A 57,671-nucleotide genomic window follows, 5' to 3' on the forward strand; every position below is an offset into this window, starting at 1 on the left:
TTAGTCCCATCTATATGTTCTTAAAGCATTTTATATTAATAATAATGACTAAATATATCAAAAAGGATAGATTATGGCAGGTGGCTGGTCGAGAGATGGCGCAGAACATGAGCAAATGGATGCGACCGTCAATGATGCGTTAGATCGTGTACGAAGTGCTATACCTAAAGGTGATAGCGCTGAGTTTTGTGATGAGTGTGGCAATCCAATTCCAGAAGCACGGCGTAGTGCTTTACCTGGGGTACAGCACTGTGTAGGCTGCCAAACTGAGCTTGAGCAAGAAGCAAAAGCCGCTGAGCTGTTTAACCGCCGTGGTAGTAAAGACAGTCAATTGCGCTGATAGATTACAAAGATAAAAAAGCCAATGCTAAATCATAGCGTTGGCTTTTTTTATTTGGCGAGTAGTGCCATAAGCTCATGGTCGTAGACATCCCAATCTATAAGCGGTTGGCGCTCATTTTTGGACACTTTACTATTAATGTGACTATTATCCGTATCAGCAAGTAAGATAACTTCTATTCGGCTATCGATTTGCGCGCTCGTAGTCGTGATGGTTAAGCTATCAGGCGTAAAATTCAGTTGTTGCCAGCCATCAGAGGTATGTACCACACCTTTAATGCGTTGCCAGTTAGGGAGTTGCAACAGCCATTGCTGCAGTTCGTCAGCTGCAAACATCCAATGTGAAGGTAGTCGCCAGCCAGCTAATAACATACCTTGCTGCTCGTCATGATAGCGATAGGGCAGCTCATCATCCATCGGCACTGCTGCTGAATTACCTATATTCGGCACGTTAGTCAGTAAGTGATTAGGTAGGGTCAAGCTAATGCGTGACTGACTGGACTGTGTTGCGCGTTGCTTAGAAATACTCGCACTGGGCTGATTAAGTTGCATGCTAAGCTGAGCGACTGTCAATTCTGAGGACGCATCATTAGGGGCCGCCCAAATGATGCTTGCTTGCGCATTGAGCGTTCCAATCCACGTGAGCAGATCCTGCTGGCAAGTAGCGTCTAATTGCTCATAGCGATTGATGACCACTACGTCAGCCGCCTGAACATGCGCTTGAAAGCCTTTATGTGAGCGATACTTTTCTTGTTGCCATTGCAAGCCACTTAGTACCGTAATGACGGATTGCATACTTAGAGATGTCTGCCAATGCGGTGCGCTTAACTGTTTGACTAGCTCGTGCGGATGAGCCAGACCTGTCGGCTCAATAATAAGACGCTGTGGACGATGCTCACTTAAAAGCCGAGTAAGTGCAATTTGTAGTGGCAATTGGCTGGTGCAACAAATACAGCCACCGCTGACCTCTCGAATAGCAATAGTGTTTGGCTTTTCGACGTCGTTTTTTCTACCTTTTAAGAGGGCGCCATCAATACCAATACGTCCAAACTCATTAATCAATAATGCCCAGCGTACATCAGCTGGTTTAGTAGCGAGCAGTTGATTAATAATGGTAGTTTTACCAGCACCCAAAAACCCTGTCACCAGTGTGCAGGGTATATTTTGAATAATTGCCGAAGAAGTCATATATAAGAATTTACTAAGTAGTTGTGCTTTAAAGTGAATACTCTAAAGCACAAAACGATGGGTTAAAACTAATCTGTCGTGGCAGTCGTTTGTTCGGGTTCTGCTTCGTCAGGAACGAAAACATAACCTACGCCCCAGACTGTTTGAATATAGCGAGCTTGTGAAGGATTATCTTCAATCAGACGACGTAGGCGTGACACCTGTACATCGATTGAGCGCTCCATAGCACCCCACTCACGGCCACGCGCAAGATTCATAAGCTTATCACGAGTCAAAGGTTCGCGTGGATGCTGTACGAGTGCTTTTAGGACAGAAAATTCACCGGTAGTCAAAGTGACCACATTGCCATCACGTTTAAGGGTACGCGTAGACAAGTCAAGCGTCCATGGACCAAACTCAACCACTTCTAGCTGATAGCTTGGCGCACCAGGTAACTCACGGTTTTGACGACGTAGTACCGCTTTGATACGTGCTAGTAGCTCTTTTGGATTAAAGGGCTTGGGCAAATAATCATCTGCACCAGCTTCAAGTCCAGCAATGCGATCGGCATCACCACCTTTGGCCGTAAGCATGATGATCGGAATATCTCCATTGTCTTCACGCAGACGTCTACAAATACTGATACCGTCTTCTCCTGGTAGCATTAAGTCTAGCACTACTAAAGAAAACAGTTCACGCTGCATCAATTTGTCCATCTGACTGGCATCATGAGCAGTACGTACTACGAAGCCGTCATCTTCCAGAAAACGCTGCAACAAAGAACGTAAGCGAGCATCGTCATCAACGACCAAAATTCGCTGAGTCATAGTATCAGTGCTTTTATTATCAGTCATGCAGAGATCCTTTAATAAACATTATTATTGTCAAAGATTATGTAGTTATTAATAACCTACTAGTCAGGTACCTACACTGTCAGAAGGCTATGAGTTGTAATCAGAGGTTATAAATCCACTTAACAGGTAATTTATTTTATATGCTATCCATTGCACAAAAATATATAAAGTATTTATAACATAAAACGTTAAATTTACGGTCAGAAGTTCTAGGCCTAGCTATAATTATTTAAATCAACCCTCGGTGCAAATTAGCCAATCTATCTTAATGAAAAAAGAAATCCTAAGCCAAATATAACCATTCATACCTCTATTGAAGGGTTTGAGGCAGATTAGCGTTTTTAAACCTATGCCTTTAGTGTATAAGATTGAACAGGTAATTGCATCACCCGTGGACATAAATGCTGTATGCGTTTGTTTAACGTAGTGATTAGCGCTAGATTATATGAAAATTCAAACCATAAAGACTATTATTTGAGCGATAAAGACTATGATAAGTAACGAAGATATAAAAAGGATTTTTATTCATGCAGCTTTTGCTATAATGCCAAACTACATTTCTCAACGATTGATACGGATATGAGTAGCACTGATACCTTAACGGCGTCTCAACCCTCGACAAATACACAGGGCCTGGATGCAACCACACACGCGAATATTCACGACAAACTTGCTCGCGCGCTTGGCATTAAGACTGCTCAAGTCAATGCGTTTGTCAAACTCTACGATGAAGGGGCGACTGTCCCTTTTATTGCGCGTTATCGCAAAGAGAAGACTCAAAATCTTGACGATGCGCAGCTGCGTGCTTTAGAGAAGTCGCTCAATTATGAGCGCGATATGGCAACACGTCGCCTCAAAATTATTGAGCTGCTTAGCACACAAGGCAATTTGACCAACGAGTTACAGACCCGTATTGATAATGCGACGTCTAAGCTTGAGCTTGAAGACATCTACTTGCCGTACCGTCCGCGTCGCCGTTCACCGGCTGCCAAAGCACGCGCCGCTGGTCTCGATGTTGCAGCGCAAGCGGTCTTGACGCAAGAAATTACCCCAACAGATGCACTGGCTGACTATCAAGCACCGTCTAGTATCTCTGATGATAGCGGTAATGAAATTGAAGTTGATTTCAGTGATATTGAAAAACAACTGGCTGGCGTACAAGCCATCATCGTCGATGAATGGACACAAGCATTAGATTTGCTTGATGGTCTGCGGAATGGCTTTGCTAAAACGGCTAGTATCGTATCGAGCGTTGCCAGTGACGAGAAGCGAGAAGTGGGCGAGAAATTCAAAGACTACTTTGAGCATAGCGAAAGCCTTGCGCGTCTGCCCAATCATCGCCTATTAGCGATGCTACGTGGTCGCCAAGAAAACGTCTTAGGTCTCAAAATTGAAGGCGAAGATGCACCATTTATCGAAAAAATCATTAGCCATTTCGATATCGATTCTAAAGCTCCAGCTGAGCGCCGTGAGTTTTTAGCAGAAGCTGCTAGCAGCTTATGGAAAGACAAATGGCGCCCGCATATTGAACATCGCTTATTGACTGAAAAGCGCCTGACTGCTGAGGCCGATGCGATTGATGTATTTGCTAATAATTTACAGCATCTACTGATGTCAGCACCTGCTGGTCGTAAAGTGATTTTAGGTGTCGATCCTGGTATTCGTCATGGCGTCAAAATGGCGATTGTTGATGCCCAAGGCCATGTCATGCTAGATAGCGAAGATAAGCCTGTAGTAGCGACCGTCTATCCATTTGCGCCTGATAACAAGATGATTGAGGCCAAAAAAGTCATTGATGAGCTGTTAAGTACTTATAACGTTGATCTAGTGGCTATCGGTAATGGTACTGCTAGCCGCGAAACAGATGCGATGGTTAAAGAGATTTTGGCTGCTAATGATGCTTTAAAAGCGAAAGCCGTTATCGTTAACGAGTCTGGCGCATCAGTCTATTCTGCGAGTGAGCTTGCTAGTGATGAGCTTGCCAACCTAGATGTGTCTGTACGCGGCGCGGTATCTATCGCTCGTCGCTTACAAGATCCACTCTCAGAATTGGTGAAGGTTGATCCAAAGGCGATTGGTGTTGGTCAATATCAGCATGATGTGAACCAAAGCCAGTTAGCAGATAGCCTTGATAAAGTCACGCAAGACAGTGTGAACGCCGTTGGTGTTGATGTAAATACAGCGAGCCCTGCCATCTTGGCTCATATCGCTGGTTTGAATAAGAACGTCGCCCAGCAAATCGTCACTTATCGTAAAGAGCATGGCGCATTTGATAGCCGTGAGGCGCTCAAAAACGTACCGCGCTTAGGTGCTAAGACCTTTGAGCAAGCAGCAGGCTTCTTACGTATCCATGACGGCAGCAATCCACTTGACGCCACTGGCGTGCATCCAGAAAGCTATGCGCTAGTCGATAGCTTACTTGCGCAGACGGGTAAAGCATTGCCAGAAGTGCTCGGTAACGATGGTGTATTAAATACTATCGATACTACTGCGCTTGCAGCAAATGATGACAATATCAGTGTCAAAGCTATCATCGAAGAGCTGGCCAAGCCGGCACGTGACCCACGTCCTGAGTTCAAAACCGCTAATTTCCGTGAAGATGTAAATAGTATCAAGGACTTAGAAGAAGGTATGCAGCTTGAAGGCGTCGTTACCAATGTCACAGCCTTTGGTTGTTTCGTTGACGTTGGTGTACATCAAGACGGTTTGGTACATATCTCTCAGATGGCAAATGACTTCGTCGCTGATCCGATGAATCGCGTCAAGCCAGGTGATATTATTTCGGTACGTGTCATCTCTATCGATGAAAAACGTGGCCGCATTGGTTTTAGTATGAAGCCTGAGTCTGAAAAACCAGCACGTCCAGCCGCGAAGCCTACTGCAGCAAGTACTGGTAATGATGATAAAGTCAGTCGTCCACGCAGCCATGCAAATAGTAACCGTGCAAGCAGCAACCGCCCAGCCGCTGATAAGCGTCCAGCAAAACCGCGTAGCAACCGTCAGGACAAGGACAGCGCTAATAACCGTAGCAAAGCCCCTAGAGCTGAGACACCTAGCAAGATGGGTACCCTCGGTGCGCTGCTGCAAGAAGCTGGCGTGACCAAAACTAAGAAGTAATTTATTTTGAGATAGATAGTAAAGAGAGAAAAGGCAGCCTAATGGCTGCCTTTTTTATTACACATAATATAGTTTGCTGAAAACAGCTAATTACTATCTATTAATAGTAATTAGTAGATATAAGCGCTTAGCGAGACACAGCAACACGGCGATTTTCGCTAAATTCAACTTCAGCTGGCTGAGTAGCTAGGAATTCACCACGGCTATCTTTTTTCTTTTCTTGCAACGTAACTGGAGCGTTTGTGCTGCTCGGGTCACCGTTAAGCACTTCGCCTGCAATCAATGGCTGATATTCAGTATTGCTATGCTGCTGATTTAAAGTTTGTGGTGCAGCTTGTTCAGATCCACGGCTGTTCATTGCTTCAGGGCTGTTCATTGCTTCAGGGTTGTTCATTGCTTCAGGATTGTTCATTGCTTCAGGGTTGTTCATTGCTTCAGGATCATTCATTGCTTCAGGATCATTCATTTCTTCGGAATTGCTCATCATTTCAGGATCATTCATTTCTTCGGAATTGCTCATCATTTCAGGATGATTCATTTCTTCAGGATGATTCATTTCTTCAGGATTGCCCATCATTTCAGAATGATTCATTTCTTCAGAGTTTGTTTCGACGACAGTTGCATCGCTCTCAACTTCACCTGGTTGAGTGGCTAGTAGCTCGCCATTTGGACCATCGATTTCAGCTTGTAAAGTACTAGCAGCAGGAGCGTTACGCATATCCGCTGGTGTCATACTGCTGTTATCAATAGGAGCGGCCATTGCTAGGCTTGGCATAACTAAAGCTGTGCCTATAATTAGTGATAAAGTACGATTTTGCATCAGTTGATTCCTTGAGTCACAAGTTTTATTGATCAGTCTAAAGCGTTCTTAAACTTGATCGTTACTTAGCGTTGTTCCGTAGGGTATCTATTTAACGTTTTAAATATATATGTTTACTATATTTAAAATGTCAATTGTAGACAAAATAAAATCATGACAACTATTTTAAAGGCTGTCATGATTGCTATAGGTAAAGAGCATTATAAAGTCGCTATATAAAGCTTATATCTTATCTATAATCTCTACACGCAAAGTACCAGCTCTATGGCTGGTATTTCAGTAGTAAACTCATTAAAGGTCTAACAGCTTGATGTATTCGTGTGACGTTATGCAAGTGCTGTGTCTGTGAAATTGTACAAAATTCAACCAACTTTTTGATGTTTTAAAACATCAATAAACTAAGACACAGTACAGCACAATGACCACATTTTTGCAGTTATCCACTTATTCTACAATGACATATTTACCAATGTTTGGGTTCACAAGGCGTTACTGCGTATCGTTATTAGGGACACGAGTAACTGGAAATGTTTGATTGATTTCTATGTTATCAATAATTTCAGCATCTGCTTCTTGGCCAACAATGACGGCACGCTCCCTACCATCTTCGATGGCTATAGCAGTCCCTGTTGCCGTATTGACACGTTTAATCTGATCTTCTGGCGCATAAATGACTTGTTTTACGCTATAAATAGTTGGGCGAATAACACGCTTGGTCTCAATAACAACCGGCTCTACGGTACGTTCTTCTGCAACAGCAACTTGCGCTTCCGGAGCTGTAACTTCACTTACCACAGGCGTTGGGAACTTATCACTGAAATGATTGTCACACTGCTGCATACTTAGGCGTACAGGGTTGCCTGCTTTGTCCATATAGACATTGACTGGCATGTCAGGAGCGATAGGCACATATTTACCGACCAATGCGCCTGATACCCCATAACGACCATCTGATTGACCGACACCTAAATCACAAGCCCCCGCTGCATAGTTTGCTGTATTTAGGTTATTGCTGCTAACCACAGCCTGAGGAATCATGACTTCAGAAAGCCGCATTTTTTTGACTGATGCTTCACCAGCGTGGCGTTTTGGTTTTTGATAAGTGTAAGGAGTGTAGAACTTAGCAGAGCCGTCTTTTACCGCTGTGACGCATTCATCATAGCTGTCATAGCCAACGTTACCATGCTTATCCGTTACTACAGCTGCGTTAGCAGAACTGGCAAACATAGCAAAACCTGAGGTTAGTATAGCCGTAGTCAATACATTCAATTTCATAATAGCTTCCTTTTAATTAGGGATGTTTTATCGTTATTCTCTAAGAGTAGTTCTTTAGAAATTCAGATGTCTGCCTGAATCTAAGTGTCTGTTATTTAAGTGATAATTAATTAAAGCATAATGCTTTTTGTAAAAATAAACGAATACAGATTTCTAAAATTAAAGACAAAGATTCATCATGCTTATTTTTACTATATAAATCAGTTTTATGACTTGCATATAAGTCATTTTTATAGACACAATCTTCACAGGCCAATAACTTTATTAAGGGTAAGGGATATAATTGACTGTCACTGTGTCATTAAATTAACGAAGTGTATCTTTGTGTGCTAAATAACTAAAAATTGGCAATAATATTTACCCAATCGTGACGTTATTATTATTTATTAACATTGGTCGTTTTATGGCATATGCTAAATAGTATTAATAAAGTCAGGCTTATTACTTGGGAAGCTATGCAGGTTTAGAAACTATTTAAAAAAGGTTATTTGAAAAATTTAGATAATAAAAAGCCGCATCTTGTAATTAAGATGCGGCTATCGTTTTTTAATTATAGTTAGTACGAAATAAAATCGATACGTTAATAGCCACGTGCTACTGGTATAAATTTTCCTTGCTTGCTGCTAACACAGAGGCTGCGAAAAATTCATCCCAGTAGCACTGTCTCGGTTTTAAAGTGATTTGAATATAGTATATTTTTATAATTATTTAACTGTTTGCTTTAACTGTTGCTATCCACAACATCAAAGCTGAGACCGGCGTGAGTTTCTAAACGAGTTAATAGTTTATCACCCATCGCAGAGGCTGGCGTCCAAAACCCGCCTTCGACATCATTTTTATCAATATCTTGAGCAAGGCATAAAGCGGACTGTGCTAGCATCCGTGAAGTACTGCCATAGCCAGGGTCTTTATCACCAGTAACTTTGGTGTTGATAGTATCGTTTTTTGCATTCTTGCCAAAGAAACGAATATCAAAATAGCCGTTTTCTTGCTCTTCTTTAGATGGGCCAGAGCCTGATTTGGGTAGCACATGCTTTGAGAGTAGCTCACGGCTTGGTTTAATCATCATCGCTGTAGCAAAACCTAACAGGCCGATACTCATGCCATAGCTCATTAGCTTTCCTTTGACGCCATCTTTCATCCACATTGCTTCATCATACTTAAAATCGCGACCATATTCGTAACCAAGTAGTTGGTTACTACGATGAACAATACGAGTATTGATACTTGCCATCACAAATGGTGCTAACCAACAAGCGTGTTCGTCATCGTATTCAGGCTTGCTCACATTATCTTGGCGCACGTTAGGCGCATCTTCATCATCATTTAACAGATAAGGGTTTGCCACTTGTCTACGGCGTGATTTATTCTGTCCAACTTCCTCAAATATAGTCGCCATTGAAGCGATAGTACCGCCTGACAAACCACCTTTTGCAGCTTTCACCCTCATATTGATGACAGTACAAGACTCATCAAACTTCTCTTCGGCTTGTTGCTGAGTAAAATACACACCTAAATCTGAAGGGATAGAATCAAAGCCACAGGAGTTGACAATACGTGCACCGCTTTTTTTAGCATCGTCTTGATATTTGTCCATCATGTCTTTGATAAAGATGGCTTCACCAGTAAGGTCTACATAATCGGTACCATTTTTGGTGCAAGATTTAATCAATGGCTCACCATACTTCAGGTAAGGGCCAACGGTCGAGATAATAACTTGCGTCTGTTTGGTCATCTCATCAAGACTGGCGTCGTCATTACTATTAGCGACAATGATATCGACCTTTGCTTCCGCTTTGCCACCTTTCTGCGCAGCACATAACTCAGTCTGCAATTTTTCTAACTTATCTTGATCACGTCCAGCAATTGCCCATGTCACAGGTTCTGAGTCTGGACCATTTTGATTGTCTTTATCTGCTAAAAACTGCGCTAGATAATGAGCAGTAATCTGACCGACAAAGCTGGTTGCGCCGTATAAAACGACAGCATATGAACGTTTTTGAATATCCGTATTATTCATATTTTTTCCTTTATATGTGTTTACATAAATGAGGGTAGGGTAATGCCTAAGATTTCTATGTTAGCAATGACCCTTAGAGTAATAGCATTTGGATTATGCGCTTCTAAGACAGCTGTAGATAACACTATCTCAGCACCATATCATCTGAATACTAGCTTAATAAACATCTGATAACCTGAACTTGCTAAAAACGGGGCAATACTACTACACAGGTTACACAACCTACCGTGATTATTACCAAACTGAACGTTTATCTGCTTAAAATGTTGCTAATCTACTATCACAACTTGGAAGTAACTTGTTGGAAGTGAATCATTAGAAATGAAGTAGAATTAATAATATTAACAACAATAAGCATTTATAGTAATTGGATTTAGCGAACCTTGCAGTACCAATTATTAAAAGATTGACTATCAACAGTGTTACGCTTTATCCGTATATTGAATGCTTTTTATTTTAGGAGAATAATTATGTTTCGTTGGGCTATTATATTTGCAGTTATCGCACTGTTAGCAAGTTTGTTAGGATTTGGCGGTGTTGCTGGATTATCTGCTAACCTAGCATATATCTTCTTAGCAGTAGCTGTTATCTTATTCATCGTGGCGTTTGTTAGCCGTAAGATGTAATTGTTAGAATGCATTTTGAATTTACGCTAAATGTATCCTAAGCAGCACAAAAAATGTCCTCATTTGAGGACGTTTTTTTGCTTTAAAAATTAGCGAGTTTATGCTAAGGAGAGCTGTTAAGGCTTATCGATTTACAAGCGTTTGGGCTGAATAATATATTCCATGCGTTTCGCTAAACGAATATCATGGCTGGTAATACCACCAGTATCAATAGTCGTCAAACGTACTTCGACGACGTTATAGATGTTTTTCCATTCAGGATGATGTTCAAGTGCCTCAGCATAAAAAGCCGCTTGGTTCATAAAGCTCATCGCTTCAATAAAATCACTAAAGTGGTAAGTTTTAACGATGCTATTGCCATCACGTTGCCAGCCTACAAGGTCTTCTAGCTGCATATCAACTTGTTTGTCAGATAAACTACTCATATCGATATCCTTTATTATTATGTGGTGGTTAAGAGGTTAGAGTGTTTTTGTTATTAGCTGGATCATTATCTATAACAAGACTTTCAATCTTAAATGCACTTGATAATCTATCTTGATAGTTACTGTTACGCGATTGCTCTCAGCTATCTTACATTTCGCTATCCTATATTTACTATAGGATAAAAAACCCACCTATCTCTTACATCCTGCCATATATCAATTGATAAATATATAGTTAGGTATGTCAAGTTGATAGGTAGGTGAGTCGTCTGCTTAACTGTTCTCTATGTTCCTAGACTAAGTCTTTATATTCGGGGTGCTTACTGATATATGACGATACAAACGAACATTGGGGTACGACTTTTTTATAATTCTCACGTGCATAATCTAAGGCATGTTTGACTAGCTTTGAGCCAATCCCGCGACCACCAAGTTCTTGTGGCACAATCGTATGGTCATAAACCAAAGTATCGCCACGCTCTTGGTAGCTAATATAGCCAGTTTGGCCTTCGATAGTAGTCTCAAAACGATTTGCTTGTTCATTATGGGTAATATTTAGATCTTGATTAGATGCTGTACTCATCGAATTCTCCCTTTTTATTATTAAAATAAATCGATATAGATATCATTTATAACTGATACAACTAAATCTATAGCTGATTATTATCATCGATTAAAAAGCTGTTGACCAGTAGCTTACGGTAAAAGTGGATAGAGCAAATGTTACTATCTTTCTTTTAAACTGTCTCTTGAACTGTTTTTTGAAGCATTAACCATAAGTAAAGAATAAAGCGTAAGCTTAAAACTATTTGGCATAAAATAAAGCTTGGCGTACTACTTGTGGAATGTATTTTTTGATTCCACGCACGGGTATGCTATGTCTCTGTTCTTTTTTAACATTAACATTATCAGCTGTTGATTTTTCTTGTATATAGGCGCGCAATTCATCAGTATTAGGCTTACTAAAATGATAGATACGCCCAAGCACTTGTCGAAACTGGCTACCAAAACGACCAGTATTATAAGCTAGGCCATACTTGCTACATATGGCTTGTACTTGGGGCGAGATGCTGGCGTAGCGATGTGCTGGCATGTCAGGAAAGATATGATGCTCAATCTGATGTGATAAGTTGCCAGTTAAAATATGAAATAACTTGCTACCTTGGATATTGCTAGAGCCAAGGATTTGACGTACATACCAGTCGCCTTTGCTCTCATTATCATCGAGATGGGTATAAATATGTACTTGCTCGGTAAAATGTCCACAAAATATCACTGCCCACGTCCATAGATTACGCGCGATATTGGCAGTGATATTACCACTCAACGTCGATAAAGCACTATCACGACCTAAGGCGAGTCCTGCAACTGCAGGGAGGGCGACATAGTCTTTACCGACTTGGCGTACGATTTTGGCAAATACAGCACGTGACTTTTGTTGCAGTATCGCGTGTTTCTCTGTTGAATCAGCATATTCATCTACGCTTATCTGGATATCATGAAACGCGATTGCCCACTCAAATCCTATTGCCAATATCATGGTCTTAAGGGGATTGTAGCGATCACTTGGTGTCCATGACTGCTCGTCAGTGACGCGGATTAAATGATAGCCGACGTCGTGATCACGATCGACGATATTGGTAAAGGTATGGTGTAGATAATTATGTGAGTGTTGCCATAACGGCGCAGGGCACATAATATCCCAATCAAACGTTTGGCTGTTCAAGTGCGGATGCTGCATCCAGTCGTATTGACCATGCATGATATTATGCCCAAGCTCCATATTATTCAGTATTTTACTAAAGCTCAATAGGCCAGTACCAAATAGCCAGACACCGACTTTGCTACGTTTTGATGACATTCGCCCAGCAGCAGCCAGTAGACCGCGGGCTACAATCTCGCTATACACTACCGTGGCATAAACACGCTGGATATAACGTGCATCCTTACCGCCTAATGAGTCCATCACGCTTTGATAGACCGCATTTAACTCATCAGCGAGGGCTTCGGTTTGCACTTTTGGTAGTGGTGCAGCGCTTAACGTTGGGTAGCGTATAGGTAGAGCTGATATATCCTTATTATCATCTGTACTCTCACTATTAATGTTGCAGTCAGCTGAATAGGCGTTTTTTTCTGACAGTAATCTACGACCATGGACGTCCAGTTGATCGTCGGTTAAAGCATTTAAGATAGGTACAGCAGATCGTGAAGGGAATAGAGGTGGTAATAAGCGCATGCGTTATCCTTTACCGAAGCTGCTATTGGTTTGAAGCAAAATGCTTTTAACGAAATAAGGTGCTCTTAAGATAATGTACTAGAATTCACAGGGTCGGTTTGATGAGTTATATAGCTTTTAGCATACAAGACAAGCTATCTGCCGTCTATTTACTTATAGTAGCAGTTGCTGTTTTTTAGTTAGTTATTCTAATTTTACAGTAACACTGTTAAATAACGGCTAATGAGTGATTTGTATTCATATTATATGCGTACATTACTATAACCGCTATTTTGTTTTATATATATAAGTGTTTTATTCAGTTTGCACTTTATTAAATATCGAGTACTACGTCTGTCATCGCTACATTGATACAGGTTTGGATAGACTCAAAACCGTCGCCACTTATCTTTCCTGTCTGAATGTTTTTGACTACACCACTGACTTTATTACAGCGGCACATCTGACAGATACCTTGACGGCAGCCGTAATTCATCCGAAGACCAGCTTGTTCAGCATCAACTAATAATGTGCCACTACTATCAAACTGTCGTTGGCGTGCTCGCAGATAAACAGTATGTTTTTCTAAGTTATCTATTTTTTCAGTTGCATCACTTAAGTTCAGATCAGGTACAGCATAGCCAAAATTTTCTATAATAATGTTGTCACGTAATGAGTGATTATTTGGTAGGTTTATTTCACTAGCTGCGTGATATAGTCCTTTTAACAAGGCTTGCGAACCACAGGCAAATATCTGTGTATCTGCTAACGGTAGATTCAATGCTAATAAACTTGCTGCGCTTAAATGCCGCGTGCTGGTCAAATAAGTGCTGGCGTCTTCAGTATTGATAAGATAGTAGGTAAAGCTTGGATACGTAGTGGCGAGTTGCTGCCAATATTCTTGTAGAGGACTGCTTGACAGCGATGTACGATTATAATGTACTAACGTCACCTTATGACCGTGTTGCAGCGCCTGCTTCACTAGCCCGAGCATTGGGGTGATACCACTGCCGCCAGCGATACAAAGTATGGGCGCTAGCTCTTTAATGACAGAGTTTTTAATCTCTGTATTTTTAATAACTGAATTTATCTGTTGGTTTACTGATATCTGCTCTAGAGTAAAATCTCCACTCGGTATACTGCTATCAAAGATAGTACTAAGAGCTGCCTGATTAATTAAATAATTAGACACTAAACCTTGTGGCTTAATAGCGATAGTAAGTGTTTGGCGTTGTAGTTTTTTGTCGCGGCTATTTCCATTAGTCCACCATAGCGTCTGATGCGGTAGACCTACCAGCGAATAACTACGCTGATGAAGAATACCATCAATAGCAATACTTAGATTAATATGCGCGCCGCCTTGCCATCCATCTGATTGCTGTTTAAAGGCGTTATTAATTTCGAATTGCAAGGCAACCAAGTCATCACTAAGCGTATGCTTGGCAACTAGGCGTAGCTTAGGTGTTGTCAACGACCAAAACGGATGCAGTCGCGTACTGATAAAATCAATAAACGCACTTTGAATAAACTCAGGGCGGTAGCCAGTCGGCATAGATACAGTACCTTTTCTCATGTTTGTCGTATTTTTTATGTTTTTATATCTTCATAGAAGGATTTAAAATCCTTCTATGGACAACTTTATAGTGTTATTTATAAATGTTAATTGAACATTAAAGCATGGTTAAGAAAACCAATTTCAGTAAATTATTCTAATATATTAACCCTTACTGATTGATTTTGTGAAGTTTCTAGCTATTATCATTTTATATTTTTTATGAGATACATCAGCACAAAGCTGATTAAATAGGTCAAATGCTGACTTTAACAGAAGCTTTTAGGTAAAAGGTGTCAAGCTTTGTTGCAGAAGACACAAAACCAGCCGGAAAACCCTCTGTTAGCTTGCAGGGTATGCGCCACAATGCGATAATAGCAGACAATTTGTAACCCTGATTTTGAGGCGCCGTCCACTGAGCACGATTGCTGAGTGCGATTTGCAGACCTCGTCTATGCAGTCTATCGGAGTGTTAATGGCTCAATATATTTACACGATGAACAACGTGTCAAAACTTGTTCCACCTAAGCGTGAAATCCTAAAGAACATCAACCTATCGTTTTTCCCTGGCGCTAAAATCGGTGTACTCGGTATCAACGGTTCGGGTAAATCAACCTTGCTACGCATTATGGCGGGCGTGGATACTGAATTCAGTGGTGAAGCACGCGCGCAAACGGGCACCAAAATTGGCTATTTGCCGCAGGAACCACAGCTTGATGACAGTAAAGACGTCCGTGGTAACGTTGAAGACGGTATGCGCGAAGCGTTAGATGCGCTCGCTCGTCTAGATGCGATCTATGCTGAATACGCTGAACCTGATGCAGATTTTGATAAGCTTGCCGAAGAACAGGGCAAGATGGAAGACATCATTCAAGCATGGGATGCGCATAACTTAAATACTCAGCTAGAAAAAGCCGCCGATGCGCTACGTCTGCCGCCATGGGATGCTGACGTCAGTAAACTATCTGGTGGTGAAAAACGCCGTGTCGCCCTATGCCGTCTGCTATTGTCACGTCCTGATATGCTATTACTTGACGAACCAACCAACCATTTGGACGCCGAATCTGTCGCATGGCTAGAGCAGTTCTTGCAGAACTATAGCGGTACTATCGTGGCTATTACCCATGATCGTTATTTCTTGGATAACGTCGCTCAGTGGATTTTGGAGCTGGATCGTGGCCATGGCTATCCGTACGAAGGCAACTATACTGAGTGGCTAGAGCAAAAGAACACACGTCTAGAGCAACAGAATAAGCAAGAAGAATCCTTTGCTAAAGCGCTGAAAAAAGAGCTTGAGTGGATTCGTAAAAATCAAAAAGGTCAACAGGCTAAGTCTAAATCTCGTGTACAGCGTTTTGAAGAATTGAACTCGCAAGAGTTCCAAAAGCGTAACGAGACCTCTGAGATTTATATTCCACCTGGTCCACGTCTAGGTAATAAAGTCATCGAAGTAAATGACATCTCCAAGTCATTCGGTGATCGTTTGCTTTATGAAAACCTAAGCTTCAACGTGCCAGCGGGCGCTATCGTTGGTATTATCGGTCCAAATGGTGCGGGTAAAACCACGCTATTTAACATGATTACTGAACGTGATACGCCAGATACTGGTTCCGTCGATTTGGGTGAGAGTGTCAGCGTTGCCTATGTTGGTCAGGTACGTGACAACTTAGACGATAGCAAAACGGTTTGGGAAGAGATATCTGACGGCCTCGATATAATCACCGTTGGTGACTATACTACGCCAAGTCGCGCTTATATCGGTCGCTTTAACTTTAAAGGTTCAGACCAACAAAAGCACGTTGGTCAATTGTCTGGTGGTGAGCGTAACCGCTTGCAACTTGCTAAGACCCTAAAGCAGGGTGCGAACGTATTGCTTCTTGATGAACCATCAAACGATTTGGATATCGAAACCTTACGTGCGCTAGAAGATGCGATTCAAGTATTCCCAGGTACGGTAATGGTCGTCTCGCATGATCGCTGGTTCCTTGACCGTATTGCGACTCATATCTTGGCATTCGAAGATGAAGGTCCTGTTTGGTTCGATGGTAACTACTCTGAGTTTGAAACGTATCGCAAAAAGACCATGGGCGATGATGCCAGTCCTAAGCGTATGAAGTACAAGAAAATTTCTACCTAGAATAGCTGCTTGTTAGATTGAGCTAATATGTAATAAAAAAGACCTCTAATAATTAGAGGTCTTTTTTTGCGCTAAACTATAAAGAAGTTAGTATTACTTAACGCTTACGGCCAAATTTACGCTGCTTTTTATTACTAATCTCAGTAATAGCATGAGCAATTTCATCATCATCAAGACTGGCCACTTGTTGCAAAATTTGCATCATATCAGGACTCAGCACATATTTGGCATGGTGAGCGATATCATCAATACGCTGATCAAAGTTTAATGTACCCGTTTCGTCATCTATCTGTAGATAATCAAGTCGAGTAAGTGCGGTGACAAAACTTAAAAATAGCGAGCGATCGAAGAAGTCCGGAATATCATCAGCATATAACACTGATAAGCGCTGACCTAACAGATGGCACAAGTCGACCACCTCTTCTGTTGTCAAGTTACCTGAGCCTTGTTGAGATAATAAAGCTAAGGTCATAAAGTAACGCTCAAGGCTTTGTTCAACAGGAGCTGCGAGCACTTCAAGCTGTTGATAGCAGCTGCTATTAGCATCTGGCACACTAAGCATACCATCACCTAAATCGATAATTAGACCATGGGCGATGAGGTTGTCGATTTTTTGATTAAGTGTATCCATTAGACCGTGCGCTGGATAGTATAAAAACAGCTCACTTTGTAAGAAGGGATACATCTGGATAACGATGTCATCAAGGCGATTGCGATTAACGCGGCCATTACGTGCAACTAGTGCTGCTAAGAATGACAGTAAAATAAACACGTGCAAAATGTTATTACGGAAGTAGCTTAATAGCGCTGCTTGCTTACCAGCGACTTGAATAATATCACCTAAGATATGTGGTATACGTTCGATAAGCTTAAGCTTGATACCATAATCGATAATTTTCTGCGGGCTCATATCTGTAACGACCGTATCATCAGAATAAGGCATTTTACGTGCAATACCTTGATACAAAGCGATCTGCTCGCGGCAGATATCTTCATCAAGCGCAGCCTTTGGTGCTGATAAGAGTACCAATGATAATAGCGATACCGGATTGACGACAGCAGCCTTGTTGATATGCTGCATGATTTTCACGCCGATATTGTCAACCATGGCGCTGGCTTTTTCATCGAGTGGCGTATCGGTACGATCAACAGGTAGGCTATCAGCAGCGACATCGAATTTTTGTAGGAAGTCGCTTAAGTGCAATGGCGTGCCAAAGCTTAAATGGACATTACCAAAGATACGCTCAATTTTGCGCCCAACTTTTAACAATCCAATTAAAGATTCTGACTCTTTTGGCTTACCCTTCAGCTCGCCAATATAAGTACCACCTTCCATAATGCGCTCATAACCAATATAGGTTGGGATAAAGACTACAGGCTTATTGGTTTTGCGGAGCTGACTATGTATGGTCATCGCCAGCATACCCATCTTCGGCGGTAGCAAGCGACCTGAGCGTGAGCGCCCACCTTCAATAAAGTATTCAATCGGCGTATTTCGAGTAATAAGCGTATGCATATACTCACGTAATACCGCCGTATAAAGCGCATTACCGCGAAAGCTACGACGAATAAAGAACGCTACCGCACCGCGTAATAATGGCCCTAGTACTGGGACATCTAAATTGTCACCAGCAGCCACATAAGGAATACTCAGACCGCGCTTATAAATGACGTAGGATAATAATAAATAATCAACATGGCTACGATGGCAGGGCACGTAGATAATTTCATGGTCGGTCGCAAGCTTACGTACGCGCTCAAAATGATGGACTTCGACGCCATCATATAATTGCGTCCATAACCATGTCAAAAATCTGTCAAAGACTCGAATAATAGGGTGAGAGTAGTCATTGACCATCTCATTTGCGTAGCTTCTAGCAAGCCCGCGAGCTTCGCGCACACTAATGCCTTTTTCGTCAGCTTCAATCTGTGCGGCATGCTGGATAGCAGGTGAATAGATGAGCTTATCTACCAAATTGCGCCGATCTGATAGATCCGGACCAAGCATAGTGGCGCGCTGCTTATCCAGATAAGTATTAAGCTGTTGTTGTAAGGTGCGTACCAATTCACGGTTAGCGTCTGCTGCTGGAACTAATGCATGGCGCGCGTCTTGGCTATCTGCAATATCAGCTACTTCCAACTCATCTGCTTGTCCATCGTGCAAGCTATCATGAATAATAGTACGTAAGTCTTGCGGTGCATGGAACTGCACAAAGGTATCACGTCCCATGACGCCGATATTGAATAATTGCTTGGTGATACTCGGATCTTGCCAGTTATCTGTCATTAACAATTTAAATAACGAATCTTCTTTTTCAGGCGCGCGACCCCAAAGAATAGATACTGGTACCAGTCGTATTTGCAAATCTGGATGTTGCAAGCTAGCAGCAACCAAACGCGATAAGCGCGGCGATAGCTGATGGTCTTTAGATTTGGGGTGATGCAAAAATATAATAGCTGCATTTTCATTAACGTCATGTGTGCTATCTTTGACACCCATCAATGCAGGCGGTAGCTTGTATTCCTGAGTTTGCAGGTCAATCAAAATACTGTTTGAGCGCGAATAATCTTGCAGTACATAGAAAGTCAGCGTTTGATCATTGGTATCAAATTCCGGCAACTCGCCCAATAGTTTTGCCTTAACGGCGACATCAAGCGCTTGTCCTGACACTTTTCGGTAAAGCTGATTGATAGGCGCATTGGTATAAGACGTCGCAACTGATGACTTCGTAGCATCAGGTGCTGCTGGCGCTTTAGACGTTCGGTTTTTTAGGAGCTTGTTTTTTAGGAAACTGGGTATCATAATCAAAAGTCAGACTTTGTAAAATGTAATGCGCTTATGATGCCATAAAAGCAGTCAAAGCGATATATGGTGTCAGTATCTCTGCCTAATATATTATAAAATTTAACTTGTCCAATGTTTTAATCATCCAATGAGTAATGGGGCAAGGAGCAGGGTTTTGGCGCAGAGTAAGTGAATCGGGTTTAACGAGAATACCTATTTTTTAATGTGAGTTTAACGTGAGTACCTTATGACTCCTGCTATTAAAATTGCCAAACAGCGTCGCCTTGATTATCAGCTGCACGAATATACTCATGACAGTAGTGCAGCGTCTTTTGGCTTAGAAGCTGCTGAAAAGCTCGGTGTGAAAGCTGAGCAAGTGTTCAAAACGTTGGTGGTAGAAACGGATGCTGGCACGTTAGCTGTTGCTCTTGTACCAGTTGATAATACATTGAACTTTAAAAAAATGGTCAAAGCGCTATCTGTTGATAAAGTGCTGCCCTGTAAAAAAGTACAAATGGCAGACCCCAAAAAAGTCGCACGTAGTACGGGCTATGTGTTGGGCGGTGTCAGTCCGCTGGGGCAAAAAAAGCGTTTAATAACAATAATAGATATATCGGCTAAAGACCAATCAACCATTTATGTCAGTGCTGGGCGTCGTGGGCTTGAGATTGAGTTGCCACCATCGCAACTAGCCGAAACGCTTAGCGCTCGTTTTGAAGATATAACCGATGGCTGATAATTAGTTAAGTATTAAGTCATTGCCGCGACAAATAATTAAACATGCTAAGACTTTATTCATAGACAAAGCTTTTTAGTCATTAAATTTCACTCATTATAAGGATAGGTTCATGCCACATTTAACCATTCAAGCAACGCCTAATGTCAGTATCCCTCACGAAGAGTCGTTACTCAAATCTCTAAATAAAGTGCTATGGGATAGTGGTCACTTCGGTAAACCGACTGATATTAAAGCGCGGATAATCCCTATCGAAACGTTTTTGGTAGGAGTTGAAGATGATGAGCAGGCACATGGTTTTATTTACGCGCACTTAAAATTGATGCCAGGACGTGACAGTAGTGTCCGTGAGCAGTTGGCACAACTACTAACGACCACGATAGAGGAGGTATTAAGCAAGGAGCAATCGGGACGCGCGGCGCTACAAATATGCGTCGAGGTAGAAGAGATTAGTCCTATTTATCAAAAGAAAATTCTCGGTAGCTAATATTTTCTACAACTTCTTATTATGACTATAATCAGCGAACCTTTGAGATTTTATTATCAATAGTTAAGTACAAAAGTTAAGCACAAAAAAGCGCCCAGCTATTGATAAGCTGGGCGCTTTTTACTTTTCTTAAGTTTGGTTAAGCTTAGGTTCAATAAAGCCGAGGCTTTACTCAATCTTAGTCTAAGAAAGCAAAGTTCTCAATATCCATCGCTGTCATACTTTCACTTGGCGCAACCATACTTTCGGCATGACCTGAAGTACGTGGCAAGATTTTGTCAAAGTAAAACTCTGCGGTTTGGATTTTGGCTTTATAGAATTCTGGCGATTCAGCGCCGCCGTTTTCTAGCTTGTCATAGGCCACTGCCGCCATACGTGCCCAATGATAACCCATCATGGCGTAGCCTGAATACATCAAGAAGTCTTCTGACGCTGCTGAGATGATTTCACGGTCTTTACGTGCCATCAGCATCAAGCGTACCGTAAGCGTATTCCACTCTGCACATAACTTAGTCAACGCCCAAACGAATTTACGCATATCTTTATCAAGTGCATACTCACCGCACCATTTCATGATGCTTGAAGTATAGTCACGAATGATTTTACCTTTTGACTGCAAGATAACCTTACGGCCTAATAAATCAAGCGCCTGTACGCCAGTCGTGCCTTCATACAAGGTTGCGATACGTGCATCACGAGCGATTAGCTCCATACCCCATTCTTTAATGTAGCCGTGACCACCGTAGATTTGCTGACCGTGTTTGGCTGCTTCGATACCTAGTTCGGTCAAGAAGCCTTTTAGGATTGGCGTATAAAAGCCTAGTTTGTCATCCCATTTTTCGAACTCTTCATCATCACCATTAGCCACGCCTTGTGCCATCTTATCCGCATAACGTGCTGAGTGATAAATCATTGAACGACCGCCTTCAGCAAAGGCTTTTTGGGTCAACAGCATACGACGTACGTCAGCATGATGAATGATAGCATCTGCAACTTTTTCAGGATCTTTAGTACCTGATAGGGCGCGCATAGAGCGACGCTCTTTGGCATAAGGTAGGGCATTTTGGAATGACAGCTCAGTATGTGCCAGACCTTGAATACCAGTACCAATACGAGCGGTGTTCATAAAGGTGAACATCGCTTTAAGGCCTTTATTCGGCTCACCAATTAGATAACCAACAGCACTATCAAAGTTCAATACACAAGTTGATGAAGAGCTGATACCCATTTTGTGCTCGATAGAACCACAAGTCACGCCATTACGCTCGCCAACTTCGCCTTCAGCATTAGGCAAGAATTTTGGTACGATAAATAGCGAGATACCGCGTGTGCCTTCAGGAGCATTAGGTAGGCGTGCTAATACAATGTGAACGATGTTTTCGGTTAAATCATGCTCACCGCTTGAGATAAAGATTTTGGTACCGCTAAGCTTATAGCTACCATCTTCTTGCGGGATTGCTTTCGACTTAACTTGTCCCAAATCTGTACCACACTGTGGCTCAGTTAGGCACATAGTACCTGCCCATGAGCCGTCAACCAGCTTGTGCAAGTACGTCTGTTTTTGCTCGTCAGTACCGTATTGCATCAATGTATTGATACAACCTGTCGATAGACCAGGGTACATTGCCCAAGGCCAGTTGGCCGTACCAATCATCTCAGACTTGATTAGGTTGATGGACATTGGCAAGTTCATGCCGCCGTACTCTTCAGGATAAGAAATCCCTTGCCAGCCACCTTCTATAAACTGGTTATAAGCTTCTTTAAAGCCTTTTGGCGTCGTTACTTCGCCGTTTTCAAAATGACAACCTTCTTCATCAGCAGGCTGATACAGAGGGGCTAAAACGTTTTCTGAAAAGTCAGCCATACCTTGTAAGATCATATCGATCGTTTCAGGGTCAGCATTTGCGCCGTTGTCTAAATCTTTATAGTGAGTTTGAAAGTCAAAAACATCATTAATCAAAAACTTAATGTCACGTAAAGGAGCTTTGTAAGTTAACATAGTCGGTCTCTTTAGTTAGTTTGTTTTAGCATTACTAGTAGCTAATTTTCATAAGTTTTTAGTAGGTCTAAAGGTAAAAGGGGTTAAGCATTGCTTGCTTATTATATTTATGGTCAAAGGTTACTTAGCAAAACGACATGCTATGGGAATATTATTAGTATAAATGTTCTGTTAGGACAAATATACAATACATAATTAATATTCATGACTGAAAGGTATAAGTATTAATTTAATTTATGATTGATGAGTTAATACCTAGTAAGCGTAGAATTGTAAGCGTGGAATTGCTGTCATCAAAATCATCTTGGTAAATTAACAACTAGCAGATTGAAGTAAAGTAATTGATTTAGAATAATAATTTATGACCGTATCAGGTCTTTATATAGCTAAGACAGAGGATTGAGCAAATGCTCGCTTATATCAAACACTTAATCCGTGGGGAGCTTGACCATCTGTTGTCTGTCAATCAGAGTCGTCGCCCGTGGCACATGCCGATTATCGCCGCTATTTCCATTAGCTTTCCAGTCTTTGTGGGCGCTTACTTTGGCGTACTACCTGCAGGAATTAAGGCCTCGTTAGGGGCAATGGTTATATTAAACCTGCCCTTCGCAGGCTCGTTGCCTTATCGTTTGGTGACGGTGATGGCATGGAGCTTTGCAATGACGTTGTGCTTTGCGCTTGGGCTGATTGCGCAGCAAATTCCAGTGATCAAGCTGCCAGTATTTGCGCTCATAGCTTTTGGGGTTGTCGTCTTTGGGCGTTATTATCGTCAGCCACCGCCCGCAGGCTTGTTCGTCATGATGGCAGGTGCTATTGCCTTATTTATCCCTGTATCAGCTGAGCAAATACTGTCAGCGACAGGGCTTGTGATGTTGGGTAGTGGTTTTTCGATGTTTATGGCGCTTTTGTATACGCTATTTTTATTAGCAACGCGTGCCTCTACTTCTGTGCCCGTCTATAGTTATGAGCCAGACACGATTAGCGACAGCATGATCGTTGCAAGCTTTGTCAGCTTGGCATTACTGATAGCAGTAGTGCTGGATATGCCTTATCCCTATTGGGCAGCGGTCAGCTGTTTTATTATTATCCAAGGCATACAGATGCGTACGATATGGATTAAACAGCTCCATCGTTTATTAGGTACGCTAGTAGGAATGGCGGTCGCTGGTTGGATGCTGTCTTGGAACTTATCAAGGTGGGAGGTGGCGCTGGCAATATTTCTTATGATGCTTTGTATTGAGTCGCTGGTCGATCGTCATTATGGGCTAGCAGTGATACTTATCACGCCCTTGACGATATTTATCGCCGAGTATGGCAGTGTTACCTCGCTTGCGCAGGCGAGTGTTGAAGAAGTCATTCGTGCACGGATGTTCGATACTGCGTTGGGCTGCGTGGTGGGTTTGAGTGGAGGTTTGGCAATACATTCAGCAAAGCTACGAGCACCGCTAAGACGTATAGAGAAATGGCTATTAGTACGCTTTGCTTAGGCACAATAATAGCATTCTGCTGGTATAAATTTTTCGCTCTTGCTGTAACTCGGATAGGCAGACAGACTCTAAACTAGTTTTGAAGCTTCGAAAAATTTAACCCAGCAGTATCAGATTTTTTTAAATTGAATCACTGATATTTATCATCTATATTTACTATCATTACCGTCATCATTTCTACTTTGATGCTTGCTTCAATATCTCAGTCGCTTTCACTACATCAATAGTATGAGCGGTCCAACGCTCAAAACTTAACGCAGCTTGTCCGATTAGCATTCCGTAGCCATCTGAAGTTTGCGCACCGCGCGCTGCGAAATGCTGTAAAAAGGGCAGGGCGCGTCCATACATCATGTCATAGGCATAATGGCAGTTTAAATCATCAGCGATAGGTAAAGTGTCATCTGACAATCCGATAGAAGTCGCATTAATAATTAGGTCAAATTGTCCAGTCAGCTCAGTCGTCGCGCAAGTTTCAATCGCATGCTTGTTAATCGCATCGCTTGCTGCACTAAGCTCTTCCACTAAAACTTCAGCTTTATTCAAGGTACGATTAGCGATAGTCAGCTGTCCAATACCAGCTTGGATAAGTGGCAATATCACGCCGCGTGCAGCACCGCCTGCGCCAATGATAGCGACACGTGCTTGCGCAAGCGGCCAGCCTAAGCTGATGATATGATTGACCAAGCCTTGACCATCAGTATTATCACCATATAGCGCATTAATTTTTTGCAAATGATCTTTTTGTGATTCGTCACTTTTTAACAGCAGCGTATTGACTGCGCCTGCGACACGCGCATGTTCAGATAACCCGCCCTTTGATTCGCATAATGCATAAGCGAGCTGTTTAAAGGGTACTGTCACGTTGGCGCCCACACCGCCACCATTAAAAAACGCTTCAACCACCGCGCCAAAGCTAGCAGTATCATCAGGACAATATTGGCGCTGGTAGCTGATATCAATACCAGCTTGTGCCGCAAATACTTGATGAATCTCTGGGGATTTACTGTGGGCAATAGGGTTGCCAATAACGATAAAGTGCTGGGTCATAGGTTGTCCACTAGCTATATAGTCAATTCAAAATAATAGAAGTACGTTTACTGCTGGTATAAATTTTCCTCGCTTGCTGTGCGCTTTGCCAGACAGAGGCTTCGTAAAATTCATCCTAGCAGCCCAGTGCTCTTCTTAAATTGAATCCATGATAACAAAGAAATAATAAGGGGCAAAAGATAGAAAAAACAATCAAAACTTACTCATCATAGGGGATAACAATATTTTTAACAAATTTGTACCCTCTAGGATTGTTATCCGTAACGTAAAGGCTAGTCAAGCGCAAGGCAGTTGGGTACACTGTTTACATGACAGCACTAAAATTACGACATTGGATGTCAGGACGATGACCGAAGAGCAAGCCTACAAATGGCGCATTTATTGCATGATTAATGTACGAATTATGGCAGATATATGGTGCTTTGTTATGCAGGTTATTTATCGCCGTCATTCATTATATCGATAGCCTATTATATTAATAATGAGTTTTTTATTAATAACGCACCGTGTTAACAACCATTCTTTATTAGCAGCAGCATTTCTAGCAGCTTGTTAATATAATTTAGACCCAAAAAGTGTGAGTAAATTGCCCATGTGGAATAACAGCCTACAGACCTTTGCGGTCGGTATAATGATGGCAGCTGGCGTATCATTGAGCGCATGTAATGGCTCAACGAAAGACACCAACTCTGAGGTTGCCTCTGACAATACAACCGAGCAAGCCAAACCTGCACAGGCAAGCCCTACGCCAGAAGCGGACTTAGATGGTGCGACAGCCCAGCAAGGCAGTCCAGTCAAGTATAATGTCTCGTCATGGGGTAGCAAACAAGTCCAGCCTGTAAGCATACAAGAAGTCGATCAAATCAAAACAACGTTTGGTAAAGTCGTTTCTACCGATGAAAACAGCTTGGACTATGCCAGTAATCCTGCCACCAAATACCGCTTTATGGATACGGATGCGCCTTATCTAGATTTGATTGACTCGGAAAAATACCTCGAGATTGGTTGGTATTATGCCAATCCTACTGACTCAGATAAAGAAAAAGAGCTCAGCAAAGCGCATGCCAAAAAGTCTTATCAACTCGCGCGCCAGCTTATGGGTGATGAGGGCGGCAAGGTTCTATCAGATATGCTCAGTGGTCAAATCATAAAAAATAAAACCACGGGCGGTCAAAAAATAGAGCTGGGTAAGTGCGAGTTTTATAGCTGTATGTTGGTACTAAATAAGTCGGGTGAGCAACAAGCGGACGCCAGCTAGATATGACAGCTGAATCCAATAGCAATCAGTTCAATAGCAATGTATCTAAATGGCAGCGTCTACATCCGCAGTCTCATGCACTGGACGCGACTATAGATAGCACTATGCTAACGCCAGACAATCGCGGATTGGCTTATGGAGATGGGTTTTTTACTACCATAGGTGTCATTGACGGCTTGATATTGTGGCAAGACTATCATTACCAAAGACTTGTCTCTCATGCTCATGCATTACAACTAGCTGTCGATAGCGACTCGCTACTGGCCACTTTGCAAGCTCATGCTCAGCAGCTACAGCAAGGTGTAATAAAAGTTATCATCACGCGTGCTGTACAAACTGTGCGCGGTTATGGTTTTGTCGCAAATGTGGCTGCTAGCCCTTGTGAAGTCTGGTGTAAAGCAACGGCTATGATTATTAATACGGCTCAGCATACCTATCTACCAGACGGGCGCAGTATATTAATACAACCCCCGACATCAGCTGTATGTTTAACCGCACAACTTGCTTGCTTGCCGCCATCTCTAGCTGGTCTCAAAAGCCTTAACCGACTTGATAGTGTGCTTGCTAGCGGTGAGTTACAACTTATAAAAGCTACATTGTTAGAATCTGAGGCAGAATTAAGCTTTGATAAAGGGTTAGACGTTGGTGAAGGATTGGTGCGTGATATGAGCGGTAGTTGGGTGGAAGGCACGATGAGTAATGTCTTTTATCAACTGTCAGCTTCGCAATTGGCAAACAATGCGCAATCGCTAGAAAATTTTGCCACTAGTGAAAATTCTTATTCAAATAACGATGTAAATAATGATGCAAGCTACTCGCTAGCCGGACAGTGGTTTACACCGCCATTGAATCAATCAGGTGTCGCTGGGGTGATGCGCCAAGTCATTATTGACGCTTTAGCTAAGACTGAGACGCCAGTTATCATGCGTGCGTTAAATGATGATGATTTGCCAAATTTACGTGGTTTACTCTTTTGCAATGCCCTGCGTGGTGTCATGCCAGTGACAAGTCTGACTTTGCTGTCGGGTAAGGTAGTTCGTTTTTAGTAAGCTATTTATTCATCAGTTGTCTTATTCAATAGCCGATAAAAATGCTGCTTAAAAAAGTCTTTTTTACCCTCTACTTGCAGCTCTTCATAGCGTGCTTGACTAAGCTGTAGATATTCTAGTTCTTTATCAATTCCGATAAATTGTCGTCCTAAAACATTGCTAGCGATACCTGTAGTTGCAGATCCACAAAAAGGATCGAGAATAACGGCATCCTTTTTGGTAGACGCTAGGATAATTTGTGCTAGTAGTGCTAATGGCTTTTGAGTAGGGTGCTTGCCGCAGGACTTTTCCCATTTGGCAACGGCAGGTAGTCGCCATACGTCTTTCATTTGTTTATCGGCATTTAATCTTTTCATCAAATCATAATCAAAGTGATGTGGCACTTTTGGATGTTTGCGTGCCCAAATTACAAATTCAGTCGAATGGGTAAAAAACCGACAAGAAAAATTGGGCGGTGGATTAGTCTTTTCCCATGTTACGACATTTAATATCTTAAAACCGAGCTGCGGTAAAATACGACCTAAAGTAAAAATATTATGATGCGTACCGCTGACCCAAATAGTTGCATTGTCAGCCATTTTTTCACGCACTGCTGCTAACCATTCATAAGTAAAAGCATTAGCGTCATCATCACTGATTAGCTTGTCCCATTGACCTTTATTTACCGATTGAATCCTACCATTCTTTACAGTCAAGCCATCATTGGATAGAAAGTAAGGTGGATCAGCGAAGACCATATTTATTTCTTTATCTATCCGAGGAATAACTGTCAAACAATCACCCTTTAATAAGTTAAAATCTAAATTATCACTTTCAAAAAACGAATGACTTTCCATGTCTATTCCAGCATATCGGCTAAAAAGTAAAGGAGGTTGGATAGATTGAATTCTCCTTCTGAAAAACCATACTGCCCACATTCGTCTGGAATAACAACAGTTTGACCAACAAATCTTTGATCTTCACTAATAATACGTAGCAGATTTACTAATTCATCTCTAACTATCACATGATTCGCTTTATCTAGGGAGTCATCAGGTGCTGATGAGTTAGTATTAATATTGATTGTAATATTTTCTATACTTATCATAGCCGACACTCTTTAATGATACTTATTGTATGTAGACTTATTGTATACAAAATATAGCATGAGTCAAACAAAAAATCATAATATATGTGTCTTCTATGAAAGAAAAAATTCTATGTGATTTTGGTGAAAGAATACGCCAGCTTCGAAAGAAAGATAATTTGAGTCAAGAACAATTAGCTGAGAGAACAGGCTTCCATCGTACTTATATAGGTATGGTTGAGCGTGGTGAACGTAACCCTGCTTTGGTAAATATTAAAGTTTTTGCAGATAGTCTTAATGTAAGTTTATCTACTTTATTTGATGATAAATCATTCGAGAAAGAGGTTAAGAATGGCAAAGAAAAATAAGTTAGTAATGCCTTTCCTAAAGTGGGTTGGAGGAAAAAGGCAGCTTATAACTGAAATTGAGCCGCTACTACCTAGTCGTATTTCTACTTATTACGAGCCTTTTGTTGGTGGAGGAGCAGTATTTCTTCACATGCAGCCGAAAAGGGCAGTAATTAATGATTATAACTCTGAACTTATTAACGTTTACGAAACTATTAGAGATGATGTTGATAAGCTAATTGAACATTTAGCTATTCATAAAAATGACTCTGAATACTTTTATCAAATAAGGGCTTTAGATAGACAAGAAGGGTTTGATGAGTTATCTAAAGTGGAACGTGCATCACGTGTCATCTACCTTAACAAAACCTGCTTCAATGGGCTGTACAGGGTTAATAGTTCAGGTGAGTTCAATACTCCTTTTGGACGCTACAAGAATCCTAATATAATCAATGAAACAGTACTTCATGCGGTAAGCCATTATCTTAAGGAAAATGATATAAAGCTACGTAGTGTAGACTTTGAGGACGCTTTGAGAGGAGCACGTAAAGGTTCATTTGTGTATCTTGATCCGCCTTATGATCCTGTCTCAAAGAGTTCAAACTTTACAGGTTATGTTCAAGGTGGTTTTGGTGATGATGAGCAATTAAGGCTTAGAGACACTTGTATTAATCTGGACAAAAAAGGAATTAATTTCCTTTTATCTAATTCTGCTACTGCATTTATGAAAGATTTATATAAAGATTTTCAAATAACTGAAGTGGGAGCTAGTAGAAGTATCAATTCTGTAGGAAGTAAACGAGGTGAGGTTAAAGAAATTTTGGTAAGAAATTATGAGTAATACAAAGAATGACGACGCATGGGAGAAGATTTTCGAGAAAGATAGACTGTTAGAAAAGTTAGAATCCGAAGGTGAGTTTATCATAACCTCTGAAAGAATTAACGATATAAGACAGTCTAGATTGATGACCAAATTTGATTCTAGAAAAGATTTGCCTCGAATATTTAAAGATAATAAATTATCAATTTTGCCAATCAGTAGAGGAAGTTATAAGGTTGGAAAGTTTGATATATTCCATGATTTTGAAGACTATGATACTCCTAAAAGAACGGATAAAATTCAAGAACAAAATTTTCCGAATTTCATTGAAACTATAAATCCAAATTTAATCACTAGCGAGTCAACAGCTATACTTTGTGCAGATTTGTGCTCGATTTTAAGTGACTTTACAGAAGCAGACGAGCTGTACAGTACAATAAGTGGTCGAATGGGTTCAGGAGATTTCAATTTTCAAATTGATGAGCTACATAGATCTTTTGATTTCGAAGTAAGAGGTTCACAAATAGAAATTGATGCTGGATATGAGACTCACGATAGTATATATCTTGTAGAAGCCAAGAATGTTCTTTCAAAAGACTTTGTAGTTAGACAGGTTTATTACCCGTATAGAACATGGCTCAATAAAGGATTAAATAAAAAAATTAGAAACATTTATCTAACGTATTCAAATGGGATTTTTTATACGAGAGAATATTTATTCGAGGATTTCTCTAATCCTAAATCTATCAAGCTAGTAAAATCCTCAAGATATTCCATAATAAACAAAGAGCTAACTGTAGAGTATTTGAAGGAGTTGCTAAAAGGGCATTTACCCAAACCCAATAGTCAGGGTGCTCCATTTCCTCAAGCAGACGATTTTAATAAAGTAGTAAATCTATGTGAAGAACTTGCAAAAACGTGTTCCAGCTATTCGGGAGAAGATGTTCATGAGAACGATGAGCGAGGGCTCCATAAGAAAGAAATAGCTGATATCTATGACTTTGATCGAAGACAAGCTGATTATTATGCGAATGCTGCAAGATATCTAGGTCTTGTATCAATAGAAAGAGGTATTGTCCGTCTTACTGAGCTTGGGAGAGAAGTAATACAGCTACCACTCACCAAGAAGCAAATTAAATTTGTAGAGCTTATTTTATCATGTAAACCTTTTGCTGAAGTTCTAAAGTTATATTTAAAGAAGACAGGAAACTTATCTATTGATGATGTTCAAGATACTGTAGAAGCATGCAATGTTGAGAATCTTAATAGGAATTCAGATACTTTTTACAGAAGATGCCTTACTGTCAAAAGTTGGGTAGAATGGATATTTACTCAAGTTAAAGAAAGTTGAAAGTATAAGTAACAATGAAATAACATTGAAAATCACACGGTTCAGTGCTAAATTCTAGCAAACATCTGCCTCGCGAGTTGCCATGAGCAAGCCTACACCTGAAACGCCTCCTGAACGTCCTAATGATACTCCATCAGATAAGCAAGATGGCACTATCAACGATCCTGCTAAGACACCTCAAGACTCTGAACCAGATAATAAAGTACCTGCGACAGATATTTCGCTTGTCAATGGTAAAAATTCCCCGCGCAAGTACAAAAAAGACAATCAATCGTTTTTTATGCAGCGTGGCTATCAGATTTTATTAGTCTTAGGCTTGATAGCCGCGTTTTTATTGGTGATGGTTTATCAGACGTTATTTGGTCGTATCGATCAGCCTGAGCAGATGGTTACGATTGAGCAGGGTGACACTTATTACGGCTTGCTACCACAGTGGCAACAGCAAATTCCGCTGTTTTCCGCCAGTATTGCCAAGTTTTACATCAAGTCGCAAATAGATGCGCCACTGCATGCAGGTATCTATCAATTGCCGGAAAACCCGACGATAGCAGAAGCATTGCAAATCTTGCAACAAGGCGCAAAGGTAGCGATGGTAAAGGTACAAATCATCGAAGGCAAAACAGCGGGCGATTTGTATCAGACCTTACGTGACAACCCTGGTATTACCAAGGAGGTGCTGACCGCTGATAGCGACAATGCCAGTATCGCACAAGCATTGGATTTGGCTGGCATATTGCCTGACGCGGTGACTAACAGTAATGACCCTATCGTAAGCTACAACCTTGAAGGTTGGTTCACCCCTGATACCTATTATTATGGTGAAGGCGCGAGTGATAAGCAGGTGCTGACTGATTTGTATAAGCGTCAACAACAAGCGCTGACTCTCGCTTGGGAAAACCGCGCACCAGATTTGCCATATAAAACGCCTTATGAAGCACTGATTATGGCCTCCATTATCGAAAAAGAGACCAGTGTGCCTGAAGAGCGTGAGCTGGTGGCTGCGGTGTTCACCAATCGGTTGAATCAAGGGATGCGCATGCAGACGGATCCGACCATTATTTATGGTATGGGGAGTCGCTATGAGGGCAATATTCGCCGCAAAGATATCGACGAAAAAACATCGTACAACACTTATCAAATTGATGGCTTGCCACCAACGCCTATCGCTCTGCCATCTGCTGCTTCTATCGAAGCCACATTGCATCCTGCTGATAGCGAAGCCTTATATTTTGTAGCGACAGGTAACGGTGGTCATAAATTCACCAATAGCTTAGCTGATCATAATCAAGCGGTAAGAGACTACTTAAATGTGATGCGTGAAAAGAAATCACAAACGCCGCCGGAGTAGGTTGGTAGCAATCAGCCTTTGATGTAAAATTATAGTCATAGAAGAAATTTCACAGTAAGCAAAGATATTTGAAATACAAGGCAATACCATGTCAGCATCTATAAACGCACAATCGTCTCAACTGACTACTGATAAGGTAGCGTCTGACTTAGAAACTGTAGAGAAATTAGGGCGTTTTATTAGCTTTGAAGGTACCGAAGGCGTGGGGAAAACGACTGCCATTGAGCAGCTATGTACGCGTCTAGATGCGGCCGGTATTGATTGTCTGCGCACACGTGAGCCTGGCGGTAGTCCGTTCGCTGAGCGCCTGCGTACTATCTTGCTAGACCCGGCAACCAACATAAACGATGACACTGAGCTGTTGCTATTGTTTGCGGCTCGCTGCGATCATATGCAGCAAGTGATTTTACCCGCTTTGCAGCGCGGTACTTGGGTGATATGCGATCGTTTTACGGACTCTACTATTGCTTATCAAGGTTTTGGGCGTGCGCAGGGTGATAAGGCAGTATTAGCAAAGATTGATGCGCTCATTGAGCAGTTTATCCCAAGCTTGCCTGAGCTGACGCTGTGGCTTGATTTGCCAGTGTTGGAGGGCATGGCACGTGCAGGTAAGCGTAGTGTGGCTGATCGCTTTGAGCAGCAGGCGATGGATTTTTTTACCCAAGTGCATGCAGGGTTTACCGCGCTTGCTGCCGCACATCCTGAGCGTATTCATCGTATTGATGCCTCAGGTACTGTTGATGAAGTTGGTGCGCGTATATGGGAAGAGGTTGAGTCTCAGTTTAATATGGTTTAACGATGCTGTTATTCAACGCCCTGACTCAATGCTATGATTCTACGTGATAGGCAAATGTTCGACACGCTCTAATAGTTGGCAATTAATATCTGTTAACAAGCAATTATCAAACTAATAGATGTAAAAAACCCAGCTTGATAGCTGGGTTTTTTCTATTGCTTTAAAATAAAGTGAGCTTTAAGCAAGAGGCTTTTACTGCTTATCTGAACTGTCATTAGCTTCTATTTTAACGGTGTCAGTATCAGCAGTATTTTTATCCGTGTCAGGTAGACGGTTTGGATCCAACGACCCTTTCTTGTTTTTGGGTGCGCTGCCACTACCATTGGCATTGGCTTTTAACGTCGCCACTGAGCTGGATGCTTTATGCTCTGACTTTTTAGCCTCAGGATTTTTAACTTCTGTGCTTTTAGTTTCAGAATTTTTAGCATCAGAATTTTTAACTTCAGCGCTTTTAGCCTTTGGACGAGTAGGCTCTAGTTTAGCAGTCTCTAGGCTATTAGATGCAAGGCTAGCAGGATTTTCTTTGGCAGTAACTTTATCCAAATCCGTTAACGACTCTACCGCTGGTGCAACAGTTGGCTGATCCGATTTCTCACTCTGATCTTGATTCTGTTCAGTTAATTCAGCTTTAGTTTGCGTTTCAGCTGCGCCGTCTTGCTCAGCTTCATTATCTATACCCTCAATCAACTCTTTTTCTTTACGCTTTTCAGGCGCTTTTGAGTTGGCTTCAAAATGCGCATCAGCAACGGCACGTGCTTGTACCTGCTTGTGAGTGACATCTACTGGCTTTGGCTGTATATCATCATCGACGACCAAAGCGACCAGCTTACGATCCCGTGGCACATTACCATCGAACTTGTCCGTAATGACGCTCAGCTTACCTTCTTTATCAAGCGTATATAGTGGGACGTATTGCTTGTTGTCCGCTTTGTATTGCTCAAAAGTATAGCTGTCGGTAATGTTGGTAATCTTAATACGCGCTTTTTTAGATAACATGCTGGCAAGCTTGGTATAAGTGACATCTTTGCCAAATAACCACTGGGAATGAAAGTTTGCCTGTTTAGTATCACGCTCATTTTTGACTTTTTCGTCACTGAATTTAAGACGAAATATCTTTTGCTCACCAAACTCATGACGGTAATGAATCTCTGATAGCGTATTTAGCTCTTTATCTGTACTCATGGCAAATAGATGACCGATACCGATTAAGTCGAGATGGTGGTCAGCGTGATCTGAGACTGGATTACCGAAATAAGTACGCAGACCGCTCATACGAGCACCCGCGATGTTGGTATAGTTATTATGCGCAACAATTACATCGAAGCCTTGATCTCGCAGAGAAGTCGCGACTAATAATGCTATTGGATTGGAGCCAACGACCAAAATACCATTGGTGGCAGGCTCACGCACACCCAATAAGTTACCGACCATTTTTGCGCCCAAGCCTTGAATCATGACCGTACCGATAATGACCATAAAGACTAGCGGTACTAACAGCTCAACACCTTGAATATCATACTCTTGCAAACGAATAGCAAATAGGGAAGAGATGGCGGCGGCAACGATACCACGTGGGCCAATCCAACTAATCATCAGCTTTTCATTGGTTTTGAGATTAGAGCCAATGGAAGATGCCCAAACGGATAGTGGACGCGCTATGAACATAACGATGGCAAGTAATACAAGTCCTGCAAAACCTACACTCATCAAGCTTGCTAGCTCTACACGAGCAGCAAGAATAATAAATAATACAGAGATTAATAAAACGGTCAGCGACTCGTTAAATTCCAAAATCGTATCGCGTGGGAATTTTGGCCAGTTCGCAAGCGCAACGCCGAGTACCGTAACAGTTAAGAGACCAGATTCGTGCTCTAAGTGATTCGATACCGAAAATAGCACTAAAACAAAGGCAAGGGTGAAGACGTTACGCAGGAACTCAGGCACCATATGACGGCGCATTAAGAATGCTAATACCCACGCGCCCGCCATACCGAGTGCTGTCGCTAAGACAACAATTTTGGCAAATAGCAAGATACTGCTGGCCTCACCACCTGAGATAATGTACTCGTACACCAATACTACCGCAATCGCGCCGATAGGATCGATGATGATACCTTCCCATTTGAGGATATTAGAGATGGTTTTATTCGGACGCACACTACGCAGTAGCGGCATAATTACCGTCGGACCAGTCACACAGACTAGCGCCCCAAATAGCAGCGCAATGAGAGGATCGACATCGAACAACAGATAAGTCGATAATGCCACTATAGCAATGGTAATCAGTACGCCGACTGACACCAGCATCTGCACTACGGTACCATGCTGCTTGATTTCATCGAACTCTAGGGTCAACGAGCCTTCAAACAAAATAATTGCTACACCCAAAGAGATGATAGGGAACATAAGCTCGCCTAAAACCAAATCAGGGTCGAAGTAACCCAATACTGGACCGACAATAATGCCGATGAGTAACAAAAACAAAATGGACGGTTGCTTTAAGTACCAAGCCAACCATTGGGCGGCGATGCCGATCCCAACCACGCCGGATAACAATAGGGCGGTATCCATAAATTAATCCTTTTATAAGCTTGTCATACTGCATATACATTAGGGTATGCTTACAATCTAACAGCGGCTACTTGTAAACGTCAAATAGACCCTAAGTTTTGCTATAGCAAATGGTTATTGCAAACGGTTATAACGGTTTTATTTACCGCTAATCATCATAAAGGGTATTCAGGCCATAGGGTAATTGGCAAGAACAGTCGTAGAAATCAACATAATAGGAAAAAGCGTTCAGAGACCTATACAAGTCATCTGATAATGCACAAACAGATAGAGCGAAACAATAAAAGTAAAACCTATAACTTGATAAATTTATCAAAGAAATAAGTAGTTTTTATTGTAGACTTTTGTCTGTTATTTAAATTATTTGGCTTGTTATCATACCATGATTTAATTTTGCTTGTGTTAAACGCACTGCGCGTGTGGAGATATTAAGCTATTAATGACAATGTTTATTTACGATAAGCGGCATCACTTCATAAGGTGTTTTTTGTATATACTCATCTGTATACAAGGAAGCAGGTACGTAGCCATGACGAATGTTATCCTGCATAATGTAAACACGATAGAACAGTCACTAAGTTTTTCTAAGATAAGGATATCTTGAGAATGGGACAGAACTTATTCTGTAAGTGTATTGACTTATAGATAGTAATAAGAGTTAAGTGAATGTATAGCAGTCTTTGTGAGTAGACGTTTATTCAATAATAATGCAGATTGGTGTTTGATAGTTTAGTGAGAATAAGCTGACATCATCATATAAATGACTAAAACATAAAAAAATGAAACTCAAAATAATTGAACTTTAAAAACGGGGAATAATAATATGAAGAGTCAACCAATTGCTCATAGGATACAGCGCAAACTAAAGGCTAGCCTGCTAGCAGCTTCGTTAAGTACGGTTATGATTACAGCTGGTACAGTGGCTATCAGTGCAATGACTATCTCCAGCGCCCAAGCGGCGGTCATTACTGCTGATTTTTCTGATCTTGTCCAGCAAGTAACCCCAGGCGTGGCGCGCGTCAACGTTACCAAGACGGTCAGTGAAGCAGAGCTGGCTAAAGCCCAAACCGCTGACTTATTGCGTCAGTTCTTTGGTGACCGCATACGTATCCCTGAACAGGCAGCAACACCAGCAATTGAACATGCTTATGGCACGGCGTTTTTTGTGACATCTAACGGTTATATGCTGACCAATCATCATGTAGTGGAAGGCGCAGATAAAATTACCGTTACGCTAAATGATCGTACGGAGCTTGATGCCACATTGATTGGTAGTGATGAGCGCTCAGATGTAGCTGTGCTAAAAGTTTCAGGCAGTCAATTCCCAGCTTTGCCTATTGGCGATTCTAATATCATAAAAGTCGGTGAGCCAGTATTGGCAATTGGTTCTCCATTTGGCTTTGATTATTCGGCCTCTGCCGGAATCGTGAGCGCCAAGTCCCGTAGTTTTTCACGCGAGACCAGTGTGCCCTTTATTCAAACTGATGTAGCGCTCAATCCTGGTAACTCAGGCGGGCCATTATTTAACCAGCGCGGTGAAGTGATCGGCATTAACTCACGAATTTTTAGTGGTACAGGCGGCTATATGGGCTTATCGTTCTCTATCCCCATAGATGCTGCGATGGATATTTATGAGCAGCTCAAATCTAACGGTGAGGTAACGCGTGCTTACTTAGGTATTTATCCGCAGGATATAGATCGTAATTTGGCAGAGGTTTATAAGTTGGCACGGCCACAAGGTGCACTTTTGACCCGCGTATCGCCAGACTCGCCAGCTCAAAAGGCAGGACTTAAAACAGGCGATATTATCTTACAATATAACGATATCAAAATAATGCGAGCATCTGATCTCCTAAATCTCATTAACCGTGGCAAACCTAATGAGACGTTTCGTGCGCAAGTACAACGTGATGGTAAACAGCTGAACGTATCGGGTAAGCTTAGTCATGCGCCAAGTGATGTCCAAGCGCAAGGTCGCGATCAGCAAGATAATGAGGTGCGTGTAGGCTTGCGCTTACGTAACTTGACCCCTGAAGAGCAAGCGGAGCTAGCTACGGATGGTAAGACTGGCGTGCTAGTCACCGCGGTTGATCCAACAGGATTGGCGGCGCGTTCAGGTATCATGGCAGGGGACGTCATCACCAACTTACATCAAAAGCCTATTGCTAAAGCTGCAGATTTTTCTAGTGCTATCTCATCACTACCAACCAAGGGCGTTGTGACTATTGAAGTTATGCGTCAGGGTATACCAGCGATTATCGGTCTACGTATTGAGTAAGGTCAGTTGTGAAAGGACAGTAACGAATGATAGCTGATGGGGCTTGTTTATCGTGGACATCGCCCCTTATAATGGCTGGTTTTTTATCATAAGTTAGTATTAGGGTTTTTTATTTTTGTACGTCTATATTATAGCTAGGTATTCATGATTGACCACGCCGTTTATACGCTAAGTATGCTTACCGCAACAGCACTGTTAGCGTACGTGATACTGTGGTCAGGGTTACAAACTTTTAATGCCAATCCTAGCAAGCGCTTTATGCGCATATGGCCAAAGTTGGCATTGTATTATGCGGCTTACACCATGCCGATTTGGGCGCTGCTATTGGTGATCGGTCGAGCACAAAACGTGACGCCAATGCTGGCGCAGTTATCACTACCGATAGTAGTGATTGCGATAGTAGCGATGGGGTTATATTTTTATACCGTTATCGTGCAGCCTAATTGTTTGCGCCTGCACCACCAAACGGTTGATATTGGTTTAAAAGCACCCTTGACCGTAGCGGTATTGGCAGATTTACGGATTGGGTTATATAGTGGTAAACCGCGACATATACGTAAACTTGTTGCGACAATTAACGAGTTATCAGCGGATGCGGTATTGATTACTGGTGATTGGCTTTATTATCCGGGTGCCGATTTAGTCGGGCAACTGATGCTCTTTAAAGGAGTCAATAAGCCTATTTATACGGTAATGAGTGTTTCAGACTTGCGCTATCAGTCGATGAATACCACCAAACAGGGGCAGCCATTATTAGAAGATACTTTAGCTTGCGCCTTTGATGTGCTCGACATTACCTATATTGGTCAGCAATGCCGCTCCCTGCCGCCGATATCTACCCGTTCCGCTACAAATAATCCTCAAAGTGTACGATCGCAAGGCTCAAATCTTGCACCTCATATTGCGATGTTGTGCGGTTGGCAAGATATGCCGCCGTATTATCTTAAAGGCGCAAGCTTACAAGTTGACAATGCACAGTCTTGTAAAAACCCAGTAACCAAACCTTCTAAGATAGATAAATCTACTCAAAATATCACCGCCAATAGTGATGTCATTGTGGTAGCCGACAAAGCAGAACTTTGTACTAAAATCGAAGAAGCTGTGTTACCAGTTATTATTCTTGCCTCACGCTTTGATAGTATTACAGATTTACCAAAAGCATTGCAGCCAAGACCACTACTGATTGCAGCTGCTGCAAAATCAGTAAAACCGAGTGACAATTTAAGTCACTCATCGCTGCAGCAACGTTCTAATAGCGAGGCTGGTATTAAATCCACTATTGTCTCTTATACTGGTTTTGATAATAGACGCGGTTTATATCAACATGCTAGCGCACAGGTATTCGTGAGTAGTGGTATTGGTACACGTGGGTCACCATTTCGTCTGCGCCGTCCCACCATCGACGTATTGACGATTCGTTGAGAGTAAGCAAAAGGTTTTACCCATGCTGATAAGTTGCACTAGACTTAATTGTGAGCCAAGAAGAAAAGTTAAGTTTGAGTTCTCTACAAATAATAGCCAATTGAAGCGCAATTGTTAGTGAGCGATTAAATCAAAATATGCTACACTATCGGGCATTTATATTAGTAGTTGATGTTAATATTTAATGAAGCAGGGCAGCAGTCCTTGCACACGACCTATCATGTAATAGCTTTAACCAAAGCTAGGACAATACAGTAAGGCACAGTTATGAGTACAGCATACGACGACATCAAGACCCGACTACAAGGCTCAATGGTAGCTTTGGTAACGCCCATGCACCCTGACGGCAAGGTCGATTATAAACGTCTGGCAGACCTCATAGACTGGCAGATCGAGCAAGGCACCCATTGCCTCGTTGCGGTTGGAACCACTGGTGAGTCTGCTACCTTATCTATGCAAGAGCACAGTGATGTCATTCACTATTTTGTAAAGCATGTTAACGGCCGCGTACCAGTCATAGCTGGTACGGGCGCCAATAATACGACTGAAGCTATTAAGCTGACCCAAGACGCTAAAGAGGCTGGCGCAGACTGTGCGCTGTTAGTTGCACCTTATTATAATAAGCCGCCACAAGAAGGCTTGTACCAGCATTACAAGGCTATTGCTGAAGCAGTTGACATACCGCAAATGCTCTACAATGTGCCGGGTCGTACGGTCGTAGACATCGCACAACAAACCGTAGAGCGTTTAGCTGATATCGACAATATTGTAGCTATCAAAGATGCAACTGGTTCTGTTGGTCGCGGTGAGCAATTAATTAAAGCTGTCGGTGATAGAATTGTCATCTTATCTGGTGATGATGGCACTGCGCTTGATTTAATGAGAGTAGGCGCAAAAGGTAATATCTCTGTGACTGCAAACGTCGCTCCCAAATTGATGAGTGAAACCTTCACAGCCGCTCTGCGTGGTGATTTTGATACAGCAAATGCGGCACACGATATTGTTAAGCACTTGCATCGCGATCTATTTATTGAGTCGAGTCCTATTCCAGCAAAATACGCGTTACATAAAATGGGTATGATAGATACTGGTATCCGTCTGCCGCTAGTATGGTTGGCTGAAGAACACCATGCCACTATTGATACCGCTTTAGTACGGGCCAACTTACTATAAATATCGGCTAGAAGTTGATTATAGATGCGGTGCTAAATATTACCAGCACCGCCTCCATATGAGTGTCGATTGCTAACTCTGAGAGATAATATGATGAAAGCATCATTAACTACCCCAAAACGACTTACCGCTATACTCACTTTGGTTTTAAGCAGCACTTTAGTATTGAGTGGCTGTCAAGCTACTAAAGAGCTACTTGGCAAGCGCGACAATGGCAGCTTAGAATATCAAGACAGCAAAAAACTTGCCCCACTAGAGCTGCCTGTAGCTCAAGAAGCCGCGCCATTTGTACCGTTATACCCAACACCAAATCTTGGTGCCAACACGCTTAAATTACAGAACCAATCAGGCAAACAGTATCAACTACCAAAGCCTGAGCGTGCAGTTCCAGTGACTGCAACACCTACTAATTAAAGATTTAGATCCCCAGTTATACCGCCAGTCTTTTGGCGGTAGTTGCGCGTTTTTATCATATAAGTTTGAATGAACAGGACCCTCCACCATGCAAAAGCAACAATTGCTCTATAAAGGCAAAGCAAAATCTGTCTATGAGACTGACGACAATGATTTTCTAATCTTACACTTTCGTGATGATACCTCTGCCTTTGATGGCAAGCGAGTTGAGCAGTTGGCACGTAAAGGTGAGGTAAATAACCGCTTTAACGCTTTTATTATGCAAAAGTTAGCAGAAGCTGGTATCGAAACTCATTTTGAAAAGCAGCTGTCAGACAATGAAGTATTGGTTAAGCGTCTCGATATGATTCCAGTGGAATGCGTCGTGCGTAACTTCGCTGCAGGTAGTCTGGTACGTCGTCTGGGTTTGGAAGAAGGTCAAGCACTTACGCCACCTACTTTTGAGCTATTCTATAAAGATGATGCACTTGGTGATCCAATGGTCAACGAATCATTGTCGGTGACGTTAGGCTGGGCGAATGAAGAGCAATTGGCGCAAATGCAAAAGCTAACTTACCAAGTTAACGATGTACTTAAAGCATTGTTTGAAGCTGGCGATTTGATGCTAGTGGACTTTAAATTAGAGTTTGGTGTGTACCATGATCGCATCGTCTTAGGTGATGAATTTTCGCCAGATGGTTGCCGTATTTGGGACAAAAACACTAAGAAGAAACTTGATAAAGACCGCTTCCGTCAGTCATTAGGTGATGTCATTGAAGCTTATGAAGAAGTTGCTAAGCGTATTGGTGTGCCATTAAGCTAAATGCCTTATTAAGCTCGTGCTGAATACGGATAAAATAATTATAAAGAACTGAGCCCTGCGCTCAGTTTTTTTATGCAAAAAATAACTGAACCACCAAGAAAGATACACGACTAAGAGGCCTTATTATTCATATAATAAATTTTATTTTTTAAAACAGGCTGATTGATACCTATGTCTAAAGCTATTACAACCACTGTGCTAGAGCCAATATGGTTTACTCGTCCAACGTGTGTGGTTGCCGCTGACTTGGTGGGTAAGGTGCTTTGTAGACAGTTAACTGATAGTGATGGAGAGGTCAAAACATTGCGTATGCGTATCTCTGAAACCGAGGCTTATATTGGTGAAGATGATCCTGCCTGCCATTCGCATGCAGGCACCCGTACGTCACGGACTGAGATTATGTATGAGCAAGGTGGGGTGTTTTATGTCTATCTTACTTATGGCGTACATCACATGCTTAATTTAATCAGTGGGCCTGCAGAGTCACCTGAATCGGTATTAATACGAGCTGGGTTTTTAACGGACTGTAGTGATCGATTGATAGATGAGCAGCATCTTAGCGCTGACAAACAATTAACGCATTCAAAGCAGTTTGCTGGCCCAGGTAAACTGACTAAACGTCTGCAAATTGACCGCACTTTATATAGTAAAACTATTAGTCCTGCATCAAATGTCTGGATTGAAGATGATGGTTGTCAGCCGCCGTTATCGCTACGTCCACGTATCGGCATTGATTATGCTGGTGATGCGAAAGACTGGCTACTGCGTTACGTATGGACGGATCATCCTTCTTTATCAAAAAAGTAAAGGGTATGATTGTTTTGCATGATTTCTTTTTGGGTGATTTCTTCATCAAACTAAAACTATGAGGCCAATGTATGTATAAATTGACGGTTTTTATTCCAGACAGTGCTTTAGAGCAGGTCAAATCTGCACTATTTAGCGCGGGTGCTGGGGCTATCGGTAATTATGAGCAGTGCTGTTGGCAAGTACAGGGAACGGGGCAGTTCAGGCCATTGGCAGGCAGTACGCCGCATATTGGTATGCATGACAAACTTGAAGAAGTTGATGAATGGCGAGTTGAAATGGTGGTTGATGAGGACGTCATTAATAAGGTCATTGCGGCATTAAAAGATGCGCATCCTTATGAAACCCCAGCTTATGACGTTATAAAGGTTTTAGATTTTTGAGGATAAATTCTGCAAAGACAACAGTCATTGCTTAAATATCAGAGACAAAAAAAAGCCAAACAAAACCATAAACTGGCTTGTTTGACCTAGGGCACCAAAACTTGAACGATGCCAAAAGCTTAACTTCGTGCTAATGCTAATTTCATTAATAATCAGTCTTTTTTAACCTTGATTACATCGAGGTTGGGATAGCTAAGCTCAATATCATAGTCTTGTCCGCCACGTGTTGCCTTAATCTCAAATATGCCGCGTTTTTTCTTCTCATCGAGTTCGATATCTGTGACTCGATAGCCCATCGCACTGACCTTTCTGATCGCACGCTGCCTAATCACTGGATAACGTGATTCGTTTTTGAGCCTATCTTCGACATTGTGACCTTTCTTTTTACCCTTGTCTTTGTACTGACCATTACCATAGTTTTGCTTGTTGTGTTTGTTCTTATCTTTATGATAATCATCGTTATCTTGCCAGTCGTTTGACCAGTCTTTCTTAACTGAACTAATACGCTGAAGGTCAGGATAAGTATATTTTAATTCATAAAGCTGATTCTTCTTTTTTGCATGCACAACAAGTATTTGGCGACCACGATAGTCATCAGACCTGATATTTATCACATCGTAACCGCTGCGACGTAGCTCTTGGCGTAATTGCTGGCTAGCACGACTAAAACTGCCATCACGATAGACTGGTTGATTATCGTAACCTGATGCCACGGTACAACCTACGGTGGCGCCTAATAGCGTAACTGCCAGACCCGCTGAAACGGCAGCTTTCATGGTTAATCGAGATATAAATGTCATAATTTCTCTTCTCCTCTAGTGATTCAAAACTTATTATGCAAACGATTCTTTTCTACCATTATTATTTATTAGGTTGTTCTAGTTTTATAAACGGTATCGCACTTCAATAGCATAAGAGAAAATACTTATTAAATAACTTCCAAAATATCCTGCTATTTCATTATTCTGAGCTTTGAAATAATTTCTTACATAAGCATAGTAGTCTACAAAACTTGATAACAAATGTCGGTAGCGTTAATAAAATGTAAACAGAATCCATGCGTCTGCAATAATTCAATGGTTTTTAATCAATAATAACTAGCTAATAGTAAATAATATCCTTCCCATTGCTAGGTTTATCGCTAATTGAATGTTAATTTGCAATGTAACTAGAGGCATGTAAAGAAAATAAAATAATAAAAATTATATTATTTACAGTGGTTTCGTTGCTAGGAATTTCAATAGCAGAGGGAGAGTGGAGATAGTCTATAACTTTCATCAAAATTATATTTGTCTCGGCAGGTCAAGTGATCCGGGGGTTTTCTGATTTTATTTGCCATGTCAGTTTGTCATTTAATCAATGAAATAATTTAAAATTTACTGTATAAAAATTAGAAACACATCATTTTGAAATATTCGTGTAAGCATATGCTTACAAGCAATGACGTTTATGCGACTTAACAGGAAGGTGATAGTTTGGCATTATAGTCACACGGCATTAGGGAGTACGACTCAAGGATTGAGTTAACCGCATTAAGGATAATGATTCATTTACAAGCATCAGGATGATAATAGTAAATGAAGTAAGGACGCACAACCTTTGCTGATAACCGTAGTAAAAAGGGTAGGATGCCCAGTATCACAATATACTGAATATTATGCAAGGATGCATAGGAAACAGTCGTGATAGGTAACATGGATAGTTAACAATAAAACCGCATAACAATTATTTGCTATGCGGTTTTATCGTGTCTGGACATTGAGAAAGTTTTGGTAGATCAAATCTCTCATATCTCTTTTACTTTTCAGTCATTTTTCTAGATATACTCACCAAACTCTACATGAAACACTAGTCAATAAAAAACCGCATGAACTCCATGCGGTTTTTGCTTTTAAGCTCGTATTAACTCAAATACTATTCACTTACTTATGTCATAAAAAAACTTAGTATTTATTTTCGCGGCGCCATTCATCTACTTCACGTTCAGCATCATCTTTGCTGTGACCGTAACGTTCTTGCACTTTGCCTACTAGTTTGTCGCGGCTGCCTTCAACATGTAATAAATCATCATCAGTTAGGTCAGCCCATTTTTGCTTAGCTGAACCCTTCATTTGGTTCCATTCGCCTTTTAGAGTATGTTCGTTCATTATTATTTTCCTTCTTTTAATTATTAAATTGAATTTTGAGACGTTTCTTCCATCTGTCTTTCTTTGATTTGTAACTTTACTCAGTAGCTATCGGTAAATATCAATAGGCTAGCTGGTGATATCTAATATAGGCGTTCAAAATTGCCTTGTCTGTATACGCAATGTTTAGAGTGTTGCTCTTTTATAGAAATTAGCATGCCTATGTTATGAGTCGCATATTTGTGTAATAACTAGCGTAGTTTCCAGCAAAATACGTAAAAATAGTAAGCAAATTTAAAAGTAATTAGTAGAGATGCAAAGGCTCAGTAAATATTATTTTAAAATAATTAAGCTTTGCTGCAGATTTAATTATAGACTTATTGTCTAAATGACTATAGCCTTATAGTTGAAATAATAAATACATTATATGCTTGATTAAGCTACGGTAGATTGACAGTGAATACACTCAAAGTAGTAAGTTATACAAAAACGGAAACAAAGCGTGAACTGGCAAAAGCTAACACGCGTCATGCCTTATTGAAAAGTGCCTTGCAGCTGTATAGCTTAGAAGGCGCTTGTGGCATGAGCATGAATAAAATCGCGAAAGGCGCAGGTATTGCCCAGCCAAGTTTTTATAACCATTTTGATAGCTTAGATGCGTTGCAGCATGAGTTAAGTGAACAGCTTAAAGATAACTATTTATCACCGATGCGAATGGCTTGGGTGAATATGCTAAAAGACTATGCAACGCTGACCAGAGATCAATTCAATCAGCGTTGTCAGCACTGTTTGACCATGATTTTTGATGCAGCGTTTCAGAATATCGAATTGTTTCAACGCTTAATCGAAGACAGTCTGCGCTTTGGTTCAAAAGTAGAAGATAAAGGCTTGGGAAGCCTAATTAGCGAGATACAAACAGAGTGGACGGATATATTCATGCAAGGATTACAGTCAGCCGAGTGCTCTTTTGAGAAATCTGAAGTTAACCTCTGTGTCGATATCGCTGCTGCCCAAGTACATGAATTGATATTGGGCTGCCATCAACAACGTTATTCACGACAGCAAGCAATTACGATGTTGAGTAAGAACTTTGATTCACTGTTCAGCAGTTTTTTTATAAAAGAATTGCGAAGAGTAAATGGCTAATTATTTAGTAGCTAGCCATTAAGGTTATTAAAGATATTGAAGTCATAAAACGGAATTTATATCGAAACAAGATATTAGAAATAACAGGGAGCGCGACCATGAGTAGTGAACAAACCAAGACGAATGAGCAAACACATTTTAGAACCTGTAATTTATGCGAAGCCATGTGCGGTATCGTCATCAAGCACGATGGTGACAAGGTATTATCGATTAAAGGCGATAAAGACGATCCATTCTCCAAAGGTTATATTTGTCCAAAAGCGACTGCCTTGCAGGACTTGCATGAAGACAATGATCGCCTGCGTCATCCGGTTGAAAGAACCGCTAACGGTTGGAAAGAGATTAGCTGGCCAGATGCTCTAGATAAAGTGGCGGCTGGTATTCAGTCGGTACAGAAAAAACATGGTAAAAACGCTCTTGGTATTTATTTAGGTAATCCTAACGTCCATAATCTGGGCGGCATGTTAACGATTAAGCATTTACTCACCAGTATAAAAACGCGTAGTCGTTTTTCTGCGACTTCTATCGATCAACTGCCGCACCATATCGTGAGTATGCATCTGTTTGGGCATATGCTGCGCATTCCTGTGCCTGACGTCAATCGTACCCAATATATGCTCATCATTGGCGGCAATCCGCTGGCGTCTAACGGCAGTATTATGACCGCACCGAATATGCGCCAAAAGCTCAAAGATATCAAAGCCCGTGATGGCAAAGTGGTGGTAATAGATCCAAGACGCACCGAGACGGCAGATATTGCTAGCGAGCATCATTTTATTCGCCCAGCGACGGATGTCTTACTATTACTTGCCATGCTTAATGAAATCTATTTACAAGGTTATGCGGACAAAGCGCGCGCTAAAAATAATAGGGCGGCGGCCTTAGCACCAGAGATTGAGCGCATTGCAGACTTTGCTAAAGACTATAGCGCCGAATCCGTAGCTGATATTACTGGCATTTCTGTAAGTGAGATTAAACGACTCGTCAAAGAATTTTGTGAAGCCGAAAGCTCCGTTTGTTATGGACGCATGGGCGTATCGGTGCAAGAGTTTGGCTTATTAAGTCAGTATTTGATTATGGTCATTAATATTGTTACGGGTCGTTTGGATGAAGTGGGTGGTCTAATGTTCCCCAATCCTGCAGTCGATGTGGTCAATAACTCAGGTCCAGGTTATTTAGGTAAGCGCCATAGCCGCGTGAGTAATTTGCCTGACTTCAATGGTGATTATCCAGTCGTGGCGATGGCGGATGAGATGCTGGTAGAAGGTGCGGGACAGTTAAAAGGATTTATGACTGTCGCTGGCAACCCTGTACTCAGCACGCCCAATGGTGAAAAATTAGACGAGGCTTTTGCCAACTTAGACTTTATGGTCGCTATTGATTACTTCGTTACTGAAACCAGTCGTCATGCCCATATCATTTTGCCACCCGTATCACCACTAGAGCGCGATCATTATGACGTCACTTTTAACAATTTTGCCGTACATAACGTGGCTAAATATTCAAAAGCTTTATTCCGTAAGAAAAAAAGTGCCAAACATGACTGGCAAATCTACTTAGAATTGGCAAAACGTTTAGATAAAAAAGCACCACTGGCAACCAGAGTTGAGCGTCTACTAGTAAAGGTTTTGGGACCGAAGTTTGTGCTCAACCAGGGACTAAAGCGTGGGCCTTATAAGGGTCTAAACTTAAAGAAACTAAAGAAAAATCCGCATGGAATTGATTTAGGGGCTCTCAAAAGGATGTTGCCAGAAGCTTTAAAACATAAGGACAAGCGAATACATCTTAACGTTGATTTTTATCAAGCAGATTTAGAGCGCGTACAGGAGATGATGCAGGACTATGATGATCAGCAGATTCTATTGATTGGTCGTCGCCATGTACGTAGTAATAATTCGTGGTTGCATAACAGCTATCGGTTGGTAAAAGGTAAGCCACGCTGTACGCTTATGTTGCATCCTGAAACGGCCAAAGAATACGGTATCGAGGACGGTCAAAACGTAAAAGTTACCTCACGCGTTGGCAGTGTGAATATCATCGCAGAAGTCACCGATGAGCTGATGCCAAGAGTGGTGAGCATCCCGCATGGTTGGGGTCACGGCCGTAAAGGTGTGAAACAGAAGATTGCTCAAGCGCATGCAGGCGTCAGTGTGAATGACTTGACGGACGATACGTTAATCGATCAGTTAAGTGGTAATGCGGCGGTCAACGGCGTACCTGTGCAGTTAGAAGCAGTTGAGCCTGAAGTGGTTGATTTGGAGACTACTGATTCAAGCGTTGATTCCGAAACTGAATCTTCCAACATTGAATCTTCCGATATTGAGTCAGGAAATGCTGCATAAAATTAGCATTGCGCTAAATTGAAAGTCTAACATTTGAACAAAGAAGGCATCTATAAGGGCGTCTTTTTTATATCTATTATTCGCTTATGGTTTATACAAGGCGAATACGTATTACGTATGGCTGGTAAAAATTTTCTTGCTTGCTGTGCGCTATGCCAGACAGAGGCTGCGAAAATTTCTACCAGCCAAAATATATTGGCTTTAAAGATACTATCTATGAGAACTCACACCAACAAAGTCAAAATCGACTGGCGGTGTTTCGCCCTGTATCAATAAGCTAATAGCTTTTGCCGAGCCACAAGCATGCGTCCAGCCAAGCGTACCATGACCAGTATTGAGCCATAAATTGTCAAAACTAGCGTTTGTATTGTGACTACCGTGACGGACTTGACCCTTATGCGCGCGTCCTATTAACGGTACGTTTGATGGGGTCATCGGTCTCAGTCCTGTCCAATATTGCACAGAGTTAGCAATGATGCCTTTTGGGAATAGCTGCTGTACACGGCGAGTGATAGCTTCACAGCGTGTGCTATTCAAATCCAAATTGTAGCCATTGAATTCTGCCGTGCCAGCAACGCGCAATTTATCGCCAAGGCGTGAGGTCACAAGCTTAAACTCATCATCAATGAGACTGACAAAGGGTGCTAGGTGAGGGGCGCGCGGATTGATTTGATAAGTGGCCGAGTAGCCTTTGGCAGGGAAGATAGGCAGGTGAATATTGAGAGGCTTCATTAATGCAACGCTATAGCTGCCAAGTGCCAGTACATGGCTGTCTGCACTAAAGGTTTGCGCATTTTCGCCCTTGGGACGGATAGTGATGCTATGGATATGCGGACTAGTAGAGTGGGCGTCAGCGTTTAACGTCAAAACCTCCGTATCATATAAGAACTGCACGCCAGCCTTGGCGCAGCGCTCAGCTAAGCGCTGAGTAAATAGATGGGCATTACCTGATTCATCACGGCTGGTATAAGTAGCGCCTTTGAGCTTATGGGCAACAGGGTAGAGCGCTGGCTCCAGACTGACGGCATTATTGATATCAATGATATGGCGTTCGCAGCCTAGCTCTTGCATACGCTGTGTTGGCACAATGGCGGCATCAAACTCAGCCTGGTCGGTATAAAAATGCATGATACCGCGCTTTTGCTGCTCGTAATCAATACCGATATCAGTACGCAGCTGCTGCAAACTATCACGTGAATATAATCCTAGACGTACCATTTGCACTAGATTGGCATCGGCTCTATCTGCGCGGCATTCTTGCAAAAACTGCATCGCCCACTTAAGCTGCGCCTTGTCAGCGCGTAAGCGATACAGTAGCGGCGCATCCTCTTTAAACAACCATTTAAGCGCTTTCATTGGGGTAGTAGGATTGGCCCAAGGCGTCGCATGCGAGACGGATATCTGCCCACCATTGGCAAATGAAGTCTGCATACCGGCTGCAGATTCACGCTCAATAACGGTCACATCATAGCCTGCTTGGCGAAGATACCATGCGGTGGTTACACCCACCACGCCCGCTCCGAGTACCGCAATATGTGTCATAGGACGCTCTACTGTGATTTTTTAGTAGCTATTAAAGTTCTTAACAGTTATCAGTTACTATCAGTACTTCTAGTTAATGCCACTAGCCCATTACTGCGGACGCGCAACATCGGCTTGGAGTGCTGGCGGTAATTCTAATAGGGTAAGTTCGCTATCATCAAGGTGTGCTGGGCGTGCAACAACTAATGCTTCAAAGCCTTCGGCAGTAGCAACGGCATTGACCACTTGGATTTTATCAAGCTTGTCACCTGCTGCTGGGACATCACCTGAGCCTTTCACATAATGTAAAAATGCTTTGGGTGCCGCTTTAAAGTAAATGCGAGCAATGACTTCTTGACCCAAATAGCAGCCTTTATCGTAGTCCATACCACCGCGTTGATGGAGGCGCAGCTCTTGCGGCTGAAATTGACCTTGCGTTGCTGCCACGATCCAATAGTTACCGTTTTCGATACTGCACTGCATCCAAGCTTGAGTATCTGCTGGCGTATTATGATCGTCCTTATGACTAAAGGTCGGCTCATCAGCGAGCACACAAGGGTAAATCGCTATCGGTGCGCTAGTCTCAAACTTTGAAAATGCCCCGAACTTTTTTACATGCGCTTGAAAAGACTCAGCGCAATCGGCACTGATCACTACATCAAAGTGCTTTTCCGCTTGTTTTTTAATCCAAATACCGAATTCAATACGACCTTTTAAATTGCTAAGCGCCGCTGCTTGATAGCTAAGTCCGAGCTTGGTGACATCACAAGTCAATTGCCCTTGTAAGAATTTTTCGGCATCCTCGCCTTGGATGGTTAATTGTGCAAACTGCGGCAAAGTCGATACATTTAAAGATTGAGTCATTGTTATTATCCTTCTGATGGAAGTTTGTCCTAAAGATAGAGGTATTAAAACTATATAAGGTTAGGAAGAGTACCACAAAAAACAAGGTCATAAAAAACGCTGTGGTTAAGCTTTAAATTGGGCACAGCGCCCAGTTTTCAACCGTACAAATTGGTTAAAGGGTACGAGTTACGGTACAATGTTATATCTAGGCTGGGTCTAGAATAAACCTAAATGATGATGGCTGCCGAGGAAATTATGAGCTTACCAAATTGCCCAAAATGTGATGCTGAATATACGTACGAAGATGGTGCGTTACTGGTATGTCCGATGTGTGCTCATGAATGGACGGCGGATGAAACGGATGCGGCGCAAGCTGAAGACCAAGACGCGGTCATTCGTGATGCGGTCGGTAACGAGCTGCAAGATGGTGACGCGGTTACTGTCATTAAAGACTTAAAGGTCAAAGGATCGTCAACCATTATTAAAGTAGGTACTAAGGCAAAAAGCATTCGTCTATTGCCAGATGCTACCGATGGCCATGATATTGACTGTAAACTTGATGGCTATGGTCCGATGAAGCTTAAGTCCTCTGTGGTTAAAAAAGCTTAAATGACGTTTAATAAAAGAATGAATTTACTGTTAATAAAATAATAGAGAATAACTATGAGCACTAAAAACGAACAGCTTTTCGCACAAGCAAGCAAGCATATTCCAGGTGGCGTCAACTCGCCCGTCCGCGCCTTTGCAGGGGTAGGTGGTACGCCAATTTTTATGCACCGCGCTAACGGCAGCAAAATCTATGACACCGAAGACAATGCTTATATCGATTATGTTGGCTCGTGGGGTCCAATGATTTTGGGTCATGCGCATCCAAAAGTCATTGATGCAGTCAAAAAAGCCGCTGATGATGGTTTAAGCTTCGGTACACCAACACCGTTTGAAACCACTGTTGCAGATAAAATTTGTGAAATCGTCCCGAGTGTTGAGATGATTCGTATGACCAGCTCAGGCACAGAAGCGACCATGAGTGCGATTCGTCTGGCGCGTGGCTATACCCAACGTGACAAAATTGTCAAATTTGAAGGCTGCTACCATGGTCATTCAGACAGCTTGTTAGTAAAAGCAGGTTCGGGCATGCTTGATATTGGTGAACCAACGTCAAAAGGTGTACCAGCGGATTTTGCTAAGCATACTATTACGATTCCTTATAATAATCCGCAAGCGATTAAGGATTGCTTTGAAAAATGGGATGAAGAGATTGCCTGCGTTATCTTAGAGCCGATCGCTGGTAACATGAACATGGTTATTCCGACCCAAGAGTTCCATGATACTTTGCGTGCAGAGTGTACAGCGAATGGTGCGGTACTGATCTTTGATGAGGTCATGACGGGCTTTCGCGTTGGCCTTGGCGGTGCACAAGCACACTTCGGTATCGACCCTGACTTGACTTGCTTTGGTAAAATCATCGGTGCAGGCTTACCCGTTGGCGCTTTCGGTGGTAAGAAGGACATCATGTCTTGCATCGCGCCACTTGGCGGTGTCTATCAAGCGGGTACGTTATCAGGTAACCCACTGGCGATGCGTGCTGGTATCGCTATGTTTGAAGACTTAACGGCAGACGGTTTCTATGATGAATTATCAGCGAAAGTAGATAAGCTCGTTGATGGTTTTCAAGCGGCTGCTGACAAGCATGGTATTAAGCTACGCACCAATAGATTAGGCGGCATGTTTGGTATGTTCTTCGTCAGAGACAATGAGACCACTGTACCTCAGAACTTTGATGACGTGACAGAATGTGATATGGACGTGTTTAATACGTTCTTTCACGGCATGTTAGATCGCGGTATTTATTTGGCACCGTCTGCTTATGAAGCTGGCTTTATGTCTATCAAGCATAGCAATGAAGACATCGAAGCATCGATTAAAGCGGCTGATGAGATATTTGCAGAAATGTCCAATACTTAATCTATTCTAATTGTTCCAAAGTCATAAGCACCATTAATAAAAGCAATAAAAAACCAGTACCTTAAGAGGTGCTGGTTTTTTTGTGATTATCTACTTTTTATAGTCATCTATTTCTTTTGATGTTTTCAATGTCGGCATCTAATTGCACCCGTCGTTGTTGTGTATAAGTGGTCAAACAACCATTGAGTACCATTGGATAAGCACTACCGCCACGAACCGAATGGGCAGAAAACTGGCAAGCTTTGTCTCGAAAGTCAATCCATGCCAGTTGCACCGTTTTTAATTGCTGTTTCTCAGAGCTATCAAGCAAGCGCTGAAAGTTGCGGTAAGACTGGTTCAGTTTTTGGTCTTCTACGGCCAACTCAGCTGCAATACACTGGTTAATATCGGTCTGAGTATAGGTGTTATCGCAGGTGTTTGCTGCGAATGCTTGAGCACTGACAAACAGTCCTGATGACAGTAAAGCAAGGCCGCCGACTTTTTTAATATGGTTCATGATAAACATATAATCTCCTTCCTTGTATGAAATGACATTTAGCATAACATGGCTATATCTCGAATTTAGGAGTGGTTTGGTGATCGTGTATACGTGATTGCACCTACATTTTTAAGCTAATCGATCCAAGTTTTTGCCCTATATACTGGTAATCAAAAGCGATACGTATAGACTAAAAAATACTGCTAATGACGAACCAAATAAAGTGACTCAGTCGCTTAAAAAATTGTTATTAGATTGTGCTATTCTGAGGCTAATAATGATAATTAAGCAAGGACGCTAACCGATGAATACTAGCTTTGACAATAATGCGCCTAGCAGCACCGTCCCTCCATTATGGCAAGCTGCGTATGAAAAGTATGGACTTAGAAATAATCTAAATGTGTTAGAAGATAAGCACAATCTGATAGATTTATTACAACCAAAGATTGATCAGCACAGTGATTCTGTGGCTTTTAGTATGGGGCCTGCAACGCTAACCTTTGCGCAGTTAGATATCGCTAGTCGCCGCTTTGCCGTTTTTTTGCAAACACAAGGAATAAGCAAAGGCGACCGCATTGCTGTACAACTACCAAATATATTGCAGTATGCCGTGGTATTACTTGGTTGTTTGCGGGTGGGTGCGGTACTGATCAATGTTAATCCAATGTATACCCACTATGAGTTGGCGCATCAGCTGACGGATGCTCAAGCCTGTGGTCTTATCGTCCTTGATGGTATGAGCACAGCTTATGAACAGTTAGAGAATGACGTTAAGGCGCAACTAAAATGGGTCGTTAGATGTTCTATAGATTCTAACGCTGCACCTTCTGATAATGATATTGCCTTATTAAGTCAGATTGGCTCAAATCAAACCCACTCAGCCAATGATTCACATAGCGTACCAGTATCAGCAACTGCTACTGAATCATCGCAAGAAAACATAGCGCCTGATAACATAAAGTTTGCACACATTATGCAATCGCAGCGCGCAGAAGACTTGAAAGACGTCACTATTGAGCGCGAAGATTTGGCCTTGTTGCAGTATACCGGTGGTACGACAGGTAAGCCTAAAGGTGCGATGCTCACGCATTACAATGTCATGGCAAATGTCTGTCAGTGTTATGCGATGTTTGGCAGTGCGATTGAAGCGGGACGTAGCGAGCAGATTAAAATACTCAATCCGCTGCCGCTCTATCACATCTTCTCATTTACTGTTTGTGGTTTGCTTGGTATCTATGGCGGTTGGGAAGATATATTGGTTACCAACCCACGTGATATCGACGGATTAGTCAAGATCATCGAGCAGCATCGTCCGCATGTTATTCCTTCAGTCAATACTTTATTCATTGGTATGCTCCATCATCCAAAATTTGCCAGCCTTGATTTTAGTCGCTTGGCGTTATCTATCGGTGGTGGCACCGCGATCATCAAAGCAGTATCTGATCAGTGGCAACAAGTCACCGGTATGATTATCAATGAAGGTTATGGCATGTCTGAAACCTCTCCAGTTATCTCTTTTAATCCACCTGGGATTAGCAGTTTTAATGGTAGTGTTGGTTTGCCGTTAGCAATGATGGATATCAAAATCATTGACGAAAATGGGTCAGCTTGTGCTATCGGGACGCCTGGAGAAGTATGTATCAAAGGCCCGCAAGTGATGCGTGGCTATTGGCGACAAGATAACACTGACACCTTTACCGAAGGTGGCTATTTTAAATCAGGTGATATCGGGATAATGGATGACGATGGCTTTTTGACGCTTGTGGATCGTAAGAAGGATATGATACTGGTCTCGGGGTTTAATGTTTATCCAAACGAAGTGGAAGCTGCGTTGACTGAGCATCCAAAAGTGCTAGAAGTGGCGGTAATTGGTATTGAAGATGAGCACAGCGGTGAAGTGCCCAAAGCTTTTGTAGTCAAAAAGGATTCGAGCTTAAGCGTAGAAGAGTTACAACAATTTGCGAGCGAGCGCTTAACAGGTTATAAACGCCCGCAGTCATATGAGTTTATCGATGAATTACCTAAGACGGCAGTAGGCAAAATACTGCGTAAATCTTTGCGCTAAATGAGCATCTTACTAAGCCAGTCTAAGCTCTCAAAATATAAAAACACTGGGCTGCAATTTTTAGCAGCCCAGTGTTTTTTATCTACATCTAATATAGCAACTTAAAGGCTTAGCTTTATCGTGCCTTATCAAATTTACGATCTTTTAAGCTTAAGTTACCACGCAGTACATCGGTATACATACGAAAGTCGCTAGCAAAGCTCTTTAGTGGAAACTTAAAAGAGGCAGGTTTGTTTTTTTCAAAGAAAAAATGTCCGACCCAAGCGCAAGCATATCCTGCAGCAACGCCTTTTAGTAAGGGTTTTGGCGAACGGGTTTTGACCGACTTTGCCAATCCCAACAAGCCAAAGCTACTACCTGCGAAGTGCAAACGACGGCAAGCCATGTTTTGATGCTCATCCAAATAGAAGTCATAAAACTTCTGCTTTGTTGGGCTCACTGTCTTTATCAAGTCTCTATTGGCATTACCGATACTTTGAGCGTCGGTATTTTTAGTAGTGTTTTGTGTGGTAGTTTGATTCATTTGTTTAGCTTCCTTGCTAATTGTCTATCGAAGACAGGTGTTAGTTCTGATAATTAAAAGGCTTTCTACTTCAATAAAATTTATAGACTGTCATTAAGTGACTGTTATTTATTACAATCTTGATGACTTTCAATGTAGCAAACCGATATCAGTAACACAAGTAATAAGTCTTGATGGAGTGTCTGTTATTTTATTAATTATGTGCTTGACGCTTTACCATAATTTGCGTCACTTGCCACTTTTTGGCATAAATGCTTTAATGGCAAAAATTGCGTCAAATACGTGAGCAGTTTGGTGTAATGGGCACGCGTTTATGTGCTTGTGGTTTTCATACATTTTAATCGTCTCATTTTGACCAATATCTTCTCTCATCTTTATCTGACAGGGTAACTATTTTTCCTATGCTCAATAATGACATTATAGATTCGCCGCTTGCTGATGATGAACTGATGGCTGCCATCGATATTGGTTCGAACAGTTTTCATTTGGCTATTGCCCGTCTTGATCACGGTGAAGTTCGAAAAGTGGTTTCCATGTCCGAAAAGGTGCAGCTAGCGGCAGGACTAGATGAGCATAATATTTTAGGCGCTGCTGCTGAGAAGCGTGGTCTTGAATGTCTTAGCCGTTTTGTCGCTCGTCTTGATGCCGTATCACCTGAGCGTATTCGTATCGTAGCAACGAACGCGTTACGCCAAGCCAAAAATGCCAATGATTTTATAAAACGAGCTAACGAAATACTACCGAAGCCCATTGAGATTATTTCTGGACGCGAAGAAGCGCGACTGATTTATCTTGGTGTCTCACATACTAATGCTAGTAGTGATAAGCGCTTGGTTATTGATATTGGTGGTGGTTCTACTGAATTTATTATCGGACAAGGGTTTGATCCGCTACTGACTGAAAGCTTGCAGATGGGCTGTGTGGCCTTTACTAAGAAGTTTTTTGCAGATGGGCAGATTACCAAAGAAGCCTTTAATAGTGCCATCGTTGCCGCACGTAAAGAAGTGCTGGCTATTAATGGTCAGTATCAAAGGGCGGGTTGGAGTAGTGTCGTGGGCTCTAGTGGTACGATTAAGGCGGTGCGTAATGTACTGGTATCGAAGGGCTGGGCAGATGAGCAAGAGCGCGTCACTTATCAAGGCGTCAAAAAGTTAGAGAAATTGCTGATTAAGATTGGTGATGTAAATGACATTGAGCTGGAGGGTGTGAAAGAGCACCGTAAGACAGTATTCCCAGCAGGCGTAGCCGTACTACGTGCTACTATGAAAGTGCTTGGCATTGAGACTATCGCTTACTCTGATGGGGCGCTACGCGAAGGTGTGATGTATGACATGCTTGGGCGCTTGGCTAGCGAAGATGTACGTGATCGTAGTGTGTTGGCACTAATCAAGCGCTATTCGGTGGATAAAAAACAAGCCAGACAAGTGGTCAGAACCAGCAAACACCTTTTTAAACAAGTTAAAGAAGATTTGCAATTGACCAATGATGATGCTGACGTATTGAGACGTGCGGCATATTTGCACGAGATTGGGCTAGCAATCAGTCACAGTAGCTATCATAAGCACAGCGCCTACTTACTTGAATACTCAGACATTCCAGGATTTTCACAAGTAGATCAAAAGCGTATGGCGCAGTTGATGCTCAACCATAGACGTAAGCTAAAAAGCGATGTGCTTGAGCAGACGT

The 57,671-nt window shown here is 41.9% G+C and carries 48 protein-coding genes (1 of these 48 cut by a window edge); 27 read left to right on the top strand and 21 right to left on the bottom strand.

Features of this window, described 5'->3' with window-relative positions; translation table 11 throughout:
• Positions 1-73 precede the first annotated feature (73 nt).
• The gene (locus AK825_RS00745; RefSeq protein ID WP_068033816.1) at positions 74-340 is read left to right on the top strand and encodes a DksA/TraR family C4-type zinc finger protein; all 267 of its coding nucleotides are present in this window, start codon (positions 74-76) and stop codon (positions 338-340) included.
• A gap of 50 nt (positions 341-390) precedes the next feature.
• On the opposite strand, the gene AK825_RS00750 is transcribed toward AK825_RS00745, so the two are convergent.
• Together AK825_RS00750 and ompR are read right to left on the bottom strand one after the other, a co-directional pair.
• A complete protein-coding gene (locus AK825_RS00750) occupies positions 391-1,527 on the bottom strand; it encodes a GTP-binding protein (protein ID WP_068033818.1) in 1,137 nt (378 codons plus the stop codon).
• A gap of 68 nt (positions 1,528-1,595) precedes the next feature.
• Positions 1,596-2,360, bottom strand: a complete 765-nt coding sequence (ompR, locus tag AK825_RS00755) for a two-component system response regulator OmpR (protein ID WP_068033820.1) — start codon at positions 2,358-2,360, stop codon at positions 1,596-1,598.
• A gap of 579 nt (positions 2,361-2,939) precedes the next feature.
• On the opposite strand from ompR, the gene AK825_RS00760 reads away from it, so the two are divergent.
• Positions 2,940-5,477: a Tex family protein gene (locus AK825_RS00760; protein ID WP_068033823.1), complete on the top strand. Its 2,538-nt coding sequence runs from the start codon at positions 2,940-2,942 to the stop codon at positions 5,475-5,477.
• Between the two features lie 127 nt (positions 5,478-5,604).
• On the opposite strand, the gene AK825_RS00765 is transcribed toward AK825_RS00760, so the two are convergent.
• The 3 genes from AK825_RS00765 to AK825_RS00775 form a co-directional block, all read right to left on the bottom strand.
• Positions 5,605-6,297: a hypothetical protein gene (locus AK825_RS00765; RefSeq protein WP_068033825.1), complete on the bottom strand. Its 693-nt coding sequence runs from the start codon at positions 6,295-6,297 to the stop codon at positions 5,605-5,607.
• Positions 6,298-6,786: 489 nt separating this feature from the next.
• A complete protein-coding gene (locus AK825_RS00770; RefSeq protein WP_068033827.1) occupies positions 6,787-7,572 on the bottom strand; it encodes a hypothetical protein in 786 nt (261 codons plus the stop codon).
• Between the two features lie 721 nt (positions 7,573-8,293).
• Entirely contained in the window at positions 8,294-9,592 is a 1,299-nt protein-coding gene (locus AK825_RS00775) for a saccharopine dehydrogenase NADP-binding domain-containing protein (RefSeq protein ID WP_068033829.1), read from the bottom strand.
• A 470-nt stretch (positions 9,593-10,062) separates the two neighbouring features.
• On the opposite strand from AK825_RS00775, the gene AK825_RS14515 reads away from it, so the two are divergent.
• A complete protein-coding gene (locus AK825_RS14515; protein ID WP_021814049.1) occupies positions 10,063-10,218 on the top strand; it encodes a DUF1328 domain-containing protein in 156 nt (51 codons plus the stop codon).
• Positions 10,219-10,349: 131 nt separating this feature from the next.
• Here the strand turns inward: AK825_RS14515 and AK825_RS00780 are convergent, their stop codons facing one another.
• The 4 genes from AK825_RS00780 to AK825_RS00795 all read right to left on the bottom strand — a co-directional run bounded on the left by AK825_RS00780 (position 10,350) and on the right by AK825_RS00795 (position 14,431).
• Positions 10,350-10,643 carry a 4a-hydroxytetrahydrobiopterin dehydratase gene (locus AK825_RS00780; protein ID WP_068033831.1) on the bottom strand — a complete coding sequence of 98 codons (294 nt, stop codon included), beginning with the start codon at positions 10,641-10,643 and terminating at the stop codon, positions 10,350-10,352.
• Positions 10,644-10,935: 292 nt separating this feature from the next.
• Entirely contained in the window at positions 10,936-11,226 is a 291-nt protein-coding gene (locus AK825_RS00785; protein ID WP_068033840.1) for a GNAT family N-acetyltransferase, read from the bottom strand.
• Between the two features lie 222 nt (positions 11,227-11,448).
• Positions 11,449-12,879: an acyl-CoA desaturase gene (locus AK825_RS00790; protein WP_068033842.1), complete on the bottom strand. Its 1,431-nt coding sequence runs from the start codon at positions 12,877-12,879 to the stop codon at positions 11,449-11,451.
• Positions 12,880-13,192: 313 nt separating this feature from the next.
• Positions 13,193-14,431 carry an iron-sulfur cluster-binding domain-containing protein gene (locus tag AK825_RS00795; RefSeq protein ID WP_227514090.1) on the bottom strand — a complete coding sequence of 413 codons (1,239 nt, stop codon included), beginning with the start codon at positions 14,429-14,431 and terminating at the stop codon, positions 13,193-13,195.
• 454 nt (positions 14,432-14,885) lie between these two features.
• Between AK825_RS00795 and ettA the strand changes: the two genes are divergently transcribed.
• Positions 14,886-16,547, top strand: coding sequence for an energy-dependent translational throttle protein EttA (gene ettA / locus AK825_RS00800; protein WP_068033846.1), 1,662 nt, complete (start codon positions 14,886-14,888; stop codon positions 16,545-16,547).
• Between the two features lie 97 nt (positions 16,548-16,644).
• Here ettA and plsB read toward each other — a convergent pair whose 3' ends face one another.
• Entirely contained in the window at positions 16,645-19,350 is a 2,706-nt protein-coding gene (gene plsB / locus AK825_RS00805) for a glycerol-3-phosphate 1-O-acyltransferase PlsB (RefSeq protein ID WP_068033847.1), read from the bottom strand.
• Between the two features lie 229 nt (positions 19,351-19,579).
• Between plsB and ybaK the strand changes: the two genes are divergently transcribed.
• Both ybaK and AK825_RS00815 read left to right on the top strand, forming a co-directional pair.
• Complete coding sequence (gene ybaK, locus AK825_RS00810) at positions 19,580-20,068, top strand: Cys-tRNA(Pro) deacylase (protein WP_068033849.1); 489 nt, start codon at positions 19,580-19,582, stop codon at positions 20,066-20,068.
• A 112-nt stretch (positions 20,069-20,180) separates the two neighbouring features.
• Entirely contained in the window at positions 20,181-20,555 is a 375-nt protein-coding gene (locus tag AK825_RS00815) for a 5-carboxymethyl-2-hydroxymuconate Delta-isomerase (RefSeq protein WP_068033853.1), read from the top strand.
• Between the two features lie 178 nt (positions 20,556-20,733).
• Here AK825_RS00815 and AK825_RS00820 read toward each other — a convergent pair whose 3' ends face one another.
• On the bottom strand, positions 20,734-22,554 hold the full coding sequence (locus tag AK825_RS00820; RefSeq protein ID WP_068033855.1) for an acyl-CoA dehydrogenase C-terminal domain-containing protein: 1,821 nt from the start codon (positions 22,552-22,554) through the stop codon (positions 20,734-20,736).
• 407 nt (positions 22,555-22,961) lie between these two features.
• On the opposite strand from AK825_RS00820, the gene AK825_RS00825 reads away from it, so the two are divergent.
• A complete protein-coding gene (locus AK825_RS00825; protein WP_068033857.1) occupies positions 22,962-24,041 on the top strand; it encodes an FUSC family protein in 1,080 nt (359 codons plus the stop codon).
• Positions 24,042-24,218: 177 nt separating this feature from the next.
• On the opposite strand, the gene aroE is transcribed toward AK825_RS00825, so the two are convergent.
• Positions 24,219-25,088 carry a shikimate dehydrogenase gene (gene aroE, locus AK825_RS00830; RefSeq protein ID WP_068033868.1) on the bottom strand — a complete coding sequence of 290 codons (870 nt, stop codon included), beginning with the start codon at positions 25,086-25,088 and terminating at the stop codon, positions 24,219-24,221.
• Positions 25,089-25,665: 577 nt separating this feature from the next.
• Between aroE and AK825_RS00835 the strand changes: the two genes are divergently transcribed.
• A complete protein-coding gene (locus AK825_RS00835; RefSeq protein ID WP_227514091.1) occupies positions 25,666-26,346 on the top strand; it encodes a hypothetical protein in 681 nt (226 codons plus the stop codon).
• A 2-nt stretch (positions 26,347-26,348) separates the two neighbouring features.
• Positions 26,349-27,392, top strand: coding sequence for an aminotransferase class IV (locus AK825_RS00840; RefSeq protein WP_082787122.1), 1,044 nt, complete (start codon positions 26,349-26,351; stop codon positions 27,390-27,392).
• 8 nt (positions 27,393-27,400) lie between these two features.
• Here AK825_RS00840 and AK825_RS00845 read toward each other — a convergent pair whose 3' ends face one another.
• Both AK825_RS00845 and AK825_RS00850 read right to left on the bottom strand, forming a co-directional pair.
• On the bottom strand, positions 27,401-28,231 hold the full coding sequence (locus AK825_RS00845; RefSeq protein ID WP_068033876.1) for a site-specific DNA-methyltransferase: 831 nt from the start codon (positions 28,229-28,231) through the stop codon (positions 27,401-27,403).
• A 2-nt stretch (positions 28,232-28,233) separates the two neighbouring features.
• Positions 28,234-28,482, bottom strand: a complete 249-nt coding sequence (locus AK825_RS00850) for a hypothetical protein (RefSeq protein ID WP_068033878.1) — start codon at positions 28,480-28,482, stop codon at positions 28,234-28,236.
• 95 nt (positions 28,483-28,577) lie between these two features.
• Between AK825_RS00850 and AK825_RS00855 the strand changes: the two genes are divergently transcribed.
• The 5 genes from AK825_RS00855 to tmk all read left to right on the top strand — a co-directional run bounded on the left by AK825_RS00855 (position 28,578) and on the right by tmk (position 33,123).
• Entirely contained in the window at positions 28,578-28,829 is a 252-nt protein-coding gene (locus AK825_RS00855) for a helix-turn-helix transcriptional regulator (protein ID WP_068033881.1), read from the top strand.
• The gene (locus AK825_RS00860; protein ID WP_068033883.1) at positions 28,813-29,649 is read left to right on the top strand and encodes a DNA adenine methylase; all 837 of its coding nucleotides are present in this window, start codon (positions 28,813-28,815) and stop codon (positions 29,647-29,649) included. Before AK825_RS00855 ends, AK825_RS00860 begins: the two co-directional genes overlap by 17 nt.
• On the top strand, positions 29,642-30,979 hold the full coding sequence (locus AK825_RS00865) for an AAA-associated domain-containing protein (RefSeq protein WP_068033885.1): 1,338 nt from the start codon (positions 29,642-29,644) through the stop codon (positions 30,977-30,979). The genes AK825_RS00860 and AK825_RS00865 overlap by 8 nt, the downstream gene beginning before the upstream one ends.
• Positions 30,980-31,061: 82 nt before the next feature.
• The gene (gene mltG / locus AK825_RS00870) at positions 31,062-32,327 is read left to right on the top strand and encodes an endolytic transglycosylase MltG (protein ID WP_068033887.1); all 1,266 of its coding nucleotides are present in this window, start codon (positions 31,062-31,064) and stop codon (positions 32,325-32,327) included.
• A gap of 88 nt (positions 32,328-32,415) precedes the next feature.
• Positions 32,416-33,123 carry a dTMP kinase gene (gene tmk, locus AK825_RS00875; RefSeq protein ID WP_068033890.1) on the top strand — a complete coding sequence of 236 codons (708 nt, stop codon included), beginning with the start codon at positions 32,416-32,418 and terminating at the stop codon, positions 33,121-33,123.
• Positions 33,124-33,315: 192 nt separating this feature from the next.
• Here the strand turns inward: tmk and AK825_RS00880 are convergent, their stop codons facing one another.
• Positions 33,316-35,694, bottom strand: a complete 2,379-nt coding sequence (locus tag AK825_RS00880; RefSeq protein ID WP_068033898.1) for a sodium:proton antiporter — start codon at positions 35,692-35,694, stop codon at positions 33,316-33,318.
• Positions 35,695-36,517: 823 nt separating this feature from the next.
• Between AK825_RS00880 and AK825_RS00885 the strand changes: the two genes are divergently transcribed.
• The 7 genes from AK825_RS00885 to AK825_RS00915 all read left to right on the top strand — a co-directional run bounded on the left by AK825_RS00885 (position 36,518) and on the right by AK825_RS00915 (position 42,973).
• On the top strand, positions 36,518-37,972 hold the full coding sequence (locus AK825_RS00885) for a Do family serine endopeptidase (protein WP_082787123.1): 1,455 nt from the start codon (positions 36,518-36,520) through the stop codon (positions 37,970-37,972).
• A gap of 144 nt (positions 37,973-38,116) precedes the next feature.
• On the top strand, positions 38,117-39,394 hold the full coding sequence (locus AK825_RS00890) for a hypothetical protein (RefSeq protein WP_068033900.1): 1,278 nt from the start codon (positions 38,117-38,119) through the stop codon (positions 39,392-39,394).
• A gap of 267 nt (positions 39,395-39,661) precedes the next feature.
• Positions 39,662-40,567: a 4-hydroxy-tetrahydrodipicolinate synthase gene (gene dapA / locus AK825_RS00895; protein WP_068033902.1), complete on the top strand. Its 906-nt coding sequence runs from the start codon at positions 39,662-39,664 to the stop codon at positions 40,565-40,567.
• A gap of 90 nt (positions 40,568-40,657) precedes the next feature.
• Complete coding sequence (locus tag AK825_RS00900) at positions 40,658-40,981, top strand: hypothetical protein (protein ID WP_227514092.1); 324 nt, start codon at positions 40,658-40,660, stop codon at positions 40,979-40,981.
• A gap of 88 nt (positions 40,982-41,069) precedes the next feature.
• A complete protein-coding gene (purC, locus tag AK825_RS00905) occupies positions 41,070-41,783 on the top strand; it encodes a phosphoribosylaminoimidazolesuccinocarboxamide synthase (RefSeq protein WP_068033906.1) in 714 nt (237 codons plus the stop codon).
• 171 nt (positions 41,784-41,954) lie between these two features.
• Positions 41,955-42,590, top strand: a complete 636-nt coding sequence (locus AK825_RS00910; protein ID WP_068033908.1) for a DNA-3-methyladenine glycosylase — start codon at positions 41,955-41,957, stop codon at positions 42,588-42,590.
• Positions 42,591-42,661: 71 nt separating this feature from the next.
• The gene (locus AK825_RS00915; RefSeq protein WP_068033911.1) at positions 42,662-42,973 is read left to right on the top strand and encodes a YqfO family protein; all 312 of its coding nucleotides are present in this window, start codon (positions 42,662-42,664) and stop codon (positions 42,971-42,973) included.
• Positions 42,974-43,125: 152 nt separating this feature from the next.
• Here AK825_RS00915 and AK825_RS00920 read toward each other — a convergent pair whose 3' ends face one another.
• Together AK825_RS00920 and AK825_RS00925 are read right to left on the bottom strand one after the other, a co-directional pair.
• Positions 43,126-43,773 (bottom strand): PepSY domain-containing protein, encoded by a 648-nt coding sequence (locus tag AK825_RS00920; RefSeq protein WP_068033912.1) that lies wholly within the window; start codon positions 43,771-43,773, stop codon positions 43,126-43,128.
• Between the two features lie 1,143 nt (positions 43,774-44,916).
• Positions 44,917-45,120, bottom strand: coding sequence for a CsbD family protein (locus AK825_RS00925; RefSeq protein ID WP_068033914.1), 204 nt, complete (start codon positions 45,118-45,120; stop codon positions 44,917-44,919).
• Between the two features lie 435 nt (positions 45,121-45,555).
• On the opposite strand from AK825_RS00925, the gene AK825_RS00930 reads away from it, so the two are divergent.
• Positions 45,556-46,245 (top strand): TetR/AcrR family transcriptional regulator, encoded by a 690-nt coding sequence (locus AK825_RS00930; protein ID WP_068033917.1) that lies wholly within the window; start codon positions 45,556-45,558, stop codon positions 46,243-46,245.
• Between the two features lie 98 nt (positions 46,246-46,343).
• Positions 46,344-48,587 (top strand): molybdopterin oxidoreductase family protein, encoded by a 2,244-nt coding sequence (locus tag AK825_RS00935; protein WP_068033919.1) that lies wholly within the window; start codon positions 46,344-46,346, stop codon positions 48,585-48,587.
• Positions 48,588-48,797: 210 nt separating this feature from the next.
• On the opposite strand, the gene AK825_RS00940 is transcribed toward AK825_RS00935, so the two are convergent.
• Positions 48,798-50,129, bottom strand: coding sequence for a D-amino acid dehydrogenase (locus AK825_RS00940; protein WP_068033921.1), 1,332 nt, complete (start codon positions 50,127-50,129; stop codon positions 48,798-48,800).
• Positions 50,130-50,219: 90 nt separating this feature from the next.
• Positions 50,220-50,972, bottom strand: a complete 753-nt coding sequence (locus AK825_RS00945; RefSeq protein ID WP_068033923.1) for an aminomethyltransferase — start codon at positions 50,970-50,972, stop codon at positions 50,220-50,222.
• 237 nt (positions 50,973-51,209) lie between these two features.
• Between AK825_RS00945 and AK825_RS00950 the strand changes: the two genes are divergently transcribed.
• A complete protein-coding gene (locus AK825_RS00950; RefSeq protein WP_068038859.1) occupies positions 51,210-51,563 on the top strand; it encodes a zinc ribbon domain-containing protein YjdM in 354 nt (117 codons plus the stop codon).
• 54 nt (positions 51,564-51,617) lie between these two features.
• Complete coding sequence (hemL, locus tag AK825_RS00955) at positions 51,618-52,919, top strand: glutamate-1-semialdehyde 2,1-aminomutase (protein ID WP_068033925.1); 1,302 nt, start codon at positions 51,618-51,620, stop codon at positions 52,917-52,919.
• Between the two features lie 103 nt (positions 52,920-53,022).
• Here hemL and AK825_RS00960 read toward each other — a convergent pair whose 3' ends face one another.
• Positions 53,023-53,424 (bottom strand): lysozyme inhibitor LprI family protein, encoded by a 402-nt coding sequence (locus tag AK825_RS00960; RefSeq protein ID WP_068033928.1) that lies wholly within the window; start codon positions 53,422-53,424, stop codon positions 53,023-53,025.
• 277 nt (positions 53,425-53,701) lie between these two features.
• On the opposite strand from AK825_RS00960, the gene AK825_RS00965 reads away from it, so the two are divergent.
• Complete coding sequence (locus tag AK825_RS00965) at positions 53,702-55,462, top strand: AMP-binding protein (protein ID WP_068033931.1); 1,761 nt, start codon at positions 53,702-53,704, stop codon at positions 55,460-55,462.
• A 115-nt stretch (positions 55,463-55,577) separates the two neighbouring features.
• Here the strand turns inward: AK825_RS00965 and AK825_RS00970 are convergent, their stop codons facing one another.
• Entirely contained in the window at positions 55,578-55,985 is a 408-nt protein-coding gene (locus tag AK825_RS00970) for a DUF962 domain-containing protein (RefSeq protein ID WP_068033933.1), read from the bottom strand.
• A gap of 401 nt (positions 55,986-56,386) precedes the next feature.
• Between AK825_RS00970 and ppx the strand changes: the two genes are divergently transcribed.
• Positions 56,387-57,671 carry the 5' portion of an exopolyphosphatase gene (gene ppx, locus AK825_RS00975; RefSeq protein WP_068033936.1) on the top strand. Its footprint extends 254 nt past the window's final position, so the window shows 1,285 of its 1,539 coding nt (coding positions 1-1,285); it begins with the start codon at positions 56,387-56,389; its stop codon lies beyond the right edge, outside the window.

Origin of the sequence: Psychrobacter sp. P11G5 (assembly GCF_001593305.1) — a bacterium.
Taxonomy (GTDB): Bacteria; Pseudomonadota; Gammaproteobacteria; order Pseudomonadales; family Moraxellaceae; genus Psychrobacter.

Excerpts from the sequence above, each read along its gene's own strand:
- AK825_RS00745 (WP_068033816.1), top strand. The coding sequence starts at position 74 with ATGGCAGGTGGCTGGTCGAGAGATGGCGCAGAACATGAGCAAATGGAT.
- AK825_RS00750 (WP_068033818.1), bottom strand. The coding sequence starts at position 1,527 with ATGACTTCTTCGGCAATTATTCAAAATATACCCTGCACACTGGTGACA.
- ompR (WP_068033820.1), bottom strand. The coding sequence starts at position 2,360 with ATGACTGATAATAAAAGCACTGATACTATGACTCAGCGAATTTTGGTC.
- AK825_RS00760 (WP_068033823.1), top strand. The coding sequence starts at position 2,940 with ATGAGTAGCACTGATACCTTAACGGCGTCTCAACCCTCGACAAATACA.
- AK825_RS00765 (WP_068033825.1), bottom strand. The coding sequence starts at position 6,297 with ATGCAAAATCGTACTTTATCACTAATTATAGGCACAGCTTTAGTTATG.
- AK825_RS00770 (WP_068033827.1), bottom strand. The coding sequence starts at position 7,572 with ATGAAATTGAATGTATTGACTACGGCTATACTAACCTCAGGTTTTGCT.
- AK825_RS00775 (WP_068033829.1), bottom strand. The coding sequence starts at position 9,592 with ATGAATAATACGGATATTCAAAAACGTTCATATGCTGTCGTTTTATAC.
- AK825_RS14515 (WP_021814049.1), top strand. The coding sequence starts at position 10,063 with ATGTTTCGTTGGGCTATTATATTTGCAGTTATCGCACTGTTAGCAAGT.
- AK825_RS00780 (WP_068033831.1), bottom strand. The coding sequence starts at position 10,643 with ATGAGTAGTTTATCTGACAAACAAGTTGATATGCAGCTAGAAGACCTT.
- AK825_RS00785 (WP_068033840.1), bottom strand. The coding sequence starts at position 11,226 with ATGAGTACAGCATCTAATCAAGATCTAAATATTACCCATAATGAACAA.
- AK825_RS00790 (WP_068033842.1), bottom strand. The coding sequence starts at position 12,879 with ATGCGCTTATTACCACCTCTATTCCCTTCACGATCTGCTGTACCTATC.
- AK825_RS00795 (WP_227514090.1), bottom strand. The coding sequence starts at position 14,431 with ATGAGAAAAGGTACTGTATCTATGCCGACTGGCTACCGCCCTGAGTTT.
- ettA (WP_068033846.1), top strand. The coding sequence starts at position 14,886 with ATGGCTCAATATATTTACACGATGAACAACGTGTCAAAACTTGTTCCA.
- plsB (WP_068033847.1), bottom strand. The coding sequence starts at position 19,350 with ATGATACCCAGTTTCCTAAAAAACAAGCTCCTAAAAAACCGAACGTCT.
- ybaK (WP_068033849.1), top strand. The coding sequence starts at position 19,580 with ATGACTCCTGCTATTAAAATTGCCAAACAGCGTCGCCTTGATTATCAG.
- AK825_RS00815 (WP_068033853.1), top strand. The coding sequence starts at position 20,181 with ATGCCACATTTAACCATTCAAGCAACGCCTAATGTCAGTATCCCTCAC.
- AK825_RS00820 (WP_068033855.1), bottom strand. The coding sequence starts at position 22,554 with ATGTTAACTTACAAAGCTCCTTTACGTGACATTAAGTTTTTGATTAAT.
- AK825_RS00825 (WP_068033857.1), top strand. The coding sequence starts at position 22,962 with ATGCTCGCTTATATCAAACACTTAATCCGTGGGGAGCTTGACCATCTG.
- aroE (WP_068033868.1), bottom strand. The coding sequence starts at position 25,088 with ATGACCCAGCACTTTATCGTTATTGGCAACCCTATTGCCCACAGTAAA.
- AK825_RS00840 (WP_082787122.1), top strand. The coding sequence starts at position 26,349 with ATGACAGCTGAATCCAATAGCAATCAGTTCAATAGCAATGTATCTAAA.
- AK825_RS00845 (WP_068033876.1), bottom strand. The coding sequence starts at position 28,231 with ATGGAAAGTCATTCGTTTTTTGAAAGTGATAATTTAGATTTTAACTTA.
- AK825_RS00850 (WP_068033878.1), bottom strand. The coding sequence starts at position 28,482 with ATGATAAGTATAGAAAATATTACAATCAATATTAATACTAACTCATCA.
- AK825_RS00855 (WP_068033881.1), top strand. The coding sequence starts at position 28,578 with ATGAAAGAAAAAATTCTATGTGATTTTGGTGAAAGAATACGCCAGCTT.
- AK825_RS00860 (WP_068033883.1), top strand. The coding sequence starts at position 28,813 with ATGGCAAAGAAAAATAAGTTAGTAATGCCTTTCCTAAAGTGGGTTGGA.
- AK825_RS00865 (WP_068033885.1), top strand. The coding sequence starts at position 29,642 with ATGAGTAATACAAAGAATGACGACGCATGGGAGAAGATTTTCGAGAAA.
- mltG (WP_068033887.1), top strand. The coding sequence starts at position 31,062 with ATGAGCAAGCCTACACCTGAAACGCCTCCTGAACGTCCTAATGATACT.
- tmk (WP_068033890.1), top strand. The coding sequence starts at position 32,416 with ATGTCAGCATCTATAAACGCACAATCGTCTCAACTGACTACTGATAAG.
- AK825_RS00880 (WP_068033898.1), bottom strand. The coding sequence starts at position 35,694 with ATGGATACCGCCCTATTGTTATCCGGCGTGGTTGGGATCGGCATCGCC.
- AK825_RS00885 (WP_082787123.1), top strand. The coding sequence starts at position 36,518 with ATGAAGAGTCAACCAATTGCTCATAGGATACAGCGCAAACTAAAGGCT.
- AK825_RS00890 (WP_068033900.1), top strand. The coding sequence starts at position 38,117 with ATGATTGACCACGCCGTTTATACGCTAAGTATGCTTACCGCAACAGCA.
- dapA (WP_068033902.1), top strand. The coding sequence starts at position 39,662 with ATGAGTACAGCATACGACGACATCAAGACCCGACTACAAGGCTCAATG.
- AK825_RS00900 (WP_227514092.1), top strand. The coding sequence starts at position 40,658 with ATGATGAAAGCATCATTAACTACCCCAAAACGACTTACCGCTATACTC.
- purC (WP_068033906.1), top strand. The coding sequence starts at position 41,070 with ATGCAAAAGCAACAATTGCTCTATAAAGGCAAAGCAAAATCTGTCTAT.
- AK825_RS00910 (WP_068033908.1), top strand. The coding sequence starts at position 41,955 with ATGTCTAAAGCTATTACAACCACTGTGCTAGAGCCAATATGGTTTACT.
- AK825_RS00915 (WP_068033911.1), top strand. The coding sequence starts at position 42,662 with ATGTATAAATTGACGGTTTTTATTCCAGACAGTGCTTTAGAGCAGGTC.
- AK825_RS00920 (WP_068033912.1), bottom strand. The coding sequence starts at position 43,773 with ATGACATTTATATCTCGATTAACCATGAAAGCTGCCGTTTCAGCGGGT.
- AK825_RS00925 (WP_068033914.1), bottom strand. The coding sequence starts at position 45,120 with ATGAACGAACATACTCTAAAAGGCGAATGGAACCAAATGAAGGGTTCA.
- AK825_RS00935 (WP_068033919.1), top strand. The coding sequence starts at position 46,344 with ATGAGTAGTGAACAAACCAAGACGAATGAGCAAACACATTTTAGAACC.
- AK825_RS00940 (WP_068033921.1), bottom strand. The coding sequence starts at position 50,129 with ATGACACATATTGCGGTACTCGGAGCGGGCGTGGTGGGTGTAACCACC.
- AK825_RS00945 (WP_068033923.1), bottom strand. The coding sequence starts at position 50,972 with ATGACTCAATCTTTAAATGTATCGACTTTGCCGCAGTTTGCACAATTA.
- AK825_RS00950 (WP_068038859.1), top strand. The coding sequence starts at position 51,210 with ATGAGCTTACCAAATTGCCCAAAATGTGATGCTGAATATACGTACGAA.
- hemL (WP_068033925.1), top strand. The coding sequence starts at position 51,618 with ATGAGCACTAAAAACGAACAGCTTTTCGCACAAGCAAGCAAGCATATT.
- AK825_RS00960 (WP_068033928.1), bottom strand. The coding sequence starts at position 53,424 with ATGTTTATCATGAACCATATTAAAAAAGTCGGCGGCCTTGCTTTACTG.
- AK825_RS00965 (WP_068033931.1), top strand. The coding sequence starts at position 53,702 with ATGAATACTAGCTTTGACAATAATGCGCCTAGCAGCACCGTCCCTCCA.
- AK825_RS00970 (WP_068033933.1), bottom strand. The coding sequence starts at position 55,985 with ATGAATCAAACTACCACACAAAACACTACTAAAAATACCGACGCTCAA.